The organism is Kocuria salina (genome assembly GCF_013368965.1).
Lineage (GTDB): Bacteria > Actinomycetota > Actinomycetes > Actinomycetales > Micrococcaceae > Kocuria > Kocuria rosea.
In genome coordinates this window covers 1-49,123 of sequence record NZ_SSSF01000013.1, presented here as the reverse complement: position 1 = coordinate 49,123, position 49,123 = coordinate 1, and the positions used below count along the sequence as shown (strand labels likewise).

Annotated in this window: 46 protein-coding genes and 1 tRNA gene; 27 read left to right on the top strand and 20 right to left on the bottom strand. The window is 74.0% G+C overall.

What is annotated here, in order from left to right; all coding sequences use genetic code 11:
• Nucleotides 1–17: 17 nt before the first annotated feature.
• From E7Z53_RS18000 to E7Z53_RS17985, 4 genes are all read left to right on the top strand, one after another.
• The gene (locus E7Z53_RS18000; protein ID WP_017833362.1) at nucleotides 18–650 is read left to right on the top strand and encodes a GNAT family N-acetyltransferase; all 633 of its coding nucleotides are present in this window, start codon (nucleotides 18–20) and stop codon (nucleotides 648–650) included.
• Between the two features lie 155 nt (nucleotides 651–805).
• Nucleotides 806–1,708, top strand: coding sequence for a hypothetical protein (locus E7Z53_RS17995; RefSeq protein ID WP_255219672.1), 903 nt, complete (start codon nucleotides 806–808; stop codon nucleotides 1,706–1,708).
• Between the two features lie 168 nt (nucleotides 1,709–1,876).
• The gene (locus tag E7Z53_RS17990) at nucleotides 1,877–3,523 is read left to right on the top strand and encodes a CYTH and CHAD domain-containing protein (protein WP_017833364.1); all 1,647 of its coding nucleotides are present in this window, start codon (nucleotides 1,877–1,879) and stop codon (nucleotides 3,521–3,523) included.
• Nucleotides 3,524–3,823: 300 nt separating this feature from the next.
• On the top strand, nucleotides 3,824–4,726 hold the full coding sequence (locus tag E7Z53_RS17985) for a tachylectin-related carbohydrate-binding protein (protein ID WP_176338487.1): 903 nt from the start codon (nucleotides 3,824–3,826) through the stop codon (nucleotides 4,724–4,726).
• Between the two features lie 71 nt (nucleotides 4,727–4,797).
• On the opposite strand, the gene E7Z53_RS17980 is transcribed toward E7Z53_RS17985, so the two are convergent.
• Nucleotides 4,798–4,870, bottom strand: a tRNA-Ala gene (locus E7Z53_RS17980).
• A gap of 120 nt (nucleotides 4,871–4,990) precedes the next feature.
• Between E7Z53_RS17980 and E7Z53_RS17975 the strand changes: the two genes are divergently transcribed.
• Nucleotides 4,991–5,884 carry a LysR family transcriptional regulator substrate-binding protein gene (locus tag E7Z53_RS17975; RefSeq protein WP_176338486.1) on the top strand — a complete coding sequence of 298 codons (894 nt, stop codon included), beginning with the start codon at nucleotides 4,991–4,993 and terminating at the stop codon, nucleotides 5,882–5,884.
• A 6-nt stretch (nucleotides 5,885–5,890) separates the two neighbouring features.
• Here E7Z53_RS17975 and E7Z53_RS17970 read toward each other — a convergent pair whose 3' ends face one another.
• Together E7Z53_RS17970 and E7Z53_RS17965 are read right to left on the bottom strand one after the other, a co-directional pair.
• The gene (locus E7Z53_RS17970) at nucleotides 5,891–6,223 is read right to left on the bottom strand and encodes an antibiotic biosynthesis monooxygenase family protein (protein ID WP_017833367.1); all 333 of its coding nucleotides are present in this window, start codon (nucleotides 6,221–6,223) and stop codon (nucleotides 5,891–5,893) included.
• Complete coding sequence (locus tag E7Z53_RS17965) at nucleotides 6,220–7,230, bottom strand: mechanosensitive ion channel family protein (protein WP_017833368.1); 1,011 nt, start codon at nucleotides 7,228–7,230, stop codon at nucleotides 6,220–6,222. The genes E7Z53_RS17970 and E7Z53_RS17965 overlap by 4 nt, the downstream gene beginning before the upstream one ends.
• A gap of 124 nt (nucleotides 7,231–7,354) precedes the next feature.
• Here E7Z53_RS17965 and E7Z53_RS17960 point away from each other — a divergent pair, with 124 nt between their 5' ends.
• Complete coding sequence (locus tag E7Z53_RS17960) at nucleotides 7,355–8,110, top strand: DedA family protein (protein ID WP_017833369.1); 756 nt, start codon at nucleotides 7,355–7,357, stop codon at nucleotides 8,108–8,110.
• Nucleotides 8,111–8,119: 9 nt separating this feature from the next.
• On the opposite strand, the gene E7Z53_RS17955 is transcribed toward E7Z53_RS17960, so the two are convergent.
• Nucleotides 8,120–9,160, bottom strand: a complete 1,041-nt coding sequence (locus E7Z53_RS17955; RefSeq protein ID WP_176338485.1) for a magnesium and cobalt transport protein CorA — start codon at nucleotides 9,158–9,160, stop codon at nucleotides 8,120–8,122.
• A gap of 88 nt (nucleotides 9,161–9,248) precedes the next feature.
• On the opposite strand from E7Z53_RS17955, the gene E7Z53_RS17950 reads away from it, so the two are divergent.
• From E7Z53_RS17950 to E7Z53_RS17935, 4 genes are read left to right on the top strand one after another with little or no spacing between them, the layout of a single operon-like run.
• Nucleotides 9,249–9,722, top strand: a complete 474-nt coding sequence (locus E7Z53_RS17950) for an NUDIX hydrolase (protein WP_241482876.1) — start codon at nucleotides 9,249–9,251, stop codon at nucleotides 9,720–9,722.
• Nucleotides 9,719–10,744, top strand: a complete 1,026-nt coding sequence (locus tag E7Z53_RS17945; protein ID WP_176338484.1) for a glycine betaine ABC transporter substrate-binding protein — start codon at nucleotides 9,719–9,721, stop codon at nucleotides 10,742–10,744. Before E7Z53_RS17950 ends, E7Z53_RS17945 begins: the two co-directional genes overlap by 4 nt.
• Before the next feature lie 56 nt (nucleotides 10,745–10,800).
• Entirely contained in the window at nucleotides 10,801–12,018 is a 1,218-nt protein-coding gene (locus E7Z53_RS17940) for a pyridoxal phosphate-dependent aminotransferase (protein ID WP_035927494.1), read from the top strand.
• Nucleotides 12,019–12,067: 49 nt separating this feature from the next.
• A complete protein-coding gene (locus tag E7Z53_RS17935; protein WP_176338483.1) occupies nucleotides 12,068–12,937 on the top strand; it encodes a PPK2 family polyphosphate kinase in 870 nt (289 codons plus the stop codon).
• 26 nt (nucleotides 12,938–12,963) lie between these two features.
• Here E7Z53_RS17935 and E7Z53_RS17930 read toward each other — a convergent pair whose 3' ends face one another.
• Both E7Z53_RS17930 and xseA read right to left on the bottom strand, forming a co-directional pair.
• The gene (locus E7Z53_RS17930; protein ID WP_035927490.1) at nucleotides 12,964–13,239 is read right to left on the bottom strand and encodes an exodeoxyribonuclease VII small subunit; all 276 of its coding nucleotides are present in this window, start codon (nucleotides 13,237–13,239) and stop codon (nucleotides 12,964–12,966) included.
• A gap of 59 nt (nucleotides 13,240–13,298) precedes the next feature.
• Nucleotides 13,299–14,600 (bottom strand): exodeoxyribonuclease VII large subunit, encoded by a 1,302-nt coding sequence (gene xseA / locus E7Z53_RS17925; protein ID WP_176338482.1) that lies wholly within the window; start codon nucleotides 14,598–14,600, stop codon nucleotides 13,299–13,301.
• Nucleotides 14,601–14,665: 65 nt separating this feature from the next.
• Between xseA and E7Z53_RS17920 the strand changes: the two genes are divergently transcribed.
• Together E7Z53_RS17920 and E7Z53_RS17915 are read left to right on the top strand one after the other, a co-directional pair.
• A complete protein-coding gene (locus E7Z53_RS17920) occupies nucleotides 14,666–15,634 on the top strand; it encodes a hypothetical protein (protein WP_109222038.1) in 969 nt (322 codons plus the stop codon).
• A gap of 10 nt (nucleotides 15,635–15,644) precedes the next feature.
• Nucleotides 15,645–16,727, top strand: coding sequence for a 4-hydroxy-3-methylbut-2-enyl diphosphate reductase (locus E7Z53_RS17915; protein WP_017833377.1), 1,083 nt, complete (start codon nucleotides 15,645–15,647; stop codon nucleotides 16,725–16,727).
• 21 nt (nucleotides 16,728–16,748) lie between these two features.
• Here the strand turns inward: E7Z53_RS17915 and E7Z53_RS17910 are convergent, their stop codons facing one another.
• The 3 genes from E7Z53_RS17910 to E7Z53_RS17900 all read right to left on the bottom strand — a co-directional run bounded on the left by E7Z53_RS17910 (nucleotide 16,749) and on the right by E7Z53_RS17900 (nucleotide 19,951).
• On the bottom strand, nucleotides 16,749–18,083 hold the full coding sequence (locus tag E7Z53_RS17910) for a DNA recombination protein RmuC (protein ID WP_217905931.1): 1,335 nt from the start codon (nucleotides 18,081–18,083) through the stop codon (nucleotides 16,749–16,751).
• 88 nt (nucleotides 18,084–18,171) lie between these two features.
• On the bottom strand, nucleotides 18,172–18,933 hold the full coding sequence (locus E7Z53_RS17905; protein ID WP_095651605.1) for an ABC transporter permease: 762 nt from the start codon (nucleotides 18,931–18,933) through the stop codon (nucleotides 18,172–18,174).
• A gap of 76 nt (nucleotides 18,934–19,009) precedes the next feature.
• Nucleotides 19,010–19,951, bottom strand: a complete 942-nt coding sequence (locus E7Z53_RS17900) for an ABC transporter ATP-binding protein (protein ID WP_176338480.1) — start codon at nucleotides 19,949–19,951, stop codon at nucleotides 19,010–19,012.
• Nucleotides 19,952–20,077: 126 nt separating this feature from the next.
• Between E7Z53_RS17900 and ychF the strand changes: the two genes are divergently transcribed.
• Complete coding sequence (gene ychF, locus E7Z53_RS17895) at nucleotides 20,078–21,163, top strand: redox-regulated ATPase YchF (protein WP_035927472.1); 1,086 nt, start codon at nucleotides 20,078–20,080, stop codon at nucleotides 21,161–21,163.
• Between the two features lie 29 nt (nucleotides 21,164–21,192).
• Here ychF and arfB read toward each other — a convergent pair whose 3' ends face one another.
• From arfB to E7Z53_RS17870, 5 genes are all read right to left on the bottom strand, one after another.
• Nucleotides 21,193–21,633 carry an alternative ribosome rescue aminoacyl-tRNA hydrolase ArfB gene (gene arfB, locus E7Z53_RS17890; RefSeq protein ID WP_017833382.1) on the bottom strand — a complete coding sequence of 147 codons (441 nt, stop codon included), beginning with the start codon at nucleotides 21,631–21,633 and terminating at the stop codon, nucleotides 21,193–21,195.
• Between the two features lie 138 nt (nucleotides 21,634–21,771).
• Nucleotides 21,772–22,203 (bottom strand): hypothetical protein, encoded by a 432-nt coding sequence (locus E7Z53_RS17885; RefSeq protein WP_144835980.1) that lies wholly within the window; start codon nucleotides 22,201–22,203, stop codon nucleotides 21,772–21,774.
• Nucleotides 22,204–22,397: 194 nt separating this feature from the next.
• Nucleotides 22,398–22,691, bottom strand: coding sequence for a hypothetical protein (locus E7Z53_RS17880; RefSeq protein ID WP_035927458.1), 294 nt, complete (start codon nucleotides 22,689–22,691; stop codon nucleotides 22,398–22,400).
• A gap of 131 nt (nucleotides 22,692–22,822) precedes the next feature.
• Complete coding sequence (locus E7Z53_RS17875; RefSeq protein ID WP_176338479.1) at nucleotides 22,823–23,266, bottom strand: LapA family protein; 444 nt, start codon at nucleotides 23,264–23,266, stop codon at nucleotides 22,823–22,825.
• A 92-nt stretch (nucleotides 23,267–23,358) separates the two neighbouring features.
• Complete coding sequence (locus E7Z53_RS17870; RefSeq protein WP_035927654.1) at nucleotides 23,359–24,027, bottom strand: alpha/beta hydrolase family protein; 669 nt, start codon at nucleotides 24,025–24,027, stop codon at nucleotides 23,359–23,361.
• 78 nt (nucleotides 24,028–24,105) lie between these two features.
• Here E7Z53_RS17870 and E7Z53_RS17865 point away from each other — a divergent pair, with 78 nt between their 5' ends.
• Entirely contained in the window at nucleotides 24,106–24,714 is a 609-nt protein-coding gene (locus E7Z53_RS17865; protein ID WP_176338477.1) for a mismatch-specific DNA-glycosylase, read from the top strand.
• A gap of 31 nt (nucleotides 24,715–24,745) precedes the next feature.
• Here the strand turns inward: E7Z53_RS17865 and zupT are convergent, their stop codons facing one another.
• Nucleotides 24,746–25,531, bottom strand: a complete 786-nt coding sequence (gene zupT, locus E7Z53_RS17860) for a zinc transporter ZupT (RefSeq protein ID WP_176338476.1) — start codon at nucleotides 25,529–25,531, stop codon at nucleotides 24,746–24,748.
• 119 nt (nucleotides 25,532–25,650) lie between these two features.
• On the opposite strand from zupT, the gene E7Z53_RS17855 reads away from it, so the two are divergent.
• The gene (locus E7Z53_RS17855; protein WP_176338475.1) at nucleotides 25,651–26,511 is read left to right on the top strand and encodes an aminoglycoside phosphotransferase family protein; all 861 of its coding nucleotides are present in this window, start codon (nucleotides 25,651–25,653) and stop codon (nucleotides 26,509–26,511) included.
• Nucleotides 26,512–26,613: 102 nt separating this feature from the next.
• Entirely contained in the window at nucleotides 26,614–30,090 is a 3,477-nt protein-coding gene (locus tag E7Z53_RS17850) for an alpha-amylase family glycosyl hydrolase (protein WP_176338474.1), read from the top strand.
• An 89-nt stretch (nucleotides 30,091–30,179) separates the two neighbouring features.
• Here the strand turns inward: E7Z53_RS17850 and E7Z53_RS17845 are convergent, their stop codons facing one another.
• The 3 genes from E7Z53_RS17845 to E7Z53_RS17835 all read right to left on the bottom strand — a co-directional run bounded on the left by E7Z53_RS17845 (nucleotide 30,180) and on the right by E7Z53_RS17835 (nucleotide 33,636).
• Nucleotides 30,180–31,157 (bottom strand): carbohydrate ABC transporter permease, encoded by a 978-nt coding sequence (locus E7Z53_RS17845; protein ID WP_081994430.1) that lies wholly within the window; start codon nucleotides 31,155–31,157, stop codon nucleotides 30,180–30,182.
• Nucleotides 31,154–32,140, bottom strand: coding sequence for a carbohydrate ABC transporter permease (locus E7Z53_RS17840; RefSeq protein WP_176338473.1), 987 nt, complete (start codon nucleotides 32,138–32,140; stop codon nucleotides 31,154–31,156). The genes E7Z53_RS17845 and E7Z53_RS17840 overlap by 4 nt, the downstream gene beginning before the upstream one ends.
• Before the next feature lie 128 nt (nucleotides 32,141–32,268).
• Nucleotides 32,269–33,636, bottom strand: coding sequence for an ABC transporter substrate-binding protein (locus E7Z53_RS17835; RefSeq protein ID WP_176338472.1), 1,368 nt, complete (start codon nucleotides 33,634–33,636; stop codon nucleotides 32,269–32,271).
• Nucleotides 33,637–33,978: 342 nt separating this feature from the next.
• On the opposite strand from E7Z53_RS17835, the gene E7Z53_RS20915 reads away from it, so the two are divergent.
• On the top strand, nucleotides 33,979–35,289 hold the full coding sequence (locus tag E7Z53_RS20915) for an HAD-IC family P-type ATPase (RefSeq protein WP_369598020.1): 1,311 nt from the start codon (nucleotides 33,979–33,981) through the stop codon (nucleotides 35,287–35,289).
• A gap of 66 nt (nucleotides 35,290–35,355) precedes the next feature.
• A complete protein-coding gene (locus E7Z53_RS20905; RefSeq protein ID WP_440941490.1) occupies nucleotides 35,356–36,870 on the top strand; it encodes a cation-translocating P-type ATPase in 1,515 nt (504 codons plus the stop codon).
• Here E7Z53_RS20905 and E7Z53_RS20670 read toward each other — a convergent pair.
• Nucleotides 36,804–38,387, bottom strand: a complete 1,584-nt coding sequence (locus tag E7Z53_RS20670) for a cation:proton antiporter domain-containing protein (RefSeq protein WP_176338471.1) — start codon at nucleotides 38,385–38,387, stop codon at nucleotides 36,804–36,806. The genes E7Z53_RS20905 and E7Z53_RS20670 overlap by 67 nt on opposite strands.
• Before the next feature lie 124 nt (nucleotides 38,388–38,511).
• On the opposite strand from E7Z53_RS20670, the gene E7Z53_RS17820 reads away from it, so the two are divergent.
• The 6 genes from E7Z53_RS17820 to E7Z53_RS17795 all read left to right on the top strand — a co-directional run bounded on the left by E7Z53_RS17820 (nucleotide 38,512) and on the right by E7Z53_RS17795 (nucleotide 45,779).
• The gene (locus tag E7Z53_RS17820) at nucleotides 38,512–39,903 is read left to right on the top strand and encodes an MFS transporter (RefSeq protein WP_052132969.1); all 1,392 of its coding nucleotides are present in this window, start codon (nucleotides 38,512–38,514) and stop codon (nucleotides 39,901–39,903) included.
• Nucleotides 39,900–41,006 carry a winged helix DNA-binding domain-containing protein gene (locus E7Z53_RS17815; RefSeq protein ID WP_035927425.1) on the top strand — a complete coding sequence of 369 codons (1,107 nt, stop codon included), beginning with the start codon at nucleotides 39,900–39,902 and terminating at the stop codon, nucleotides 41,004–41,006. The genes E7Z53_RS17820 and E7Z53_RS17815 overlap by 4 nt, the downstream gene beginning before the upstream one ends.
• 75 nt (nucleotides 41,007–41,081) lie before the next feature.
• A complete protein-coding gene (locus E7Z53_RS17810) occupies nucleotides 41,082–41,780 on the top strand; it encodes a maleylpyruvate isomerase family mycothiol-dependent enzyme (RefSeq protein WP_176338470.1) in 699 nt (232 codons plus the stop codon).
• On the top strand, nucleotides 41,777–42,199 hold the full coding sequence (locus E7Z53_RS20900) for a glutaredoxin domain-containing protein (protein ID WP_229588697.1): 423 nt from the start codon (nucleotides 41,777–41,779) through the stop codon (nucleotides 42,197–42,199). The genes E7Z53_RS17810 and E7Z53_RS20900 overlap by 4 nt, the downstream gene beginning before the upstream one ends.
• Before the next feature lie 273 nt (nucleotides 42,200–42,472).
• Nucleotides 42,473–44,386 carry a translational GTPase TypA gene (gene typA / locus E7Z53_RS17800; RefSeq protein WP_017833398.1) on the top strand — a complete coding sequence of 638 codons (1,914 nt, stop codon included), beginning with the start codon at nucleotides 42,473–42,475 and terminating at the stop codon, nucleotides 44,384–44,386.
• Nucleotides 44,387–44,423: 37 nt separating this feature from the next.
• Nucleotides 44,424–45,779: a PIG-L family deacetylase gene (locus tag E7Z53_RS17795; RefSeq protein WP_369598019.1), complete on the top strand. Its 1,356-nt coding sequence runs from the start codon at nucleotides 44,424–44,426 to the stop codon at nucleotides 45,777–45,779.
• Between the two features lie 35 nt (nucleotides 45,780–45,814).
• On the opposite strand, the gene E7Z53_RS20515 is transcribed toward E7Z53_RS17795, so the two are convergent.
• On the bottom strand, nucleotides 45,815–46,105 hold the full coding sequence (locus E7Z53_RS20515) for a putative acetyltransferase (protein WP_241482874.1): 291 nt from the start codon (nucleotides 46,103–46,105) through the stop codon (nucleotides 45,815–45,817).
• A 71-nt stretch (nucleotides 46,106–46,176) separates the two neighbouring features.
• On the opposite strand from E7Z53_RS20515, the gene fdxA reads away from it, so the two are divergent.
• From fdxA to E7Z53_RS17775, 3 genes are all read left to right on the top strand, one after another.
• The gene (fdxA, locus tag E7Z53_RS17785) at nucleotides 46,177–46,509 is read left to right on the top strand and encodes a ferredoxin (protein ID WP_017833401.1); all 333 of its coding nucleotides are present in this window, start codon (nucleotides 46,177–46,179) and stop codon (nucleotides 46,507–46,509) included.
• A complete protein-coding gene (gene dapC / locus E7Z53_RS17780) occupies nucleotides 46,506–47,651 on the top strand; it encodes a succinyldiaminopimelate transaminase (RefSeq protein ID WP_109244303.1) in 1,146 nt (381 codons plus the stop codon). Before fdxA ends, dapC begins: the two co-directional genes overlap by 4 nt.
• A 164-nt stretch (nucleotides 47,652–47,815) precedes the next feature.
• Complete coding sequence (locus E7Z53_RS17775) at nucleotides 47,816–49,114, top strand: citrate synthase (RefSeq protein WP_176338469.1); 1,299 nt, start codon at nucleotides 47,816–47,818, stop codon at nucleotides 49,112–49,114.
• Nucleotides 49,115–49,123 lie beyond the last annotated feature (9 nt).

Sequence of the window (49,123 nt, the reverse complement as noted above, 5' to 3'; positions counted from 1 at the left end):
TGAGAGACCGCGCTCCCGTGGCCGGACAGTTCCGGTGGCCCGTCACCGTCTCCTGGGGGGACCTCCGGCTGCGTCCGCTGGCCCGGGGGGACCGCCGGGAGTGGGACGTCGTGCGCGCCCGCAACCGGGACTGGCTCGACCCGTGGGAGGCCACGAACCCCGCACCCGGCGGGGCCCCGCCCACGTTCGGGCAGTTCGTGCGCACCCTCGACCAGCAGGCCCGGCAGGGCACGGCGCTGCCCTTCCTCATCACGGAGCGGGTCCCGGGGACGGAGCGGTTCGGTCTCGTCGGCCAGCTGACCGTCTCCGGGATCTCGTGGGGGTCGTTCCTGTCCGCGACCCTGGGGTACTGGGTGGACCGGGACCAGGCGGGACGCGGCGTGGCCCCCATGGCGGTGGCCATGGCCACCGACTACTGCTTCCAGGGCCTCGGGCTGCACCGGATCGAGATCAACATCCGGCCGGAGAACACCAAGTCCCTGCGGGTGGTGGAGAAGCTCGGGTTCCGGGACGAGGGGCTGCGCAAGGACTTCCTGCACATCGACGGGCGCTGGACGGACCACCGCAGCTTCGCGCTCACCGCGCCGGAGGCGCCCGAGGGACTCGTCCGCCGGTTCACGGGATCGGACCGCCCCGCCGTGTGGCAGTGACCCGGCCGGGCGTGTCCACAGGGATACCCACAGGCGCGCCCCCGCGGTAGTAGGCTGTTCCTCACGGCCCGAGCCCGGGCCCCGGACACGCCGGCGCAGCGCGCCGGCGTCCCCCGTCCGCTCGATCCGGCGACCACGAAGGCAGGACCGCGACCATGATCTGGGTGAGCAGCTCGGCCGTGCTGGCCGTGGTGTGCGCGCTGTCGCTGTTCTGGGTCGCGCCGCGACTGCAGCGCCGCCGGGAGCTCCCCGTCGAGGCGCCGGCCGAGACGGCCGGCCCCGACGGTCTCCCCGCGCCGATCGAGCAGCCCCCACCCGCGTCCCGCCGACGAAGGAACATCATGGCGACCACCGACACCGTCCCCCGGCCCGCCGACGGCGACCCCGGACGCACCGGCAGAGGGCACCTGCGCATCAGGCGGGACCGCGCCGTGATCCTCCTCGCCGGGTGCGCCGCCCTCCTGGCCGCACTCGTCACCGCCGTGGTCGCACCGTTCTCCGCCGCGGTGAGCTGGCCGTGGCCCGTCTTCCTGCTGCTGCTCGGCGTCGGCTCCGTCCTGTCCCTGCGCTACCTGGCCGTCCAGGACCGGGCCGCCCGCCGTGCGTCGCGCCCCGCGGTCCGGGCGCCGGAGGCGGATGCGGAGCCGCACGCCCCCCGCGAGGACGTCGCCCTGTTCGACAACGAGCACGTCGTGGCGGAGGAGGTCCGCGAGCAGTCGCGCCGGACGGCTGAGGACCTCGACCTGCCCACCCCCGAGGAGCAGCCCCGGATGCCCGCACCCGCCGCCTTCACGGTCGAGGAGCTGCGGGCCGAGGCGCTCCGCGTGGCCCGAGAGTCCGCACCGGCCGCCGCGGCCAGGACGTGGGAGCCGGTGCCCGTGCCGCGTCCGACCTACGCCGAGGCGCCCGTGGTCCAGCGCCCGGAGCCGGAGCCGCTGCCGGTGCCGGAGCAGCCCGCCGCCCGCTCCGCGAGCCTCAAGGACGCCGTGCGCACGGGCGAGGAGCAGGGCCGCGCCGCCCTCGACCTCGACGACGTCCTCAAGCGCCGCCGCGCCTGAGCGCACGCACCAGCCGGCCCGGTCGACCGGGCCGCACGAACCGCCGCGCGCCCCCACCGGGGCGCGCGGCGGTTCGCGTCCCCGGGGGCCGTGCACGGCCCCGGTATCATCGCCGCAACGGCCGGCCGCCGGTTCCGGCGGCCGGTGGCCCCGACCAGGAGGACACCCATGACCGCCGTCGCCCACCGCGAGGTCGAGCGCAAGTACGAGTTCCCGGAGGGCGCCGAGGCCCGGGTGGACTGGAGCACGCTGGAGGGGTGCACCGTCTCGGCCGAGCCCGTGGAGCACCGCATGGAGGCCGTCTACCACGACACCGAGGACATGGCCCTGGGGCGGCGCCTGGTCGCGCTGCGCCGCCGCCGGGGCGGGGCCGACGACGGGTGGCACGTGAAGTTCCAGGGCGCGGACGGACGCCACGAGCTGCAGGTGCCGCTGCTGCGCACCCCGGACCGGATGCCCGCGTCCGTGCGGAACCTCCTCGCCGGGCTGACCGGGGGACAGGAGCTGCGGCCGGTGGCGACCCTCCGCACCGTGCGGCAGGTGCACCGGATCAGCGACAGCACGGGGGCGGCGGTCGCGGAGCTCGCCGTGGACGTCGTGGACGCCGTCGACGAGCGCACGGGAACGGCGCGGTCCTGGTCGGAGTGGGAGGTCGAGCTCCTCGACGGCACGGTGCCCGAGGTGCGCCAGGAACAGATCTTCGCCGCGGTCGAGGCCGTGGTCTTCGCGGCCGGCGGGAAGCCGTCCACCTCCCGGGCGAAGATCGCCCGCGCGCTCGGCGAGGACGACGACGCCCCGGCGGGGCCCGGCCGGAAGCAGGACGAGAAGCAGCCGGAGGGCAGGAGCGGCAAGAAGGCCGGGAGCGGCACGAAGAACAAGAAGAACAAGAAGAACAAGAACAAGGCGGGAAGGAAGGGGAAGCCGGCGGGCGGGCCGGACGTGCTGCGCGCGGTGCTCGGGGAGCTCGCCGAACAGCTGGTGCTCTGGGACTTCAGGGTCCGCCTCGACGTCCCGGACGCGGTGCACCAGATGCGCGTGACTTCCCGTTCCCTGCGCAGCGTGCTGAGGGCGGCCAAGCCGTTCTTCGACGGCGCGGCGGCGGAGGAGCTGGACGCCCGGCTGCGGGAGCTCGCCCGGACGCTGTCCGCGGCCCGGGACGCCGAGGTCACGGCGGAGCTGCTGGCCGGGCGCGTGGAGGCGCTCGAGGGGCGGGTGGGGCCGGCCGCGGCGGAGAGCCTGCGGCAGCGGGCCGAGGAGGAGGCACGGACGGCGGCCGCGAAGGTGCGCCGGCACGTCACGGGCCAGGAGCACCTGCGGCTCCTGGCGGACGTCCAGGACTTCGCCGCCCGTCCGCCGCTGACCGAGGAGTGCACCCGGCTCTCGGGGCGTGAGGTCGCCGACGCAGTGGTGCACCGGGCCCTGCGGAAGGTGGTGCGCGTGGCCGAGGCGGAGCTGGCCGGTGGCCCGGGCGGCGAGGGGCAGCTGGAGCACCTGCACGATGTCCGCAAGGCCGTCAAGCGCGTGCGCTACGTCGACGCCGTCCTCGGCCGGACCGGGCACCGGCCGGGCAAGCAGCTGCGGCGCGCGGCCCGGGACGCGGAGGACTACCAGGACGAGCTGGGCCGGATCATGGACGCCGCGGTGGTGGAGCGGTGGCTCGCGGGCACGGCGGCCGCCCTCGGGCGCTCCGGTGCGGACCGCTACGCCGTGGGGGCGCTGCACGGCGCCGAGGTCCTCCGCCTGCGGGCCGGGACCGACGGCGGGGCGGACGTGGTGGGGGTGCTCCTGTCCCAGCTGCGGGAGGACCTCGCCTGAGCGGCGCTCCGGACGCCACCGCGCGGACGCCTCCCGAGAGGCTCCGGCGGGGCGCGCCACGACCCGCCTGAGCCCTGCCGGAGCCGCCCCGGCCCCGTCTGCACCCGGGGCGGCGGGCGGCCGGGGCCGGCCTGTCCGGTTCCGTCGCAGTAGTCATGCCCGGGTCACGGGGACGGGGGGACGATGGTCGCAGTCGACGGGCCGTTCGCGTTCTCGCGCGTTTCCCGGCCCGGACTCGACTGCCCGGTCGGCCGGTGAGGACGGCCGCCGGGACGGCTTCCAGCACCCGAGGAGTGCGTGATGACCGAGCACACCCAGCCGGACGGGCCGACCCCGTCCGGGATCTCCCTGGTGATGTCCCGCCGCGGACTGCTGACGGCCGGCACCGCCGTGGCCTCCGCTGTCGCCGTCGGGGCCGTTCCGACGGCGGCTGCCGCCGCACCCAGCACCAACGGCGTCATCTACGGGGTCGAGGACGACAAGGACCTGCTGTGGTACCGCCACGAGGGCCGCAGCAACGGCACGCCGCGCTGGGCCAACAACGGCACCGGACGCAAGGTCGGCAGCGGGTGGGACTTCGCCCACGTCTTCGCCGGCGGCGCCGGGGTCCTCTACGGGGTCGAGCACGACGGGGACCTGCTGTGGTACCGCCACGACGGCGCGGCCGACGGCACGGCGCGCTGGGCCAACCGGGGCCGCGGGCGCAAGGTCGGCAGCGGGTGGGACTTCACCCACGTCTTCTCCGGCGACGCCGGGGTCCTCTACGCGGTGCAGGGCAACGGTGACCTGTTCTGGTACCGCCACGAGGGGCGCAGCAACGGCACGCCGCGCTGGGCCAACAACGGACGCGGGCGCAAGATCGGCAACGGGTGGGACTTCGCCCACGTCTTCGCCGGCGGCGACGGGATCATCTACGCGGTGGAGCACGACGGGGACCTGCTGTGGTACCGCCACGAGGGACGCGGCGACGGCACGGCGCGCTGGGCCAACAACGGACGCGGGCGCAAGGTCGGCAGCGGGTGGGACTTCGCCCACGTCTTCGGCGGTGGAGGCGGGATCGTCTACGCGGTCGCGTTCGACGGAGACCTGTTCTGGTACCGCCACGAGGGGCGCAACAACGGCACGCCGCGCTGGGCCAACAACGGCACCGGGCGCAGGATCGGCAACGGGTGGAACTTCGAGCACGTCCTCTACGGGAACTAGCGAGCGGCTCCCGGCCCGCACGACGAAGGCCCCCGTCCGGCGTCCTGCCGAGCGGGGGCCTTCGCCTCCGGTGGAGCTAAGGGGAATCGAACCCCTGACCTTTTCATTGCGAACGAAACGCTCTACCAACTGAGCTATAGCCCCGGAGCAACCGTTCCATCGTATACATCCCGCGCCGGTTTCGCATCTCGGGCGCCCGGCGCGTCCGGGGCGGTTCCCGCCGGTGGTCGGGGAGCAGGGTCGGCAGTGGGTAGATTGACCGGCATGGACGACGCGCCCGGACCCCACGACCCCGCAGCCGACGAGGCCGGCGAGACGGCAGACCTGGCGGTCGCCTTCGTCCCCGGCGTGATGCCCGGCAAGTGGTTCTTCCGGTGGCGGGACCGCAACCCCGGCCGCGTCCTCGCCGAGCGCCCGCTCGAGACGGACGCGTGGGAGGAGGAGCTGGGAGCGGGGCGCGCCCACGCGTGCTTCGTGCGGCTGCCCGCGCACCCGCGCCCCGGGCTCGACGGCCTCGCCACGCTGCGCGAGGAGTACCGGGCGGTGGAGCTCTACGCGGAGCAGCAGGTCGTGGTGCTGCCGCGGGACCACGAGCTGACCCTGCTCGACGAGGTGCCGGTCGCGGAGCTCGTGGACGAGGTGCTGCTGCAGGAGCCGGCGACCCTCCCCGAGCGCCACCGGCTGCGCTCCCCGGAGGCTGTCGCCGCGGACGCGCCGCTGCCCCCGATGCGCCACGCCCGGGACGCCGTCGAGCTCGTCGCCGCGGGCCTGGGGCTGGTCGTCGTGCCCATGTCGCTCGCCCGGCTGCACCACCGCAAGGACCTCGTCCACCGTGTGGTGCCCGATGCCGCCACGGTCCCCGTGGCGCTGGTGTGGCCGCAGGACCTGCCGGAGGAGCAGGAGGAGCTCGTGCAGGACTTCGTGGGCGTCGTCCGCGGCAGGGGGCTCAACAGCTCCCGGGGTGCTGCCGCACCGGCGTCCCCGGCCGCGGAGGACCGGCCGGCCGCCAAGGCGGGTCCGGCACGGGCCCCGTCGTCGCGCCGTGGGGGACAGCCCCCGCAGGGGGCGCGGCGGGCGGGCGCGCCCCGGGGCGGGGCGCGGTCCGGTCGCGGCGGGCCCAAGGGCGGCCGCCGGTCCGGCGGCCGTGGCCGGCGCTGAGGGCGCCTACTGCTGTCCGGGGGACTGCTGCTCGACGGCCACCGTGTAGGACCACAGCTCCGAGGCGGTGCCCACGGGCCGGGGGCGCTCGCCCTCCCCGGCGGGGCCGCCGTGGGACCGGGCGAAGTCCTGCGAGGACCGCCAGGCGTCGTAGGAGTCCTCGTCGGCCCACCGGGTGAGCACGAGCCACTGCGTGCGCCCGTCCGTGGGTCGCAGCAGCTCGAAGCCCTCGAAGCCCGCGACCCCGGCCATGGAGCCGCTGTGGGCGGCGAAGCGCCGGCCCAGCTCGTCGCCGGAGTCGGCCGGGACGGTGATGGCGTTGATCTTGACGATGCTCATGCGTCCGATCCTGGCACATCGCGCCGGACCGACCGGACCTGTCCCGTCTCCGGCGGACCGGGCGCCGCGACCCCGGCCTCGGCCTGCCGGATCACGGTCTGGTTCAGCAGGGGCACGTGCAGGCCCTCGCGGTCGAGCATCTTCTTGATCCGCAGCCGCAGCGCCCGGGCCACGTCCCACTGCTTGAGGGGGACCGTGCGGACGGCCACGCGCACGGTGACGGACTCCCCGGTCACGGCCTCCACGCCCCACACCTCCGGGTCCTCGGTGATGTACTCGCCGACCTTCGGGTCGTCCCGCAGCAGCCCCGCCTCGTGCAGGATCAGCTCCGTGACCAGCTCGATGTTCGTGTCGTAGGGCACCGGCAGGTCCAGCACGCAGCGGGCCCAGCCCTGGGACTGGTTGCCCACGCGCAGGATCTCCCCGTTGCGCACGTGCCACAGGGTGCCGTTGACGTCCCGGACCTGGGTCACGCGCAGCCCCACGGACTCCACGGTCCCGCTCGCCTCGCCGAGGTCGACGACGTCCCCGATGCCGAGCTGGTCCTCGGCGACCATGAAGATCCCGGACAGGTAGTCCTTCACGAGGGACTGCGCCCCGAAGCTCAGGGCCACCCCGGCGATGCCGGCGGAGGCCAGGACCGGGCCGATGTCGTAGTCGAGCTCCGAGATGATCATCACCAGGGCCACGGCCCAGATCACCACCGTCCCCACGGACGAGAGCACCGAGCCGATGGTGTGGGCGCGCTGGGACTGCCGCGCGCCGGCCAGTCCCGCGTCCTCGACCCAGCGCGGCCTGCCCCGCTCCATCCGGCGCACGATCCGTGACCGGGTGCCCTTCGCGATCCCCCCGGTGACCCGGCGGATCAGCAGCCGCACCACGGCGGCCAGGATCGAGGCGCCGAGCAGCACCAGGAGGATCCGCAGCGGCTTGTCGAGCCAGAACTCCCACACCGGGTCCAGGGCCGGCACGGGGGTGGACATCAGGAGGGGGGCAGGGAGGAGCATGGAGGAAGCGTAACCAACGACGTCCGCGACCCGTCAGCCGTCCAGCCGATCCGGAGGTGCGTCGGGCACAATGGTGGTCGCACCCGCCGGGCCCCCGCCCCGCCCCGCCCACCGCCGAGGACCCATGACTGCACCCAGCCCCGCCCCGACCGCCGCCCCCGACCTCACCGCCGCCCCGGACGCGGCCGTCCTGGCCGCCCGGATCACCGGGGCCCAGGACTCCGGCGCCGAGACGCTGGGCGGGGTCGCCGGCTGGGCCGTCGACGTCATGGAGGCCATCGGCGCTCCTGGCGCCGGTCTGCTCGTCGCGCTCGAGAACCTCTTCCCGCCGCTGCCGTCCGAGGTGATCCTCCCGCTGGCCGGGTTCACCGCGAGCCAGGGCAGCTTCTCGCTCGGCGGGGCGATCTTCTGGACGACCCTGGGCTCGGTGGTCGGCGCCGTGGCCCTCTACTGGATCGGTGCCGCGCTCGGCCGCCGCCGGCTGCGGGCGATCGTGGACCGGATGCCCCTGGTCGACCTGCACGACCTCGACCGCACCGAGGCGTGGTTCGAGCGGCACGGGAAGGCCGCCGTCTTCTTCGGGCGCATGATCCCCGTATTCCGGTCGCTGATCTCGGTCCCCGCCGGCATCGAGCGGATGTCGTTCAGCGCGTTCGTCCTGCTCACCACGGCGGGGTCCCTGATCTGGAACACCATCTTCGTGCTCGCCGGGTTCTACCTGGGCGAGAACTGGCACGTCGCCGAGCAGTACGCCGGGATCTTCTCCCGGATCGTGGTCGTCACCGTGGCGGTCCTGATCGCGTGGTGGGTGCTCAAGCGGGTGCTGCGCAACCGCCGGGGCCTGTCCGACTCCGCCCGCCGCGAGCGCGGGCAGCAGTGACCGCGGCGGTCACAGCCACCGTTTGAACCGGAACACGACGTAGAGCACCACGCCCGTCACGATCATCAGCCCCAGCGCCATGGGGTAGCCCCACACCCAGGACAGCTCCGGCATGAACCTGAAGTTCATCCCGTACACGGAGCCGATGATCGAGGGCGCGAACAGGATCGCCGCCCAGGAGGAGATCCGCTTCATCTGCTCGTTCTGCTCGATCGCGGCCTCGTTCTGCCGGGCGGCGAGCTGCGTGGAGTCCAGCATGAGGGCGTTGGTGAGGGACGCCTGGAAGGACTCGACCTTGTTGTTGACGAAGATCAGGTGGTCCAGGACGTCCCGCAGGACGTGCTGGAGCTCCCGGGGCGCGCCGGCCCCGGCGAGCTCCTCGAGGAACTGCCGCAGCTCCAGCTCCAGCGGGGCGACCGCCCGGTGGAACGCGCTGACCTCCCGGGTGAGCTGGTAGATGCGCCGGGAGACGACGCCGTCCCCGGAGCCGGAGTACAGGGCGTCCGAGATCTCGTCGATGTCGTTCTCGAGCCCCTCGACCACCGGGTAGTAGTCGTCCACGGTCTGGTCGAGCACCGCGTAGAGCACGGCCTCCGCGCCGGTCACCAGCAGGGCGGGCTGCGACTCCACCCGGGTCCGGACCCGCCCGACCCGCCCGTGCTCGGACTGCCGGACGGTGATCACGAAGCCGGGTCCCGTGACGATGTGGATCTCCCCGAAGTCGACCGTCACCGTGGCGTCCTGGTAGACGGCGGGGCGCAGCACCGTGAACAGGGTGCTCCCGTAGCGGTCGAGCTTGGGCCGCTGCTCGGCCTGCCGGATGTCCTCCACGGCGAGCTCGTGCAGGCCGAACTGCTCGGCCAGGGAGTCGAGCTCGTCCGCGGAGGGCCGGTACAGGCCGATCCAGACGAGGACGCAGTGCTCCCCGGCCTCGGTGCAGCGGGGGTCCTCGGTCCGCAGCCGGGCGAGCAGCCGGTAGGTCTCCTCGAGCGTGGCGGGGGACGCGATGCGCTGCCCGCCCCGGTAGACGGCGTTGTCGACGATGCTCACGCGCCCATTATCCCCGGGGGCCGATCCACCGGCCCGCCCGCCGCGCGCGCTGTCGGCGCCCCGCCCCGGGCGTTCCTAGAATGGGGGCATGAGTTTCCCCATGGACACCCGGGTGGGTGCCTACGCCGTGATCGTCCAGGACGGGGCGGTGCTGCTCAGCCACTGGAACCCGCGCCACCCCACGCTGCGGGGGGCGTGGAGCCTGCCCGGCGGTGGCATGGAGATCGGGGAGCAGCCCGCGCAGACCGCGCTGCGGGAGGTGCACGAGGAGACCGGCTTCACCGTGGAGCTCGACGAGCTGCTCGGCGTGCACAGCCGCCACATGGACGCCGGCGAGCGGCTGGACGGCCGGGACCGGCCCTTCCACGCCCTGCGCGTGATCTACCGCGCCCACATCACCGGCGGGACGCTCACGTCGGAGCAGGACGGCTCCTCCGACGAGGCCCGCTGGTTCCCCCTGGCGGCGGTGCCGCAGCTGCCCCTGGTCGGCCTCGTGCCCGTGGGCCTCGAGCTGGCCGGGCTCGTGGCCGCGGGCCCCGCGGGACCGGGGGAGGGCCGGTGAGCCGCCGTGGCGCCGCCGCGGGCCTGCTCGCCGTCGCCGCGCTCACCGGGTGCGGCGGCGGGGCCCCGGAGCAGCCGCCGGCCACCGCGGCGTCCCCCGCCGCGGAGCCGGTCCGGATCGCGGCGGGACCCACCGGGCAGACGGCCGTGCTCGCCCACGTCTACGCCGGGCGGCTGCGGGAGGCCGGCTTCGATGCGAGCGTGGTCGACGCCGGGACCGAGCGCGCCGACTACCTCGGGGCCCTCGAGCGGGGGGAGGTGGAGGTCGCCGCGGACTACTCCGGCAACCTCTACCTGCACCTGCGCGGCCGGGCGCCGGTGGGCCCGGCCTCCGCGGCGCCCACGGGCGAGGCGACGCCCACCCCCACGCCGTCCCCGGACGCCGAGGACGGCGGGCTCGCCGAGGACCTCTCCGAGCTGCTGGGACTGGGGGAGGAGCGCGCGGACGACGACGACGTGCTGGCCGGGGTGCAGGACGTGCTGCCCGAGGGCCTGCGGACCCTCGAGCCGGCCCCGGCGGAGAACACGGTGGCGGTCGTCGTGACCCGGCCGACCGCCGTGGAGCACGAGCTCACCAACCTGGAGGACCTGGGCCCGGTGTGCGACGAGCTGGCGCTGGGCACCGACCTCGACTTCGCGGGCCGCTCCTACGGCCCGGAGGGACTGGAGGACGCCTACGAGTGCGTGCCCGGCAGGTTCGTGCCGTTCGGCGACCAGGACGACCTCGTGGACGCACTGCTCGAGGACCGGGTGCAGGCCGCGGCCCTGTTCACGGCCTCGCCCGCCATCGAGGACAACGCCCTCGTGGTCCTGGCCGACCCGCTCAACAACTTCGTCCCGCAGCGGGTGGTCCCCGTGGCGGCCGAGGACCTGCCGGACGCCGCCGCGGACGTCGTCGACGGGGTCTCCGCGCAGATCGGCACCGAGGACCTCGTGCTGATGACCCGGATGACCTCCGCCCGCGACCCGTACACGCCCGAGGAGGCCGCGCGGTACTGGCTCGAGGGCGGCGACGACACCTGATCGGCGCACCGACGGGTGCCCCGGACGGCGTGCACCCCGGGGGTAAGGTGTACCGCATGTCAGTGGTGAAGCAGTCCGACAAGCTCAAGAACGTCCTCTACGACATCCGCGGCCCCGTGCTGGAGCAGGCGGAGCACATGGAGGCGGAGGGCCACCGGATCCTCAAGCTCAACATCGGCAACCCCGCGCCGTTCGGCTTCGAGGCACCCGACGCGATCCTCGTGGACATGATCAAGAACCTGCCCAACGCGCAGGGCTACTCGGACTCCCGCGGCATCTACTCGGCACGCACAGCCGTGGTGCAGTACTACCAGACGCGCGGGATCATGAACCTCGACACCGACGACGTCTACCTGGGCAACGGCGTCTCCGAGCTCATCACCATGACGCTGCAGGCGCTGTGCAACCCGGGCGACGAGATCCTCATCCCGTCCCCCGACTACCCGCTGTGGACGGCGTCGGTGGCCCTGTCCGGCGGCACCCCCGTGCACTACCGGTGCGACGAAGACAACGACTGGAACCCGGACCTCGAGGACCTCGCGGCGAAGATCACCCCCAACACCAAGGGCATCGTGATCATCAACCCGAACAACCCCACCGGCGCGGTCTACTCCCGCGAGGTGCTGCAGACCATCGTGGACCTCGCCGCCGAGCACGAGCTGATCCTGTTCTCGGACGAGATCTACGAGAAGATCACCTACGACGACGCCGAGATGATCAACACCGCGACCCTCACCGGCGAGGACGTGCTGTGCCTGACCTTCTCCGGGCTTTCCAAGGCCTACCGGGTGGCCGGGTACCGCGCCGGGTGGCTGGCGATCACCGGGCCCAACTGGAAGGCCGAGAGCTTCATCGAGGGCATCAAGCTGCTCGCCAACATGCGCATGTGCGCCAACGTCCCGGCCCAGCACGCGATCCAGACCGCGCTCGGCGGCTACCAGTCGATCAACGACCTCATCCTCCCGGGCGGGCGGCTCAAGGCCCAGCGCGACCTCGCCCACCGGCGGCTCAACGAGATCGACGGCGTGTCCTGCCGGCAGGCCGACGGCGCCCTGTACCTGTTCCCCAAGCTCGACGTGGAGAAGTTCAACATCGTCGACGACGAGAAGTTCGCCCTCGACCTGCTCAAGGAGCAGAAGATCCTCGTCAGCCACGGCCGGGCGTTCAACTGGCCGGAGCCCGACCACTTCCGCCTCGTCACCCTGCCGTCCGTGGAGATGCTGGCCACGGCGCTGGACCGGATCGAGGAGTTCCTCGGCAACTACCGCCAGTGACCGGCGGGCCGCGCCCCGCGGCCCGCCCCGCACTCCCAGGAGGTCCCGCATGAGCGCAGCCGACCAGAGCCCCGGCACCGGGTTCGAGCAGGACGTACGGCCTCTGCTGCGCGCCCGGCCGGGCCTGTCCCTGGACGCGGTGGACACCCGCTCCACCCCCGGGTTCCGGGGGAAGAAGCAGCAGGGCACCGCGCTGCGGGCCGCCCGGGACGCCGAGCTGTCCCGGCTGCAGCGCCAGATCTACGCCAACGCCACGGTGGGCGCCCGGCACCGGGTGCTGCTCGTGCTGCAGGGCATGGACACCTCCGGGAAGGGCGGCGTCATCCAGCACGTCCTGGGCGGGCTCAGCCCGCACGGCGTGCACACCCACGGCTTCGGCCGGCCCACCGAGGAGGAGGCCGCCCAGCACTTCCTCCAGCGGGTGCGGCGCCAGCTGCCCCGGCCCGGGGTGATCGGCGCGTTCGACCGGTCCCACTACGAGGACGTGCTGGTGCCCGTGGTGCACGACGTGCTCGACGACCGGCAGCTCGAGCGGCGCTACACCGAGATCCGGCACTTCGAGCAGGAGCTCGCCGACGACGGGGTGGTGGTCATCAAGGTCTTCCTGCACCTGGGCCTGGACGAGCAGCGCGAGAACCTCCTCGCCCGCATGAGCGACTGGACGAAGCAGTGGAAGTTCGATCCCTCGGACCTCGAGGCGCGCAGCCGGTGGGAGACCTACATGGCCGCCTACGAACGGGCCATCGACGCGACCGACGCCGACCACGCGCCCTGGTACGTGGTGCCCACCGACCGGAAGTGGTACGCCCGGGCCGTGGTCCAGGACCTGCTGATCTCCGCGCTCGCGGGCCTGCGGCTCGACTGGCCGGACCCCGGCTACGACGTCGAGGACGCGCGCCGGCGCCTCTCCGAGCTCTGACCCGCGCCACGGCGGGCCGGGCCGGCTCAGCCGCGCCCGGCGCCCTCCTCGCCGTCGCCCCCGTCGGCGTCCGCGCGCCGGCTCCGGGCCGCGTCGAGCCGCTCGCGGGCGCCGTCGAGCCACTGCTCGCAGCGGGTGGCGAGGGCCTCGCCGCGCTCCCAGAGCGCGAGGGACTCCTCGAGGGACGTGCCCCCGGCCTCGAGCCGGGAGACGACCTGCACGAGCTCCTCGCGGGCCTGCTCGTAGCCCAGGCCGGCGATGTCGGACAGGTCGGGTGCTGCGGGGTGGTCGGTGCTCGCCATGGGTGGCGCCTCTCGTTCGGAACGGTCGGGGACGGCGGTGGTGCCGGTGCCCCGGTGGGTCAGGGGGAGCCGGGGTGCTCGCCCGGGCGCCGGGCGGAGACGGTCTCGGTGCGCACGCCGAGCTCGCCCGCGGCCAGGCGCACCCCCAGCAGGTCCCCGGCGCGCACGGCGGCGGCGTCGGTGACCACGGCGCCGGAGGCGTCCAGGACCACGGAGTAGCCGCGCTGCAGGGTCTCCTGGGGGGACAGCGCCCGCACCCGGGCGCGCAGGGAGCGCACGGCGTCCCGCTCCCGCAGGGTCCGGGAGTCCACGGCGGACAGCGCCCGGGTGCGCCACCGGTCCACGTCCTCCTCCCGGAGCAGGATCATGTCCTCCGGCTGGGCCAGGACGGGCCGGGTGCGCACGGCGGTCAGACCGGCGGCCTCCCGGTCCAGGAAGCCTCGCACGGCGCGGTCCAGGCCCGCCCGGGCCCGGGCCACCCCGGCGCGCTCCTCGACGACGTCGGGGACGATCCGCTTGCCGGCGTCCGTGGGGGTCGAGGCCCGCAGGTCGGCCACCCAGTCGAGCAGCGGCTGGTCGTTCTCGTGCCCGATGGCGCTGACCACCGGGGTGCGGGCGGCCGCCACGGCCCGGATCAGGGACTCGTCGCTGAAGGCCAGGAGGTCCTCCAAGGAGCCGCCGCCGCGGGCGATCACGATGACGTCCACCTCGGCCATGGCGTCGAGCTCGCGCAGCGCCTGGGTCACGGCGCGCACCGCGCCGGAGCCCTGGACCGCGACCTCCCGCACCTCGAAGTCCACGGCCGGCCAGCGCAGGGACGCGTTGCGGATGACGTCCTTCTCGGCGTCCGAGTTGCGCCCCGTGACGAGGCCGACCCGGCGGGGGAGCAGGGGCAGGGGCTTCTTCCGGGCGGCGTTGAAGAGCCCCTCCTCGGCGAGGGCGCGCCGCAGCCGCTCGAGCCGCTCCAGCAGGTCGCCCAGGCCCACCGGGCGGATGCCGCGGCCCAGCATGGACAGCCGGCCGGTCTTGGCCCAGAAGTCCGGTTTGAGCTGGGCGACCACCCGCATCCCCTTCTCCAGGGGACGGTCCAGGTGGGCGGTCTCGTTGGCGAAGAGGGTCACGGGCACGGAGATCTCGGCGTCGACGTCCCGCAGGGTCACGTAGGTGACGCGGGCGCGCCGGTTGAGCTCGATGATCTGCCCCTCGACCCACGTGGGCGCGCAGCGGGCGATGTAGGCATGCAGGTTCTCGGAGAGCATCCGCAGCGGCCACGGGTTCTCCGGGGTGGTCCGGTCCGCCCGCTGCGGCAGCTCCCGCTCGCCGCCCGCCGGGGCGTCCTGCTGCGGCTCCAGATACGTCATGCCTCATGCTTACCACCCGACGGGGACACCCGTGCACGCGCTCCGCCCGTGCGTACAGTGGTTCCGTGAGCCTCTCAGCACCCCCCGCCCCCGGACACCGCTTCGCGCCCCGTTCCGCGCCCCGCCCCCGACGACGCGCCACGACCGTCCTGCGCACCGGCCTCGGCACCGTCCTGGGCCTCGCCGCCGCGTCCCTCGTGGCGCTGCTCGTGCCCCTGCACTGGGCCCAGGACACCCTGGTCTCCCGCGACGGCTTCACCCGGGTGGTGGGCACCCTCGCCGAGGACCGGCCGTTCCAGGAGGAGCTGGCCCGCACCGCGGTGGGGCAGGTGGCCGACCGGATCGTGGGGGAGCGGGCCACCGGCGTCGGGTTCCTCGACCGGATGCTCGAGGACGCCGCCCGCCGTGCGGCCGACGTCGCCGCGGACCTCACCGCCGACCCCGCCTACCAGCGCGCGTGGACGGAGGCGCTCACCCGCACCCACGAGGCCAACGTCCCCGTGGACGGCGCGGTGGAGGAGCCGCCGAAGGACCTCGTGCTGGACATCGCCCCCGTCCTCCGGGAGGTCGACGCCGCCGTGCAGCGGGCCGTCGGCGTGGACGTCGGCCTGGCGGAGCGCGAGAGCCGGATCACCGTCCCGGGGTCGAACACCGGGCGCCTGATCGAGGCGGGCACCCGGGTCACCGACCTGGCCGTGCCGCTCACGTGGACCGCCGCGGTGCTCGCCGTGCTCGCGCTGCTCGTGACCCGGCACCGCTTCGCCGTGCTCGCCGTGCTGGGGCTGGGGACCCTGGCCGGACTGGGCGTCGTGTGGCTGCTCGTGGAGCAGGGCGTGCAGCGGGCCTCCGGCATGCTCGGCGGCGACCCCGTGGTCCGGCTCGCCGCCGACCGGGCCGTCCTCCTGCTCACCGACTCCCTCGGCGAGCAGATGGTCACGGCCGCCTGGGCTGCCGGGATCACGGGCGTCGTGGGCCTCGTGGGGGCCATCCTCGTGTCGGGCGGATCACGGCGCGGGCCCCGCCCCACCGCGTAGCATGGAGGCCATGCCGACCACCGTTGCGCTCTCCATGCCCACCGTCCCCCGTTCCCGGCGCTCGCCGGAGGACGTGGCCGCCGCCGCTCCCGTGGCCGGACCGAAGAAGGTCCTGCTCGCGTCCCCCCGCGGCTACTGCGCCGGCGTCGACCGCGCCGTCATCGCCGTGGAGAAGGCGCTCGAGCACTACGGCGCCCCCGTGTACGTGCGCAAGGAGATCGTGCACAACAAGTTCGTGGTGAGCACCCTCGAGGAGCAGGGCGCCGTGTTCGTCGAGGAGACCGACGAGGTCCCCGAGGGGTCCCTGCTGATCTTCTCCGCCCACGGCGTCTCCCCGGCCGTGGTGGAGTCCGCGAAATCCCGCGAGCTGCGCACCATCGACGCCACGTGCCCGCTGGTCACCAAGGTCCACCGCGAGGCCGTGCGCTTCGCGAAGAGCGACTACGACATCCTCCTGATCGGCCACGACGGCCACGAGGAGGTCGAGGGCACCGCCGGCGAGGCCCCCGAGCACATCCAGGTGGTGAACAGCCCCGACGAGGTCGGCCAGGTCGTCGTCCGCGACCCGGAGAAGGTCGTCTGGCTCTCCCAGACCACTCTCAGCGTGGACGAGACCCTGGAGACCGTGCAGAAGCTGCGGGAGCGCTTCCCCTCCCTGCAGGACCCGCCCAGCGACGACATCTGCTACGCCACCTCCAACCGGCAGACCGCGATCAAGAAGATCGCCCCGGACGCTGACCTCGTGATCGTCGTGGGCTCGGCGAACTCCTCGAACTCCGTGCGGCTCAAGGAGGTCGCCCTCGAGTACGGCGCCCGCCGCGCCGAGCGCGTGGACTTCGCGAACCAGGTGGACGAGTCCTGGTTCGAGGGCGTCGCCACCGTGGGCGTCACCAGCGGGGCCTCCGTGCCGGAGGTCCTCGTCAAGGACGTGCTGCGCCTGCTCGCGGACTACGGCTACGGCGAGGTCGAGGAGGTCGTCACCGCCGAGGAGGACGTGCTGTTCTCCCTCCCCAAGGAGCTGCGCGCCCGGCTCACCGCGGCCGGGGACACCTCCCACCGGCTCGGCGGCCGCGGGGCCCGCCCCACCCGCTGAGCCGCGGGCGGACCCGTCCGCTCAGCCCGCCGCGCGCTCGTCGAGCTGCCCCGGCACGCTCCCGCCCGGCTCGGTGCGGCCCGGGCGCTCCGCCGGCTCCGGAAGCTGCACCGCCTCCGGCGCCGGCGGCAGCTGCGCCGCCTCGGTGAACTCCGGCGCCGTGAGCGGGCGCGGCGCCACCACGAGCGGATGCGTGGTGAGCCGATCGTCCTCCGCGAGCGTGGGGTCGAGGTCGTTGATCCGCCGGGCCGTGGGGAACACCCGGGTCTCCACGGAGCCCGTCAGCCGGTTGTAGGTCTCCACCGACTTCTGCAGCGACCGGCCCATGTCGTCGAGGTGCTTGCCGACCGTGCCCAGCCGCTCGTAGAGCTGACGGGAGAGGTCGAAGAGCTCCTTGGCGTTCTCCGTGAGCCCGTTCTGCCGCCACGTGAACGCCACGGCCTTGAGCGAGGCGAGCAGCGAGACCGGCGACACGAGCGCCACGTTGCGGCTCGCGGCGTGGTCCAGGAGGGTCGGGTCCGCGTCCAGGGCCGCGGAGAGCGCCGACTCGGCGGGCAGGAAGCACAGCACCAGTTCGGGGGAGGCGTCCCGCGCCTCCCAGTACTTCTTCGACGCCAGCGCGTCCACGTGCCCGCGCACGGCCTTCGCATGACCGGCCAGCTGCGCCCGGCGCCCGGCGTCGTCCTCGGCGTCCTGGGCCCGCAGGTAGGCGGTCATGGGCGCCTTGGCGTCCAGGACGATGTCGCGGCCCCCCGGCAGGTGCACCACCATGTCCGGGCGGATCGCGCTGCGCTCGCCGTCCGCGGTGGTGCCGTTGGAGGCGACCTGCTCCCGGAAGTCGACGTGCGCCGTCATCCCCGCGGACTCGACCACCCGGCGCAGCTGCACCTCGCCCCACAGGCCGCGCGCGGAGCCCGAGCGCAGCGCGGAGGACAGGGAGGTGGTCGCGGTGCGCAGGTGGTCGCCGACCTCGCGGGTGTGGGCGAGGGCCTGGGTGATGCCCCCGTACTGCTCGGCCCGGTCCCGCTCGAGCGCCGTCACGTGCTCCTCGACCGAGCGCAGCTGGTGGGCCACCGGCGCCAGGGCCCGCAGGACGTTGTTGTCCTGCACGGAGCGGGCGTCGGCGTCCCGCAGCCGGTCCTCGAGCTGGGCCCGCGCCTCGACGGCCGCCGCCCGCTCGGAGGCCAGGTCCACGAGCCGGTCCTGGACGGCGGCGAGCTCGGCCTGCAGCCCGGCCCGCTCCTCCTCCGCCGCCCGAACCTCCCGGGCGGCACGGACCCGCGCCACGGCGGTGCCCAGGAGGGCGCCCACCAGCAGGGCGAGCAGGACAAGGACGACGACGAGGCTGACGGTCATGCCCAGCAGTGTGGCACGCCACCCGGACACCCCACGGCAGCGGCGCTCACCGCCCCGCTCCCCGCCCGTTCCCCGGAGTGTCGCCCGGTCAGCGCCGGACCGTGGTCCGGCGCACGGCCAGCAGCACCACGGCCGCGAAGACCACCGTCCAGAGCCCGGTGTTCAGCAGCAGCGCCCACAGGGGGTCGGACTCCACCGGCGGGCCGCTGGTCGCCACGACGTCGCCCTCCACGAGCGGATAGCGGGCGAGCCCGGCCAGGCCGTAGAGCGGGGTGAAGCGCGCGATGTCGAGCATCACCCCGGTGAGCGGGACGAAGAGGTTGCCGAAGAAGCTGAGCACCACGAGCATCCCGGAGGCCGCCCCCACGGCGGACTCGGAGCGGAACAGCAGCCCGGCGGCCAGGCCGTAGAGGGCGAACACCGAGGAGCCGGCCACGACGATCGCCGCGGTGGCGGGCCAGCGCCAGCCGCCCAGCTCGGCGCCGGTCAGGGCGCCCACGGCGTAGACCACGAGGACGGGCAGCACGGCCATGGCGAGGGCCACGGCCACCTTGGACAGCACGTACCCGTGCCGCGGCGCCGGCGTGAGCCCGATCTGCCGGCCCCAGCCGCGGGCCTGCTCCACGGCGGCGGAGCCGGCGATCGAGGTGGTCGCGGTGACCGCCCCGTAGACCGCCATCGAGATCATGTTGTACCCGCCGGCGTTGCCGTGGCCCACCGGGAGGTCGGAGAAGTCCCCCAGCGCCGTGAACATCACGTAGAGCACGGCGGGCAGGACCACGATGAAGAAGGTGTTCTCGACCATGCGCACGTTGCGGCGCAGGTCGTGGGCGGCGTAGGCGATGCTCATGGTGCTGGTCCTCCGGGACGGGGGAGTAGGGACGGTGCGTCGGGGCGGGGAGTCGGGACGGGGCGAGCGGGGCCGGTCAGTCGGCGGTGAGGCCCAGGAAGGCCTCCTCGAGTCCGGCGTGGGTGATCTCGAGCTCGCTCGCGCCCGTGGTCGTCAGCAGGTGGCGGGCGATGGCGTCCGTGTCGGGGCCCGTGAGCCGCCGGCGTCCGCCGGCGGGCTCCAGCGGGGTCGCCCCCGGGACGACGACGGGTCCGGGCCCCGCCCAGCGGAAGCTGACCACGCGGTGGCCCGCCAGGGCCTGGACCTCGGCGGTGGGGGCATCGGCGACCACCCGCCCGCCCTTGAGCACCACGGTGCGGGCGGCGAACTCCTCGGCCTCGTCGAGGTAGTGGGTGGCGAACACGACCGTCCGGCCGCGCTCCGCCTCGGCGTGCATCGCGGCCCAGAACTCCCGCCGGGCGCCGACGTCCATGCCCGCGGTCGGCTCGTCGAGGACCAGCAGGTCCGGCTCGGGCAGCAGGGCCAGCGCGAAGCGCAGCCGCTGCTGCTCGCCGCCAGAGCACTTGGAGACCTTCCGCCGCGCGAACCCGGCGGCCCCCGCCCGGCCCAGGGCCTCGTCCACGGGCAGCGGGTCCCGGTGCAGGGTCGCGACCATCGCGACCGTCTCGCGCACGGACAGGTCGTCGAGCAGCCCCCCGGTCTGCAGGACCGCGCCGATCCGCCCTGCCCGCACGCTCTCGCGCGGGGTGGCGCCGAGGGTGCGCACGGTGCCGTCGTCGGGGTCGGTGAAGCCCAGGACCATGTCGAGGAGGGTGGTCTTGCCGGCGCCGTTGGGCCCGAGCAGCGCGACGACCTCGCCGCGCTCGATGCGCATGCTCACGCCGTCCACGGCGCGGACGCGCTGCTCGCCGCGCCCGAAGCCCTTGTGGACGCCGGAGACGTCGACGGCCGGGGAACCGTCCGTCGGGTCGGCGGGGCTCGGGTGCGGCGATGTGCGGGAGGCCGGGAAGGACGTCATGCTCCGACTCTGCTCCACCGCGCGCCGTCCCGGAAGCTCCACGGGCCACGACACGCCCACGACCTCGGCCACGGGCCCCGGGGGCGGCACGGCGTGCCGGCCCCGTGCCCGGTAGGATGGTCTCCCGTGGCTCTTACTATCGGAATCGTCGGACTGCCCAACGTCGGCAAGTCCACCCTGTTCAACGCGCTGACCCGCAACACCGTCCTGGCGGCGAACTACCCGTTCGCGACCATCGAGCCGAACATCGGCGTGGTCAACCTGCCGGACCCGCGGCTGGACCGGCTCGCGGAGATCCACGGCTCGGACCGGATCCTGCCCGCGACCGTGTCCTTCGTGGACATCGCCGGCATCGTCAAGGGCGCGTCCGAGGGGGAGGGGCTGGGCAACCAGTTCCTCGCCAACATCCGCGAGGCCCACGCCATCGCCCAGGTGGTGCGCGCGTTCGACGACCCGGACGTCATCCACGTCGACGGCGAGATCGATCCCGCCTCGGACATGGAGACGATCAACACCGAGCTGATCCTCGCCGACCTGCAGACCCTCGAGAACGCTATCCCGCGCCTCGAGAAGCAGGTCAAGATCAAGAAGGCCGACCCCGCCAAGCTCGCCGCCATGCAGCAGGCGCAGACGATCCTGGAGCGCGGGGACACCATCTTCGGGGCGGCCGAGAAGGAGAAGCTCGAGGTCGACCAGCTGCGCGACCTCAGCCTGCTCACCGCCAAGCCTTTCATCTACGTCTTCAACGCCGACGACGGGGTGCTCGGCGACGACGCGAAGCAGCAGGAGCTGCGCGAGCTCGTGGCGCCCGCTGACGCGGTGTTCCTCGACGCGAAGCTCGAGTCCGAGCTCGTGGAGCTCGACGAGGAGGAGGCCAAGGAGATGCTGGAGATGTCCGGGCAGGACGAGGCCGGTCTCGACAAGCTCGCCCGCACGGGTTTCCACACCCTCGGACTGCAGACCTATCTCACCGCCGGCCCCAAGGAGTCGCGCGCCTGGACCATCCCCGTGGGCGCCACCGCCCCGCAGGCCGCCGGGGTCATCCACACCGACTTCGAGCGCGGCTTCATCAAGGCCGAGATCGTCTCCTTCGAGGACCTCGACGCCGCCGGGTCCATGGCCGACGCGAAGGCCGCCGGCAAGGTCCGGATCGAGGGCAAGGACTACGTCATGCGCGACGGCGACGTCGTGGAGTTCCGCTTCAACGTCTGAGCCGGGCGGGTCCTCCGCGCCGGCGCGGGTCATTCCGGCCCGGGGCGCCGGCGGTTCTGCTTGGTCTCGGAGCGGCGGCGTTTTCCTTCGAGACGGCGACGGCGCGAGCCGTGGGTGGGCCGGGTCGCTCGCCGGACCACCGGCGGCACCACGGCGCCGCGCAGGAGTGCGGCGAGACGCTGTCTCGCCGCGGTGCGGTTCTGTCGCTGGGAGCGGTGCTCGGCGGCGCTGACGGTGAGCACGGTGCCCGAGAGCCTGCCGGCGAGCTGATCGAGGGCACGTGCGCGCTGCGCGTCGCTCAGCGCCGTCGTCGTGGCCAGGTCGAGAGAGAGCTGCACCCGGGAGTCCGTGGTGTTGACGCCCTGGCCGCCCGGGCCGGAGGCGTGGGAGAACTGCTCGACCAGTTCACCCGCCGGCACCTTGAGGCCGCGAGGCGCGCCGGGGCCCGGGGGCACGTGCAGATCGTCCACACGACGATTGTCCCGCACCGGCGACGCGACACATTCCGTTCGGTCTCGGTGGGGGATCTTCGGCCGCTCGGGCGGGGTCTGTGGCCGGGTGCTCTCCTCAGGCGCGAGGGCTGCTCGACGCGGCCCGGCACGTCCTGACTACTGCCCCAGGGGCTCACCGGTGATGCTGTCGACGGTGCCGTTCTCGATGCCCTCGCACTGCGACACCCCGGCCGGTGTGGTGGGTTCGTAGTGGATGCAGAAGGCGTCGTAGTAGGGCATCCCGTCCTGCCAGGCCGCGTAGGCCTCGTCGTAGGTGAAGTCCTGGTCCGGCAGCGCCCCGGGCATGGGCGGCGGGGTGGCCCCGGGGGTCGTCGACGGGGTCGGCGATGGGGCTGGCTGCGTCGCCTCCGCGCTGCCGGTGGCCCCGGTCGTCGGGGAGGACGAGGCGCTGGGAGACGCGCCGGGCTCGTCGGGCCCGCCGCTGTCGGGGGTGGTGCACCCGGTGACCAGGGCCAGGGACAGGGCGACCAGTCCCAAGCGCCCGAAGGCCGACTTCTGGCGGACGTTCTGCGGGGGGTTCGGTGACATGGCCGTCTCTCCGGTGGGGGCGGGGGATCCGTTCATCACTTTAGGGAATGCGGAGTGGTCCGCCCGGGTGCGACTCGCACGCAGTGCGGCAGATCATTCCTCCAGGCGCGGAGAAGACCTCCGACCGCGACGTCGAGGCGTTCTCGACGTCGCGGTCGGAGGTCTACGTCGTGCCGGCGGACCGAACCGGGCCCTTACCGCGGGGTCTCGGCGGCGTCCTCCGGCGGTGCCGCCGCCTCGAGGTAGTCCTCGACGTCCACGAGCACCGCGGGGCCGGCCTGCGCCGCCTGCAGCGCAACGGCGAGACTCGCCACGTCGTCGTCGTCCAAGGGCTGGTCGGGCAGGTCCACGGCGTAGCGCGCCTCGCCGTCGACCAGCACGGGCGTGATCTGGGCGGTGCCGCTGGTGAGGTCGACGACGGTCGCGGGGGCGACCACCTCGACGTCCTCGGGGGCCGGGCGGTCGTCGGGGAGTGCGGGGGAGCTCATGGGAACCGTCCTGTCGTTCGGGGTGCTGTCAGGCTACTGCCTGTTGCCGCCCGCACAATGGGCCGACCCGTTACTGACGTCATGAGACACCAGCCGGCGACCGACGGCGACCGCCGAGGCGGCGGCGGGGGTCAGCGCAGGGCGCGCTTGATGTCGGCGCGCTCCTTCTCGAGCTTGCGCACCCGGTGGCCCAGCTTGAAGAGCCGGACGGAGCCGACGAGACCCATGATGAGGGCGCCGGCGACCGCCGCGAGCAGCATGGCGACGCCGAGGGGGAGGCTGAACTGCCAGCCCAGGTAGTTGAAGTCCGCCGGGACGTTGTTCTGCAGGATGAAGACCAGCAGCAGGATCAGGATCAGCAGGCCGAGGATCAGGGCCGTCCACGCGGCGCCCGAGACGCCCTGCTTCTGGTGACCGTCCAGGGCGGGGTCCGTGGCCGTCTGCGGCCGGACGGCCGGCTCCCGGCCGGGCGCCGGCCGGTCCGCGGCGAACGCGTCCGCGGCGGGGGGCCGCGGCTCGTCCCCGGGGGCGGGATCGGGCCGGAGCGGGTCGGAGGATGCTGGGGTGGGGGCCATGACGGTTCTCTCCCTGGTCGCGGACGGGTCGCGGTGACCCTGTGCTTCTCACGGTAGTCCCGGTCGGTGCGCCGTTGAAGTCCCGCCGGTGCTCAGCGGGTCGTGCGTGTCCGCCGGAGGAAGCGGCGCACCTCGGCGGTGACCAGCGCGCGCGTGTCCTCCTGGCTCACGGGCCCGGACCGGCGGACCGCCAGGGCGTGGTCGGCGCCCTCCACCGGGACGACGTCGACGGCCGGCGCGCCGTCCGCGGCGGCCGCGACCTCGTCCGCGGAGCCGAAGGCATCCCGCGTGCCCTGCAGCACGAGCACGGGGACCGTGGGCCGCAGCAGCTCCTCGGCGCGCGAGCGCTCCGGGCGTCCCGGCGGGTGCAGGGGGAAGGCCAGGCAGACGACGGCGGACGCGCCCACGTCGGCGGCCGTCCGGCACGCCACCCTGGCCCCGGCGCTGCGGCCCCCGATGACCAGGGGCAGTCCGTCCGCCATGCCGGTCACGGCCGGCGCGGCGGCCAGCCACCCGGTGTCGAGGGCGGCCGGACGGGGAGCGACCCTCCGGCCGGCGAGCACCCACGGCTGCTCGTGGCGCACGACCGTGACGCCGTGGAGGGGGAGCTCGTCGGCGAGGGCGGTGAGGTCCGGGGCGCCGGCGCCCCCGCCCGCGCCGTGCCCGAGCCACAGCAGCGCGGTGGGGTGCTCGGCGGGGGAGACGAGCAGGCGTCCCGGCCCGCTCTCGGTGGGCACGGTGAGCTCGGTCGGTCGGGGCATGGCCACCACGGTAGCCCGGCGGGCGCCCGCGGCCGGCCCGTGGTGCCCGGCGGCGGGGGCGCGGCCTAGCATGTGGTCATGGCCTCCCCGAACGCGACCGGCGGCGCCCGGCCGAGCCGGGCGGACCTCGAGGCCGCCCGGGGCGCGACCCTGCCCGACCTGCTCGGCCCGGAGGTGCGGCTGCTGATCTGCGGCATCAACCCGAGCCTGTGGGCCGCGGCCACGCAGGCGCACTTCGCCCGGCCCGGCAACCGTTTCTGGCCGGCCCTGCACGACGCCGGGCTCACCGGCCGGCTCGTGGACTGCGCGGCCGGGATGAGCGCGGAGGACCGGGAGCACGTCCTGGGCCGGGGGCTCGGCATCACGAACCTGGTGCGCCGGGCCACGGCCCGGGCCGACGAGCTGGACCCCTCCGAGTTCGTCGCCGGCCGCGAGCGGCTGGCCGAGCTCGTCGGGCTGCTGCGCCCCGCCGTCGTCGCGGTCGCCGGGGTCACCGCCTACCGGCACGCTTTCGCGGACCCGGGAGCCCGGCTCGGGCGCCAGGACCGGGAACTGGCCGGGGCGCAGCTGTGGGCGCTGCCGAGCCCGAGCGGGCTCAACGCCCACGCGTCCCGGGCGAGCCTGGCCGCCGCGTTCGCCGAGGCCGGGCGGGCGGCGGGCCTCCCCGTCGCCCCGACACCGCCGTGACCCGGTCACGGGCGCCGCGTCCGCGTCCGCGTCAGACGAACAGCAGCAGGCTCACGGCCATGACCGCCATCCCGGCGACCAGCCCGTAGACGGACAGGTGGTGCTCGCCGTACTCCTGGGCCGTGGGCAGCAGCTTGTCCAGGGAGATGAAGACCATGATCCCGGCCACGCCCGCGAACACGACGCCGAAGAGCACGTCGTCGAGGAACGGCAGCAGGACGAGGTACCCGAGCACCCCGCCGACCGGCTCCGCCAGGCCGGAGAGGAACGCCCAGCGGAAGGCCTTCCGGCGGCTGCCCGAGGCGTGGTAGATCGGCACCGCCACCGAGATCCCCTCGGGGACGTTGTGCAGCGCGATGGCCACGACCACCGGGATCGCCACGGACGGTTCCTGCATGGCCGCCACGAAGGTCGCGAAGCCCTCGGGGAAGTTGTGGATCGCGATCGCCGCCGCGGTCATCGTCCCCATCCGCATGAGCCGGCGCTGCCGTCCGGCGTCGTCGTGCGGGTACTCGTGCGGGTTCACGCGGGAGGGCACCAGCCGGTCGATCACCGCGATCAGGACGATCCCCGCGAAGAACCCGCCCGCGGTGGCCCACGCCCCGGCGCGCCCCCCGAGCTCCGCGACCAGGGCCACCTGGGCCTTGACGAAGATCTCGATCATGGACACGTAGATCATCACGCCGGCCGAGAAGCCGAGGCTCACCGCGAGGAACTTGGCGTCGGTGCGCCTGGTGACCAGGGCCAGGAAGGCCCCCGCCCCGGTGGCCAGTCCCGCGAACAGGGTCAGGCCGAAGGCGAACAGCAGCTCGTTCACGGGCGGGTGGACTCCGTTCCGGCCGGGGGATGGGCGCTCGCAGTCTAACGAACACGGGCGGGGCGGACGGCCGCCCGGTGGGCGAAGATGGTCCGGTGACCTGCGCGGAGGACGGACCCATGACCGACGACGGCGCGGCCCGGCTCCGGGCCGGGCTCGCGGAGCGCTACCTGGCCGCGTGGCAGCTGGCCCCCGACGGGCGGTCCCGCGACGACGACGGCGCCCTGGCGCTGCCGGTGCGCACCCGGGCGGGGGAACCGGCGCTGCTGCGGATCGGCCCGCCGGGTGCCCGGGCCGAGCACGAGCACCTGGCGCTGCGGCTGTGGGGCGGGCGCGGCGCCGTGCGGCTGCTCCGAGCGGAGCCCGCGGACCGGGCGCTGCTGCTCGAGCGCACCGGCGAGCAAGACCTGCGGGACCTGCCGGACCTGGAGGCCTGCCGGGTGCTGGGCGAGCTGACCCGCACCCTGGCCCGCCCGCCCCGGCCCCCGTTCCCGCCGCTGTCCGCCGCGGCCCGGGGCTGGCGGGAGGACCTGGCCGGGGCCGCCGAGCTGGACGCCCGGTTCCCGCGGCGCTTCCGGCGGCAGGCGGTCGCGAACCTGGACCGGCTGCTGCGCGACGAGCTGGACACCGCCCTCGTGCATCAGGACCTGCACCCGGGGGCCGTGCGCGCCGCGCGGCGCGCCCCGTGGCTGGCCACCGGGGCGGACCCGGTGCTCGGCACCGTGGAGTTCGCCCTGGTGGCGGCCCTGTGGCCCCGCACCGAGGCCGCCGGCCACGGCGGGGCCCTGGCCGCGGCGCTCGAGGACCGGATCGAGGCGCTGTCCCTCGCGGCCGGCGCCGACGCCGAGCGCCTGCGCGCGTGGGCGCTCGTGCGGTTCGCCCTCGCCGCCCGGGAGGAGGCGGACCGGCCCACCGGCGCCCCGCACCGCGCGATCAGCAGGCTGGTGCAGCTGTGCAAGGCCGTGCAGAAAGGCGGCTGATCCCCCGGCCGCGCTCCCGGCTGTGATCCAGGTCACGGGATAGACTCCAGCACGTTTCCCGAGCACCCCCTGCTCGATCCCATCAACCCCACTGGAGACACCGTGAAACGTCGTCCATCCACCGTCCTGGCCGGTCTGCTGTCCGCCACCGCGGTTGGCGCCGCCCCGGTCGCCGTCGGCCTCGCCGCCGCCGCACCGGCCGCCGCCGCGCCCCCCGCCGTGACCCTCGTCGGCAGCCTGCAGGACGAGCTCGGCTGCTCCGCCGACTGGCAGCCGTCCTGCGCCGAGACCGTCCTCGCCCCCGTCGGCGGGGGCACCTACGAGGGGACCTTCGAGGTCCCCGCCGGCACCTGGGAATACAAGGTCGCCCTCGACGGCGGGTGGGACGAGTCCCACCCCGCCGAGAACCTGCCGCTCGTGCTCGAGGGCCCCGCCACCGTGGTGTTCAGCTTCGACGACACCACCGACGCGGTCTCCGTGCGCCCGGCCGCGGTGGGCGGCGAGGAGGTCACCGAGCAGGACCGGGCGCTGGCCGGCGACAGCCTGCGCGCCCCGGTCACCTCCGAGCAGTTCTACTTCGTGATGGCCGACCGCTTCGCCAACGGCGACCCTTCCAACGACACCGGCGGGCTCGAGGGGGACCGGCTCGAGCACGGCTTCGACCCCACGGACAAGGCGTTCTACCACGGCGGCGACCTGCAGGGCATCCAGGAGAAGCTGGACTACATCGAGGGCCTGGGCACCACCGCCATCTGGCTGACCCCCTCCTTCAAGAACCGCCCGGTGCAGGGGGAGGAGGGCGCGGAGAGCGCCGGCTACCACGGCTACTGGATCACCGACTTCACCCAGATCGACCCGCACCTGGGCAGCAACGAGGACATGCAGCAGCTCGTCGACGCCGCCCACGCCCGCGGGATGAAGGTCTACTTCGACATCATCACCAACCACACCGCGGACGTCATCGACTACGCCGAGGGCACCACCGACTACGTCACCAAGGCCGAGGAGCCCTACCGCGACGCCGCCGGGGAGCCCTTCGACGACGCCCGCTACGCGGGCTCCCCGGAGTTCCCCGCGACCGACCCCGCGACGTCGTTCCCCTACAACCCGACCTTCCGCTCGCCGGAGGACGCCGGCGTCAAGGTCCCCGAGTGGCTCAACGACCCGAACCTGTACCACAACCGCGGGGACTCCACCTGGTCCGGGGAGTCCGTCACCTACGGCGACTTCGTCGGCCTGGACGACCTGTTCACCGAGCGCCGCGAGGTGGTCGACGGGATGGTGGACATCTACTCCGCCTGGGCGGAGATGGGCATCGACGGCTTCCGCATCGACACCGTCAAGCACGTCAACCTCGAGTTCTGGCAGGAGTTCAGCCCCCGGGTGCTCGAGGCGGCCCGGGCGCGCAACGAGGACTTCTTCATGTTCGGCGAGGTCTACGACGCCGACCCGGCGTACCTGTCCTCCTTCACCACGGACGGCCGGCTGCAGGCCGTGATCGACTTCGGCTTCCAGGCCCGGTCCCTCGAGTTCGCCAAGGGCGGCGCGACCACGTCCCTGCGGGACTTCTACGCCGCCGACGACCACTACACCGACACCGACTCGAACGCCTACCAGCTGCCCACGTTCACGGGCAACCACGACATGGGCCGCGCCTCCTGGCTGCTGTTCGACGCCGGTTTCCGGGACGAGGAGCTGCGGCGGCGCGTGGAGCTGTCCAACGAGCTGATGTTCCTGACCCGCGGCCAGCCGGTGGTCTACTACGGCGACGAGCAGGGCTTCGTCGGCTCCGGCGGGGACCAGCTGGCCCGCCAGGACATGTTCGCCACCCAGGTCCCGCAGTACCTGCAGGAGCCCATGATCGCGGCCGAGCCCGGTGCGGCCGACCGCTACGGCACCGACCACCCGCTCTACGAGCAGATCGCCGAGCTCTCCGCGCTGCGGGCGGCCCACCCGGCGCTCGCCGACGGCGCGCAGCTGCACCGGTACTCCTCCGACCAGGACGGGGTCTACGCGTTCAGCCGGATCGACGCGGACGAGCGGCGCGAGTACGTGGTGGTCACCAACAACTCCGAGCAGACCCGGACCGTCACCGTTCCGACGTCATCGGACAACACCCAGTTCACCGCCCTCTACGGGACGGACGGCAAGGATAAGCGCAAGTCCGGCAAGGACGCCCGGCTCGACGTCGAGGTCGCCCCGCTGTCGACCGTCGTGTACCGGGCCGGGCGGGCCCTCGACCCCGAGCAGGAGGCCCCGCAGGTGCGCCTGCAGGCCCCCGACCTCGGGGCCGACGGCCGGACCGAGCTGCGGGCGGACGTCCCCGGCCGCGGCTTCGCCCAGGTCAGCTTCGCCGTGCGTCCGGCCGGGACGCAGGAGTGGACGGCGCTGGGCACGGACGACAACGCCCCGTACCGGGTCTTTCCCGACACCGCCGACGTGGCCGACGGGACCCTGCTCGAGTACCGGGCCGTGCTGAAGGACTCCTCCGGCAACCTCTCCGCCTCCTCGGCCTGGGCCGTGGCCGGTGCGGGGGGCGCCCCCGCGGACGGCGGGGGCACGGGCCCGGTAGTGGGCGAGGTGCAGCAGCCGGACGCGGTCTCCGTGCCCGGCACGCACAACACCGAGATGGGCTGCGACGCCGACTGGGCGCCCGCCTGCGAGCAGGCGCAGCTGCGCCTCGACCCCCAGGACGGGATCTGGAAGGGCACCTTCGACCTCCCGGCCGGGGGACACTCCTACAAGGTCGCCGTCGACCGCGCCTGGGACGAGAACTACGGCGCCGGCGGCGCGCTCGCCGGGGCCAACATCGGCTACGACGCCCCGGGCGGACCGGTGACGTTCTACTACGACCCGGCCACGCACTGGGCGACCACCGACGCCGACGGGCCCCTGCTCACGGCCTCCGGCACGTTCCAGGACGAGCTCGGCTGCGCCGCCGACCGCACCCCGGACTGCCTGCGCCCCTGGCTGCAGGACCCGGACGGGGACGGCACCCACGCGTGGTCCACGACCCTGATCCCGGCGGGGGAGTACACCTTCCGCGTGGTGGAGGACCTCGGCGCCGGCGCGGCGTACGGGCAGGACGGGGCGGTGGACGGCGCCGAGGTGAGCCTGACGGTCCCCGAGGACGGGATGGTGGCCACCATCGAGTACGACGCCGCCACCCACGAGATCCGCACCCGGACGGGCGCGGCCGAGCAGCCCGCCGCCGGCCCCGACCTGGGCACGGCCCGGGCCGCGTGGGTCGGGGCGGACCTGCTGGCGGTCCCGGCGGGCACGGTCCCGGCCGGCACGGACCCGGCCCTGCTGGACTGGTCCCTCACCTGGGGCCCGGACGGCGCCCTGGCCCTCGACGCCGAGACCGTCACCGGCGGGCGCAGCGTGCCGGTGACCGTCGCGGAGCTGCCGGCCGGCGTCGTCGCCGAGCACCCCGAGCTGGCGGGTGGGACCGCCCTGCGGGTGGACCGGCGCACCGCCCGGCAGGCCGGGGAGATCCTGGCCGGCCAGGCCGTGGTCTCCGCCACCGACGGCACGGGCCGGATCGTGGCCGCCACCGGCGTCACCGACGCCCGGTAGCACCGCACCGGCCCGGGCACCGGGCAGACGGAGAGGCCCCCGGAACCGCGGTTCCGGGGGCCTCTCCGTGCGCCGGGGCCGGCGGGCGCTCAGCCCTTCACGCCACCGGCCAGCAGCCCGCGGACGAAGTAGCGCTGCAGGGCCAGGAACACGATCATCGGCACGACCATGGACACGAAGGCCCCGGCGGAGAGCAGGTGCCACTCCGAGCCGCGCGTGCCGGCCAGCTCCCCGAGCCGCACCGTCAGGGGCGCCACGTTGAGGTTGGAGCCGAAGGTCAGGCCCACGAGCAGGTCGTTCCACACCCACAGGAACTGGAAGATCGCGAAGGACGCGATCGCCGGGACCAGCAGGGGCAGCAGCACCCGGAAGAAGATGGTCACGTGCCCGGCGCCGTCCATCCGCGCGGCCTCGATGAGGGTCCGGGGGATGTCCATCATGAAGTTGTGCAGCAGGAAGATCGCCAGCGGCAGGGCGAAGATCGTGTGCGAGAGCCACACCGCCCAGAAGGACCCGGACAGGCCCCACTGGTTGTACTGGGTCAGCAGCGGGATCAGGGTGATCTGGATCGGCACGATCTGCAGGGCGAACACGGCCACGAACAGCCAGGAGCGGCCGCGGAAGTCGATCCACGCGAACGCGTAGGCGGCCAGCAGCGCCAGCGTGATCGGGATGACCACCGCGGGCACCGTGATCACCACGGAGTTGACGAAGAACGCCGCGAAGCTCGAGGTCGCGGACCCGGTGATGACCTCCTCGTAGTTGGCCAGGGTCACGGACGGGTCCGCGAAGAACGTCCACCAGCCAGAGCGGCGGATGTCCAGCTCCGGGCGGAAGGAGGTGATCAGCAGGCCCAGCGTGGGGGTCGTCCACAGCACCGCGATGAGGACCGCGGCGAGGGAGGCCCACGGCGAGCTGAGCTTCGTCCTCGCCCGTGCGGCCCGCTCCCCGAGGCCGCGGCGCCGCCCCGGGGCCACGGTGGTCCCGGCGGGACCGCTGCGCTCCGGGCGGCCGTCCTCGACGAGGTCCTCGGGCGAGGCGGGCGGGATGTTGGCGGCGGTGGTCATCGCTGCTCCTCGGAAAGCTTCATCTGCCGGATGTTGTAGAGCACGATCGGGATGACCAGCACGAACAGCGCCACGGCCAGCGCCGCGCCGATGCCCGGCTGCCCGAGCGGGAAGCTCTGCGTGTAGAACTCGTTGGCCACGATCGAGGTGCCGAAGTTGCCGCCGGTCATGGTGCGGACGATGTCGAAGACCTTCAGGGTGCCCATCGCGATCGTGGTGATCACCACGACGATCGCCGGGCGGATCGAGGGCACGGTGACGGAGGCAAACATGCGCCAGGCCCCGGCGCCGTCGAGCCGCGCGGCCTCCATGATGTCGTCCGGGATGGCCTTGATGGCCGCCGAGAGCACGGTCATCGCGAAGCCGGTCTGGATCCAGATCATCACGGCGATCAGGAAGAAGGTGTTCCAGGGCGGGTCCAGCAGGAACTGCTGGGGCGGCACGCCCAGCCACACCAGCAGCTGGTTGAGCAGGCCCGTCTGCCGGACGCCGGGCTGGTCCGGCTTGAACTCGTAGACGAACTTCCAGATGATCGACGCGCCCACCAGCGAGATCGCCATGGGCAGGAAGATCAGCGTCTTGGCGAGCTTCTCGAAGCGGGTCCGGTCCACGAGCACCGCGTACACCAGCCCCACGGCCGTGGCCACGGTGGGCACGAGCAGCACCCACAGGGCGGTGTTGAGCAGGACGACCTGGAACCCGTCCTCGGTCAGGATGGTGCGGTAGTTGTCCAGCCCCACCCAGGTCTGCCGGTCCCGGGCCTGGAAGGAGCCGAGCACGGTGCGGGCGGCCGGGTACAGCAGCCCGAAGACCAGCAGGGCCACGGCGGGGCCGAGGAAGCCCACCAGGGGCACCCAGCGGGGCAGGGAGGGCCGGTCGACGAGCCACAGCACGGCGGCCGTGACCCCCACGAACAGCAGGATCGCCACGCACATGACGATCAGTTTCTCCGCCGTCGTGTCGGCGTTCAGCAAAAGGTCCACGAAGAGCTCCTCAGGGCTCGGTTCCGGCGGCCGTCGTCGGCGCCGCGGGTCCGTCCGGCGGCACGGGGCGGGCGGGCCGGGTCGCGGGGACCCGGCCCGCCCGCCGGTGCGTCACGGACGGCCTGCGGTCACTCGGACGGCCAGCTCTTCTCGATGTCGGCCAGGACGGTCTCGCTGTCCTCGCCGAGGGAGATCCAGTCGGTCATGCCGTTCCAGAAGGACCCGGCGCCGACCGCCGCAGGCATGAGGTCCGAGCCGTCGAAGCGGAACACCGCGTTCTCGTCGGTCAGCTGCTCGTAGGCCAGCTTGTCGATCGGGGACTTCAGGTTCTCCGGGTCCAGGCCGGAGTTGGCGGAGATCCAGCCGAACTCGGTGGCCTGGGCCTTGGCGTTGGACCACTCCGGGCTGGTCAGGTAGGCCTGGAAGGCCTGGACCTCGGGCCGGTCGGCGAAGGCGACGGTGAACTCGCCGCCGCCCAGGATCGGCTTCTCGTCCTCGGACTTGCCGGGCAGGTAGAACGCGAAGACGTCGCCGTCCTCGGCCACGTTGGTGCCCTCGGGCCAGTTGGCCTGGTAGAAGGACGCCTGGCGGTGCATCCAGCAGGACCCGTCGAGGATCGGCAGGCCGGCGTCGCCGAAGGCCGTGGTGGCGATGGAGCGCACGTCGCCCAGGCCGCCGTTGACCATCTTGTCGTCCTTGAGGATCGCCCCGGCCGCGTCCAGGGCTTCGACGACCTGCGGGTCGTCGAAGGGGATCTCGTGGTTGACCCACTGGTCGTAGGCCTCGGGCCCGGCGGTGCGCAGCATGGTGTCCTCGAGCCAGTCGGTGGCCGGCCAGCCGGTGGCGTCGCCGGACTCGATGCCCGCGCACCACGGCTTGGCCCCGGTCCCGGCGATCGTGTCCGAGAGCTCCATGAGCTCGTCCCAGGTCTGGGGCACCTCGTAGCCGGCCTCCTCGAACATGGAGGGCGAGTACCAGACGAAGGACTTGGCGTTCGCCCCGAGGGGGGTGCCGTAGAAGGTGCCGTCGACCGTGCCGTACTCCTTCCAGGAGGGATCGTAGTACTCGTCGACGTTGGCCGCGGCGTCCTCGCCGACCGGCTGGATGACGTCCGGGTGGTCCTCGGCGATGGTCCGGATCAGGCCCGGCTGCGGGACGAACGCGACGTCGGGCGCGCTGCCGGACTGCAGGCGCACGAGCAGCTGCGCCTCGAACTCGCGGGAGCCCTCGTAGACGATGTCCGCGCCGGTGCACTCCTCGAACGGCGCGTAGGAGTCGATGTGGGACTGGTCCTCGGGCGCCACGATCGAGGTGTAGACGCTCACGCTCTTGCCGCTGAGGTCGCCGTACTGCTCGAACGCGGAGCAGTCGACGTCGCCGCCGGCTGCGGTCGCGCCCTCGGAGCCGCTGTCGCCGCCGCAGGCGGTGAGCGTCACGGCCGCGGCCGTGGCGGCGAGCGCCAGGGTGATGCGTCGGGTGCAGGGGGATGTGGACATGGGCTGTCTCCGATTTCCCGGTCGGCCGGCGTGCGGGCCGGCCATGCGATGGTTTCGATTTCCGCACTCGGAGCCTGGGAAACCACGGGGGTTACCGCCGAGGAACATTTGTGCGAACGCGATGAAGGTACCACAACAGTGACCTGGCACACATTGGGTTCGGGACTCGAAGACAAGGTGTTGCAAATGGAAATATGCGATCCCCGTGAGGCCGCCCCGGCCGCGCTCGCCGCCGGGGCTCCGTGCGCGCGGACCGGACGCGGCCCGGCGGTGCGATGCGCCGGGTCCGGGGCCGGCCCGTCACACGGTGCGGAGCCCCGGGGCCGGACGGACAATGAGGGCGTGAGCGCCGAGACCGTGCCGCCGGATCCCTCCCTGCGCGAGCCCGGGGAGCTGCTCGCCGAGCTCGGCGTGCAGGCCGACCGCGGGCTGAGCTCGCCCGAGGCCCGCCGGCGCCTGGAGCGGCACGGGCCCAACGAACTGCGCTCGGCCCCGCCCGTCCCGGGCTGGCGCAGGCTCCTGGCGCAGTTCCGCGACCCGCTCATCCGCCTGCTCCTGGTCGCGATCGTGGTCTCCACGGCGGCCTGGGCGGCCGAGGGCGCCGTGGGACTGCCGGTGGACGCGATCGTCATCCTGCTCGTCGTGGTCGCCAACGCGGTGCTGGGCCGGGTCCAGGAGGTGCGCGCCGAGGACGCCGTGGCGGCCCTGGCGGTGCTCACGGCCGCGAACTCGACCGTGCTGCGTGACGCCCGGCTCACCACCGTGCCCTCGGCCCAGCTGGTGCCCGGGGACGTCCTGGTCCTGTCCGAGGGGGATGCCGTGGGCGCGGACGCCCGGCTGCTCCGGGCCACGGCCCTGCGCGTGCAGGAGGCGTCGCTCACGGGGGAGTCCGAGGCCGAGCTGAAGGACCCGGCCGTCCTGCCGGGCCCGGTGCCGCTGGGCGACCGGCGGAACATGGTCTACCGGGGCACGGCGGTGGCCCAGGGGGTCGGCCGCGCCGTGGTCGTGGCCACGGGCATGGACACCCAGATGGGGGCGGTCGCCCGGATGCTGGACCGCACGCAGGCCGACCCGTCCCCGCTGCAGCGGGAGGTCGCGGCCGTGTCCCGGTCGCTGGGGCGGATCGTCGTGGCCGTCGCCGTCGTGGTGATGCTCGCGGTCGTCCTGGTCCACGGGGTGGAGGGGGTGCAGGAGCTGGTGACGGTCCTGCTGCTCGGGGTCTCCCTGGCCGTCGCGGCCGTCCCGGAGGGGCTGCCCGCCATCCTGTCCCTGGTCCTGGCGATCGGGGTGCGGGCGATGGCGCGCCGCAACGCCGTGGTCAAGGACCTGCACTCGGTCGAGACGCTCGGGGCGGCCTCGGTGATCTGCGCGGACAAGACCGGCACGCTGACCCGCAACGAGATGACCCTCCGGCGGATCGTCACCCCCTCCGGGACGGTGGAGCTCTCCGGCTCCGGCTACGCCCCGGAGGGCCGAGCCGCCGTCGTGGACGCCCGTGCTCCCGCCGGGCAGGTCCTGCAGGAGGCGCGCGGCGTGCTGGTGGCCGGGGCCCGGGCCAACAACGCGCAGCTGCGCCGCGAGGACGGGGTGTGGTCGGTGCAGGGGGACCCCACCGAGGCCGCCTTCCTCACCGCGGCGCACAAGCTGGCCTGAGCCGCGGACCGGGCCGGCGACTTCGCCCGCGCCCACGAGGTGCCCTTCACGTCCGAGCGGCGGCTGATGTCCGCCCTGGAGGTGGAGACCGCCACCGGCGAGCGGTACCTGTTCACCAAGGGCGCCCCCGACGTCCTGCTGGAGCGCTGCTCGGCGGTGCGCGTGGGGGAGGCCGCCGAACCCTTCGACCCGGCGCGGCGGCGGGCGGCCGCCGCGGCGGTGGAGGAGCTCTCCGGGCAGGCCTACCGCACCCTGGCCGTCGCCGGGCGGCGGGTGCCCGAGCACGAGACGGACGCGCCGGGCGAGGCCGCGGAGCGGGACCTGGTCTGGCTCGGCGTGGTGGGCGTCCTGGACCCGCCGCGCGAGGAGGCCGCGGCGGCCGTCGCCCAGGCCCGGTCCGCCGGTGTGCGCACGATCATGATCACGGGCGACCACCCCGTGACGGCCGCGCGGATCGCCGCGGACCTCGGCATCGTGCCGCCGGGCGCCCCCGCCCTCACCGGCCTGCAGCTGGACGGGCTCACCGACGAGCAGTTCCGGGACGCGGTGCGTGACGTGTCGGTGTTCGCCCGGGTGGCCCCCGGGCACAAGCTGCGCATCGTGGACGCCCTGCAGGCCCTGGGCCACGTGGTGGCGATGACCGGGGACGGGGTCAACGACGCCCCCGCCCTGAAGGCCGCGGACATCGGGGTGGCCATGGGCCGCACCGGCACGGAGGTCACCAAGGAGGCCGGGCGGATGATCCTGGGCGACGACGACTTCGCCACCATCGTGGCGGCCGTCCGCCAGGGGCGGGTCATCTTCGACAACATCCAGAAGTTCCTGCGCTACCTGCTGTCCTCCAACATGGGGGAGGTCGCCACCGTGCTCCTCGGCGTCCTGCTCGCCGGGGCGCTGGGCCTCACTGCGGCCGGGGACGGCGGGATCGCCCTGCCCCTGCTGGCCACCCAGATCCTGTGGATCAACCTCGTCACCGACTCCGGGCCCGCGCTCGCCATGGGGGTGGACCCCGAGATCGACGACGTCATGGCCCGCCCGCCGCGCCGGCCCGGGGACCGCATCCTCGACGCCGGCCTGTGGGTGCGGGTCGTGCTGGTCGGGCTCGTGATGGCCGGCTCGTCGCTGCTGAGCGTCGACGTGTTCCTGCCCGGCGGGCTCGTGCCGGGCACCGGCTCCCTCGAGGAGGCCCGCACGGCCGGGTTCACGACGCTGGTGCTCGCCCAGCTGTTCAACGCCCTGAACTCCCGCTCCGAGCGCTCCAGCGCCTTCCACCGGATGTTCGTCAACCCCTGGCTGTGGGGCGCGCTGGGCCTCGCCGCGGTGCTGCAGGTGCTCGTGGTGCACGTCCCCGTGCTGCAGACCGCGTTCGGCACCGCGGCCCTGGACGCCCGGCAGTGGGCGGTGGCCGTCGGCGCGGCCTCCCTCGTGCTGTGGGCCGAGGAGCTGCGCAAGCTGCTGGCGCGGATCCTGGCGGGGCGGACCGCGGCGGGCCGGGTCCCGGGGCGCCCGAGCCGTCAGTCGGCCCGGTGGCCGAGGGCCTCGACGGTCTCCGCCGCCAGGGCGATCCCGGCGCCGCTGTAGAGGTTGAAGACCGTGCGCACCCCGTGCCCGCGCAGCTCCTGCACCTCGTCGTCGTACTGCGCCACGGCCGCCACGGCTCCCGTGAACCCGGACTCCGTGAGCTGGCGCAGGGCCACGAGGTTGGAGCCGTGGAAGGGCATCGCCAGCACCGCGATCCGCACGTGGCCGGTCGCGATCACCCGCTCCCAGAACTCCTGGTCGGTCGCATCGGCCTCCTGGACGTCGATCCCCTGCGCCCGCAGCCGCTCCACGCGGTCCGTGGCGTTCTCGATGCCCACCACGGAGAAGCCGTGCTCCTCGGAGAGCTCCCGGTAGGCCGCCTGCCCCACCCGGCCCATGCCGAGCACGAGCACCGTGGCGTGGCTGATGTCGATGGGACGGTCCTCCGGGTGCAGCCGGTCGTCCGGGTGCTCCGGGAGCCGCCGGGCGAGGGCGCTGGTCAGGGAGGAGCCGCGCCGGTTGACCAGGGCCGAGATCACGAAGCTCAGGGCGACCGCCACGGAGAGCATCACCAGCCAGTCGTCGTCGAACATCCCGGCCGAGACGCCGATGGCCCCCACGATGAGGGCGAACTCCGAGTGGTTGCCCAGCGCGAGGCCCGTTCGCAGCGACGTGCGGCGGCGCAGCCCGAACAGCCACAGCAGCAGCACGAACAGCATCGCCTGGACCGGCAGGAGGCCCAGCAGCAGCACGCTCATGGCGAGCATCTCGAGGGTCGGCATCCCGTGGAAGCCGATCGAGACGAAGAACGCCACCAGCAGGAGGTCCTTGAGCGTGAACAGGGTGCGGGACAGCTCGCCCGCGTTGGCGTGCGAGGCCAGGAGCATGCCGACGAGCAGCGCCCCGAGATCCCCCTTCAGGCCCACGGCCGAGAAGGCGATGTAGCCGGGGACCAGAGCCATGGCGACGCCGAACAGTGCCTGCAGCTCCCCGTGGCCGATGCCGTCCCAGATCCGGCGGAACACCCACGCCGCCGGCAGCAGCAGCACCAGGGCCAGGGCCCACGGGCTCGGCGGGTGCTCGCTCGTGACGGTGATGAACGCTACGGCGGCGACGTCCTGGATGATGAGGATGCCGATCGCCACGCGCCCGTAGAGCGACGTCGTCTCGCTGCGCTCCTCGAGGACCTTGAACACCAGGACCGTGCTCGAGAAGGACAGGGCGAACCCGGCCAGCAGCAGCGCGCGGAGGTTCTCGCCCGGCAGCTGCAGCCCCACCAGCATCAGCAGGCCCAGGAGCCCCGCCCCGAGCGCCGTGCTCAGGACCAGGTGGATCCCGGCCGTCCCCCAGACCTCCCGGCGCAGCAACGACCGGGCGTCGAGCTTGAGACCGATGCCGAACAGCATGAGGGTCACGCCGACGTCGGCCAGCTGGTCGAGGGCGGGGAGCCGCTCCACGCCCAGGCCGTTGAGCACGAAGCCGGCCGCGAGGAACCCGATCAGGGGCGGCAGCCGCGCGAGGACGGCCAGGGCACCGGCCCCGAAGGCGACGACGAGATAGATGGCAACCGTGGACACAGTCAGCTCCCTCGCCGGCCGGTGGTGTGACCCCTCCAGTCTAGGGCGGGGGCCCCCGGGGACCGGCGCGGCCCCGAGCGCCTACAGTGGTCGCAGCACAGCGCAGCGAGGGAAGGACCGGAGCATGCACGAGAGCCAGCGGCCCGGCGCCGCCGCGTCCGCCCCGACGCGCTCCCAGCGGCTGGACCGGCTGCCGTTCACCACCGAGCACCGGAAGCTCCTCGTCGGCTCCGGCGTCGGCTGGGCCCTGGACGCCATGGACGTGGGCCTGATCTCGTTCGTGATGGCCGCGCTCGCCCAGGAGTGGGGCCTGGGCTCCGGGGAGCTGTCCCTGCTCGCCTCGATCGGCTTCGTGGGGATGGCCGTGGGCGCCAGCCTCGGCGGGCTCCTGGCCGACCGGCTCGGCCGGCGCCAGGTCTTCGCCCTGACCCTGCTGGTCTACGGCACGGCCACCGGCGCGTCCGCGCTCGTCGGGTCCCTCGCCGCGCTCGTGATCCTGCGGTTCGTGGTGGGCCTCGGCCTCGGCGCCGAGCTGCCCGTCGCCTCCACCCTCGTCTCCGAGTACGCGCCCCGGCGGATCCGCGGCCGCGTGGTGGTGGTCCTCGAGTCCTTCTGGGCCGTCGGCTGGATCCTCGCCGCCCTCGTGGGCTACTTCGTGGTGCCGTCCTCCCCGGACGGCTGGCGATGGGCGCTCGTCGTCGGGCTCGTGCCGGCCCTCTACGCCGTGGTCGTGCGCCGGGCCCTGCCGGAGTCCGTGCGCTTCCTCGAGCACCGGGGCCGGACGGACGAGGCCGAGGCCGCGGTGCGCCGGTTCGAGCGGGCGCGGCCGCTGGGTCGCTCCCGGGCCGAGACCCCCGAGCAGGCCCGGGCGGCCGAGGCGGCCGGCCCGCGCCCGGGGGAGGACGCGAGCGGGATCTGGGCCCCGTCCCTGCGGCGGCGCACGGCGGCGCTGTGGACCGTCTGGTTCTGCATCAACTTCGCCTACTACGGGGCGTTCACCTGGCTGCCCACGCTGCTGCTCCAGCAGGGCCTCACGCTGACGACCTCCTTCGGCTACGTCCTGGTCATCACGCTCGCCCAGCTGCCCGGCTACGCCGCGGCCGCCTGGCTCATCGAGGTCTGGGGCCGCCGGATCACGCTGGCCGTGTTCCTCGGGGGCTCCGCGGTGAGCGCCCTGCTCTTCGGCATCGTCTCCATGGGTAGCATCGTGCTCCCGTGGCAGGTGATCGGCTCCGGCATGGCGCTGTCCTTCTTCAACCTGGGCGCGTGGGGGGCCCTGTACGCGATCGGCCCGGAGATGTACCCCACCGCGCTGCGCGGGACGGGGACCGGGGCGGCGGCGGCGTTCGGCCGCGTCGCCTCGATCCTGGCCCCGCTGGCCGTGCCGGCGCTGCTCGCGCTCGGCGGGGAGCGCTACGACGTGGTCACCGTCTTCGTGGTCTTCGGCGCCGCCTTCCTCGTGGCCGCCCTCTCCGCGTTCGCCCTGCCGGAGCAGCGGGGACGGGCCCTGCAGTGAGCTCCCCGGCCGTCCTGACGGACCGCGAGATCGGCCTCGCCCGGCTCGCGGCCCACGGGCTCGTGCGCCCGCAGGACGTGGCGCCCGAGGACGTGGTGCGCGCCCTGGGCGCCGTCCAGGCCCAGGACCTGCCCGGCGCCCTGGTGTCGGTGGCCCTGCGGCGGGCCGGCGGCTCCGGCGGTCTGCGGCAGGCCTTCGAGGACGGCCGGATCGTGCGCACGTGGCCCATGCGCGGGACCCTGCACCTGGTGCCCGCCGAGGACCTGCGCGCGTGGCTGGCGGTCCTGGGTCCCCGCACCGTCGCCGCGACGGCCGCCCGGCGCCGGGCCCTGGGCATCGACGAGCGGCTGGACGCGGCCCGGGAGACCGCCCTCGCCGCGCTGCGCCGCGGCCCGCAGCCCCGCGAGCGCCTGCACGCCGCGTGGGAGGAGGCCGGGCTGCTCGGCGAGCCGGGCCGGGCCTACCACCTGATGCTCGCCCTGCACCTGGACGCGACCCTGTGCCTGGGCCCGCTGACCGCGGACGCCCGGGACCAGCTCGTGGTGGCCGTCGCGGACTGGGTCCCCGCCGCGGGGGAGGAGGCGGCCGTGCCCGGGGCGGCCGCCGGCGGCACCCCGCCCGTCGTCGCCCGCTGGGTGCGCCGGTACCTGCGCGGCCACGGCCCGGCCTCCGTCGCGGACGCCGCCCGGTGGGCGGCCCTGCCGCGCTCCGCGGTGCGCGCCGCGCTGGCGGGGGCCGACGGTGTCGTGGCGGTGCACGACCGCGCCGGCCGCGAGCTGTGGTGCGCCACCGAGGTGCTCGAGGGCCCCGCACCCGGCGGGCGCCGCGCCGCCGGGGTCTTCCTGCTGCCGCCCTTCGACGAGTACGTCCTGGGCTACGGGGACCGCTCCCACGTGCTGGCCCCGGCCCACGCGGCGCGGATCGTCCCCGGCGGCAACGGGGTCTTCAAGCCCACCCTCGTGGCGGGCGGGCGGATCGTGGGGACCTGGGGGCGCGTGCGCCGCGCCGGTGGAGCCGAGCTCGTGCTCGACCCGTTCGAGGAGCTCTCGGCGGCCCGCCGCACGGCCGCCGAGCGGGCCTTCGCGCGGCTGCCGGCGCTCTGAGCCGAGACGAAGCCGGTATGGGTCCGGGGGCCCGGGAGGTGGTCCGGCTCACCCGGCGCTCGATAGGGTGAGGCCATGATCAACCCCGCCCGCCTGCACTCGGACCTCTCCCGCCTCGGCCGCGAGACCGAGATGTTCCTGGCCACCACCGCGTCCCTGTCCGACGACGAGCTGGCCGCCCCCTCGCAGTGCGAGGGATGGCGCCGCGCCGACGTCGTCGCCCACCTCGCCTCCAACGGGCGCGCCCTCGTCAAGCTCGTCGACTGGGCCGTGACCGGGCAGGAGCAGGCCCCCTACGCCTCGATGGAGGCCCGGAACCAGGACATCGCCGAGCTGGCCGCCCTGCCCCGCCAGGAGCTGGTCGAGAAGGCGCGCGAGTCGGCCGCCTACTTCGCCGAGCAGGCCCAGCGGCTGACCGGTGAGCTCGCGGTCGAGGAGGTGCACCTGCACGGCAAGGTGATCCCCGCTACCTCGATCGTGGCGCTGCGCATCGCCGAGGTCGTCGTCCACCACCACGACCTCGACACCGCCTGGACCATCGAGGAGGCCGACCCCGACTCGCTGCTCAACGCCCTCGAGGCCGCCGTGCGCACCATGCGCGCCAAGGGCGCCCCCGGCATGACGCTGGTGACGGAGGAGCGCGACGAGTGGGTGATCGGCGACGGCGCCCTGCGCGTCGAGTCCGACCGGGAGGGCCTGCTCGAGTGGCTGGCCCGCGGCGACGGCGAGAACGTCGAGGCCGACGGCCCGCTGCCGGTGCTGCCCTCCTGGTGACCGGACGCCCCGTGCGCAGCTGGTGGCTCGCGGCGCTCGTCGTGCTCGCGACCGGCGCCGCCGCCGCCGTCCGGCTCGGGCGCGGCGAGCTCGGCGAGGCGACGATCGCCGTGCTCGCCGGCGCCGTGGCCGTCGCGCTGTGCTCCCCGCTGGTCTTCCCGCGCCGGGGCGCCGCCCCGGACGCGGTGACCGTCTACTACCGCCCCGGCTGCGGTTACTGCCTGCGCCTGCGTGCGTCCCTGGGCTCCCGCGCCAGGCGCGCCCGCTGGGTGGACATCTGGGCGGACCCGGACGCCGCCGCCTACGTGCGCTCGGTCAACGGGGGCGACGCGACGGTGCCGACCGTCGTCGTCGACGGCGTCCCGCACACGAACCCTTCCCCCGCCACGGTCCGGGCGGCGCTGGAGCACCGGGCCTGACCGGACCCCCGGCGCGCTCCACGTCCCCGGACGGATCGGCGCCCGCCCCGGGACGGGGACGAGGCGCCGCGCCGGACGGGCGGACGGGGGAGTCGGCGGGGTCACAGCCGCCCGGGGTGCCGCCCGGGCGGCGCCGCGGGGTAGAATGGTCTACGGCCCGCTGAGCGGGCGCTCCCGCCCGGGTCCCTCCGGGTGCGCGGCGGCGCCCCGGCCGCACCCATCGGGAGGGCTGCACCTCCCCCCGCATCTCCACCCGAAGAGAGACCCACGCGTATGCCTGTCACCTCCACCACCGCCCAGCGCGCCGACCTCCGCAACGTGGCCATCGTGGCCCACGTCGACCACGGCAAGACCACCATCGTGGACGCGATGCTCCAGCAGACGCACGCGTTCTCCGCCCACGGTGAGGTCGAGGAGCGCGTGATGGACTCCGGTGACCTGGAGCGCGAGAAGGGGATCACGATCCTCGCCAAGAACACCACGGTGTTCTACGACGGTCCCTCCGCCGAGGGGGAGACCATCACCATCAACGTCATCGACACCCCCGGCCACGCCGACTTCGGCGGCGAGGTCGAGCGCGGCCTGTCCATGGTCGACGGCGTCGTGCTGCTCGTGGACGCCTCCGAGGGCCCGCTGCCGCAGACCCGCTTCGTGCTGCGCAAGGCCCTCGAGGCCAAGCTGCCCGTGATCCTCGTGGTCAACAAGGTCGACCGCCCGGACGCCCGGATCGAGGAGGTCGTGCACGAGTCCATGGACCTGCTGCTGGGCCTGGCCTCGGACATCTCCGAGGACGAGCCGGACCTGGACCTGGACGCCGTCCTGGACGTGCCCGTGGTCTACGCCGCGGGCCGTGACGGCCGGGCCTCCCTGACGCAGCCCGAGAACGGCGGCCTGCCGGACAACGAGGACCTCGAGCCGCTGTTCGCGACCATCATCAAGCACGTCCCCGCGCCCTCCTACGACCCCGAGGGCGTGCTCCAGGCGCACGTGACCAACCTGGACGCCTCCCCGTTCCTGGGCCGTCTCGCCCTGCTGCGCATCTTCAACGGCACCCTCAAGAAGGGCCAGACCGTGGCCTGGGCGCGCGCCAACGGCGAGCTCAAGAACGTGCGGATCTCCGAGCTGCTGGCCACCAAGGGCCTGGACCGCGTCCCGGCCGACTCCGCCGGCCCCGGCGAGATCGTGGCCGTGGCCGGGATCGAGGACATCACCATCGGCGAGACCCTCACCGACCCGGAGAACCCGCAGCCGCTGCCCCTGATCACGGTGGACGACCCCGCGATCTCCATGACCATCGGCATCAACACCTCCCCGCTGGCCGGCCGCACCAAGGGCACCAAGGTCACGGCCCGCCAGGTCAAGGACCGCCTCGACAAGGAGCTCGTCGGCAACGTCTCGCTCAAGGTGCTCCCCACCCAGCGCCCCGACGCCTGGGAGGTCCAGGGCCGCGGCGAGCTGGCCCTGGCGATCCTGGTGGAGCAGATGCGCCGCGAGGGCTTCGAGCTGACCGCGGGCAAGCCCCAGGTCGTGACCAAGACCGTCGACGGCAAGGTGCACGAGCCCTACGAGCACATGACGATCGACGTCCCCGACGAGTTCCTCGGCGCCGTGACCCAGCTGATGGCCGGGCGCAAGGGCCGCATGGAGGCCATGGCCAACCACGGCACCGGCTGGGTGCGGATGGAGTTCAAGGTCCCCGCCCGCGGGCTGATCGGCTTCCGCACCCGGTTCCTCACCGAGACCCGCGGCGCCGGCATCGCGTCCTCCTACGCCGACGGCTACGAGCCGTGGGCCGGGGACATCGAGTACCGCACCAACGGCTCGATGATCGCCGACCGCGCCGGCGTGGTCACCCCGTTCGCCATGATCAACCTGCAGGAGCGCGGGTCCTTCTTCGTGGAGCCCACCTCCGAGGTCTACCAGGGCATGATCGTGGGCGAGAACTCCCGTGCCGACGACATGGACGTGAACATCACGAAGGAGAAGAAGCTCACCAACATGCGTGCGGCCTCCTCCGACACCTTCGAGAACCTCACGCCCCCGCGCAAGCTGACCCTCGAGGAGTCCCTCGAGTTCGCCCGCGAGGACGAGTGCGTGGAGGTCACCCCGGACGCCATCCGCATCCGCAAGGTGATCCTCGACGCCAACGAGCGGATGAAGGCGCACCGGGCCCGGGCCCGCGCCTGACCCCGGACCGCAGCAGCACCGCGCAGCAGGCCCGGCCGTGACCCAGCCCGTCCCGTACTACCCCGAGCAGGGCGTCCTCGTGCGCGAGGACGCCCTGCCGGGGCTGCTGCCCCCGGGCCTGCGCCCGGAGGACGCCCGGCTCCTGTTCGTGCACGCCCACCCCGACGACGAGTCCATCGCCACCGGCGCCACCATGGGCCGCTACGCGGAGCTCGGCGCGCGGGTCGTGCTGCTCACCATGACCCGCGGCGAGCGCGGCGAGGTCATCCCCGAGCCGCTGCACGCCCTCGAGGTCGGCCGGCCGGGGTGCACCGACGACGGCACGGCCCTGGGCCGCCACCGGGTCGGCGAGCTCGACGACGCCGCGGCCCGCCTGGGCGTGGCCGAGCGCTTCTTCGCGGGGGAGCCCCCCGCCCTCGACCCCGCCGTGGGCTTCGCCGGCGGCACGGGCCACTACCACGACTCCGGCATGTCCTGGGGCCCGGACGGGCGGGCCGCCCCCGCCGAGGACTCCTCGCCGCACAGCCTCACCGCGGCCGCGGCCGAGGAGGCCGCCGCCCACGTCGCCGCCGCGGTCCGGGCCGTGCGCCCGCACGTGCTCGTCACCTACGACGACGACGGCGGCTACGGCCACCCCGACCACGTCCGCACCTCCGCCGTCGCGGTGCGCGGCGCCGAGCTGGCCGCCCGTCCGGGCGCGGACGCCGACGGGGAGCCCGTCGACCCCTGGCGCACCCCCCTCGTGTGGGCCGTCGAGGGCGAGGCGCGGTCCGAGGACCCGCGGCCGCAGGCCGCGGTGCACGGCTCCGCCGCGCGCAAGCGGGACGCCATGGCCGCCCACGCCACCCAGCTGGTGCTCTCCGGGGACGGCTCGCGCTTCGCCCTCTCGAACGGGGTGTGGCAGCCCTTCAGCGCCCTCGAGACCTACCGGCTGCTCGCCGGGGACCCGGACGCGGTCGCCGCGGAGGAGGAGACGCCCGGTCGCGCCCGGGCCTCCGTGCTCTCGGCCCTCGTGACGTCCGTCGCGGCCGGGGCCGTGGCGGCGTCCGTGGCCACGGTGCTGCACAGCGCCGTCTGGTACGCGCCCGCCGGGTGGTGGCTCCCGTGGGGGCTGCTCTTCGCGACCGCCCTGCTGCTCAGCGTGTCCCTGTGGGTCGGCACCGCGACCCGCCGCGTGTGGGCCGCCGCCGTGCCGGGGCTGACCGGCTACCTCGTCTCCTGGCTCTTCGCCTACGGCGGGGACGGTTCCGTGATCGTCGTGACGGACCCCGGCACGCCCGTGGGGATCCTGGGGCTGGCCTGGTTCGGGCTGGTCTTCGCGACGACCCTGCTGTCCGTGCTCGTCACGGCCCGGTGGCTGCGCGCCCGGCGGCGCAGGACCGGCGCGGGCTGAGCCCCCCCGGCGCCCGCCTGGGCGGAGCCCGGTGCTCAGGCCCCCCGGGGCCGGCGCCGCGGCGGCGCGGGCGGGACCACCCGGACGGCCCGGATCCCGCCGGCGCCGATCAGCACGTCCCCCCGGCGGGTCCGCACCGTGACGGACTCCTCGTCGGCGGCCAGCAGCTCGCCCAGCGCGTCGGTGAGCGGCAGCCCGGAGGCGTCGTCGGCCGGCAGGGCGTAGCGCACGCTCACGCGCGTACCAGCCGGCAGGCCGGTGAGCAGGCCCAGCGCCGAAGATGACGTCCCGGACGGCGATGTTGAGCCGGATGTCGGATGCTCCATGGCTGTCATCCTAGCCAGGGCACCGTGGCTAGACTGGTCGAAGCAATCCCAGGAGAAAGGTTCAAACCGCCGTGACCTACGTCATCGCCCAGCCCTGTGTCGACGTGAAGGACAAGGCCTGCGTCGAGGAGTGCCCCGTCGACTGCATCTACGAGGGGGAGCGCTCGCTCTACATCCACCCCGACGAGTGCGTGGACTGCGGTGCGTGCGAACCGGTGTGCCCCGTCGAGGCCATCTACTACGAGGACGACACCCCCGAGGAGTGGGCCGACTACTACAAGGCGAACGTCGAGTTCTTCGACGACCTCGGCTCGCCCGGTGGCGCCGCGAAGCTCGGCAACACGCACACGGACCACCCCATGATCGCGGCGCTGCCCCCGCAGAACCAGGACGTCGCCCTGTGACGCAGGGGGACCGTTCCTTCGGCCTCGCCCTGCCCGACTACCCGTGGGACACGATGGCCCCGTACCGGGCTGTCGCCGCGGAGCACCCCGGTGGGGTCGTGGACCTGTCCATCGGCACGCCCGTGGACCCCACGCCCCTGGTCGTCCAGGACGCGCTGGCCGCCGCCGCCGACGCCCACGGCTACCCGACCACCCACGGCACCCCCGCCCTGCGCGAGGCCGTCGTCGCCTGGTACGCGCGGCGCCGCGGCGTGACCGGCCTGGACCCCGCCGCGGTCATGCCCACGGTCGGCTCCAAGGAGCTGGTCGCCTGGCTGCCGCTGCTGCTCGGCCTGCGCCCCGGCGACGTCGTCGTGCGGCCCACGGTCGCCTACCCGACCTACGACATCGGGGCCCAGCTGGCGGGCGCCGAGGCCGTGGCCGCGGACGACCTCGACGAGCTCGACGACGACGTGCGCTCCCGCGTGCGCATGGTGTGGCTGAACTCGCCCGCCAACCCCACCGGCATCGTCCGGGACGCGGCGTCGCTGCGGCGGGTGGTCGACCAGGCCCGCGCCCTCGGGGCCGTGGTCGCCTCCGACGAGTGCTACGCCGAGCTCGGCTGGGGCGCCTGGGACGTCCAGCAGGGCGGCGCCCCGGTCCCGTCGGTGCTCGACCCCCGGGTCAGCGGCGGGGACCACTCCCTGCTGCTGTCCGCGTACTCCCTGTCGAAGCAGTCCAACGCCGCCGGCTACCGGGCCGCGTTCCTCGCCGGCGACCCCCGGCTCATGGCGAGCCTCGTCAACTCCCGCAAGCACGCCGGGATGATCGTGCCCGCCCCGATCCAGGAGGCCATGCGGGCCGCCCTGGGCGACGACGCCCACGTCACCGCCCAGAAGGCGCTCTACCGGTCCCGCCGCGAGCGGCTCGTCCCCGCGGCCGAGGCCTTCGGGCTGCGGGTCCAGCACTCCGAGGCCGGGCTCTACCTGTGGTGCACGGCGGGGGAGGACACCTGGACCACGGTGCAGCGCTTCGCGGAGCGGGGCGTCGTGGTGGGCCCGGGGGTGTTCTACGGCACGGCCGGCGAGGGGTACGTGCGTCTCGCCCTGACCGCCACCGACGAGCGCATCGACGCCGCCGTGGAGCGGCTCGGCCGCGCCTGACACGGTCCCCGGCGCCGCCGGGATTGGTCGCGGCGCGGACGGAGCAGGTAGGTTGGACCCTGACGATCGCTGTGTCCCGGGACACGGCCGTGCTGCGCCGACGGTGGCGCCCGGCGCGGCGACCACGGGCACCGGACACCGACATCCACTCGCGGAGGACGAACATGACTGAGTCTGCACAGAAGACCGGGACGGCCCGGCTCGACTACGGGAACGGAAGCCCCCTCGAGCTGCCCCTCCAGGACGCCACCGAGGGCAACCGCGGCTACGCGATCACGAACATGCTCAAGGAGACCGGCAACGTCGCCTTCGACCCCGGGTTCATGAACACGGCGAACGCGCGCTCCGCCATCACCTACATCGACGGCAACAACGGCATCCTCCGGTACCGGGGCTACCCGATCGAGGAGCTCGCCCAGCACTCCAGCTTCATCGAGACCGCCTACCTGCTCATCTACGGCGAGCTGCCCTCGCCGTCCGAGCTCGAGGACTTCGACACCCGGATCCGCCGGCACACCATGGTCCACGAGGACCTCAAGAGCTTCTTCAACGGGTTCCCGCGCAACGCCCACCCGATGCCCGTGCTGTCCTCGGCCGTCTCGGCGCTGTCCACGTTCTACGGGGACTCCCTCGACCCGTTCGACCAGGAGCAGGTGGAGATCTCCACCATCCGGCTGCTCGCGAAGGTGCCCACCCTGGCCGCCTACGCCTACAAGAAGTCCAAGGGCGAGCCGATGCTCTACCCGCAGAACGACCTCAACTACACGGAGAACTTCCTGCGCATGTGCTTCGGCGTGCCCGCCGAGGACTACGAGATCGACCCGGCCATGGCGAAGGCCCTGGACGTGCTGCTGATGCTGCACGCGGACCACGAGCAGAACTGCTCCACCTCCACCGTCCGGCTCGTGGGCTCCTCCCACGCCAACATGTTCGCCTCGGTCTCCGCGGGCATCAACGCCCTCTACGGCCCGCTGCACGGCGGCGCCAACGAGGCCGTGCTCGCGATGCTCAACCGGATCGAGACGCAGGGCGTGACGCCCGAGGACTTCATGGAGCAGGTCAAGAACAAGGAGTCCGGCGCCCGGCTCATGGGCTTCGGCCACCGGGTCTACAAGAACTACGACCCCCGGGCCCGCATCGTCAAGGACTACGCCCACGAGATCCTCGAGAAGCTGGGCGGCAACGACCAGCAGCTCGAGATCGCCATGCGGCTCGAGGAGAAGGCCCTCGCCGACGACTACTTCGTGGAGCGCAAGCTCTACCCGAACGTCGACTTCTACACGGGCCTCATCTACAAGGCGATGGGCTTCCCCGAGAAGATGTTCACCGTCCTCTTCGCGATCGGCCGGCTGCCCGGCTGGATCGCCCAGTGGCGGGAGATGATCGAGGACCCGGAGACCAAGATCGGCCGCCCGCGCCAGCTCTACGTGGGCGAGGGCGAGCGGCACTACCCGCAGCGCTGAGCAGTCCCG

Excerpts from the sequence above, each read along its gene's own strand:
- E7Z53_RS17995 (WP_255219672.1), top strand. The coding sequence starts at position 806 with ATGATCTGGGTGAGCAGCTCGGCCGTGCTGGCCGTGGTGTGCGCGCTG.
- E7Z53_RS17990 (WP_017833364.1), top strand. The coding sequence starts at position 1,877 with ATGACCGCCGTCGCCCACCGCGAGGTCGAGCGCAAGTACGAGTTCCCG.
- E7Z53_RS17985 (WP_176338487.1), top strand. The coding sequence starts at position 3,824 with ATGACCGAGCACACCCAGCCGGACGGGCCGACCCCGTCCGGGATCTCC.
- E7Z53_RS17975 (WP_176338486.1), top strand. The coding sequence starts at position 4,991 with ATGGACGACGCGCCCGGACCCCACGACCCCGCAGCCGACGAGGCCGGC.
- E7Z53_RS17970 (WP_017833367.1), bottom strand. The coding sequence starts at position 6,223 with ATGAGCATCGTCAAGATCAACGCCATCACCGTCCCGGCCGACTCCGGC.
- E7Z53_RS17965 (WP_017833368.1), bottom strand. The coding sequence starts at position 7,230 with ATGCTCCTCCCTGCCCCCCTCCTGATGTCCACCCCCGTGCCGGCCCTG.
- E7Z53_RS17960 (WP_017833369.1), top strand. The coding sequence starts at position 7,355 with ATGACTGCACCCAGCCCCGCCCCGACCGCCGCCCCCGACCTCACCGCC.
- E7Z53_RS17950 (WP_241482876.1), top strand. The coding sequence starts at position 9,249 with ATGAGTTTCCCCATGGACACCCGGGTGGGTGCCTACGCCGTGATCGTC.
- E7Z53_RS17940 (WP_035927494.1), top strand. The coding sequence starts at position 10,801 with ATGTCAGTGGTGAAGCAGTCCGACAAGCTCAAGAACGTCCTCTACGAC.
- E7Z53_RS17935 (WP_176338483.1), top strand. The coding sequence starts at position 12,068 with ATGAGCGCAGCCGACCAGAGCCCCGGCACCGGGTTCGAGCAGGACGTA.
- E7Z53_RS17930 (WP_035927490.1), bottom strand. The coding sequence starts at position 13,239 with ATGGCGAGCACCGACCACCCCGCAGCACCCGACCTGTCCGACATCGCC.
- xseA (WP_176338482.1), bottom strand. The coding sequence starts at position 14,600 with ATGACGTATCTGGAGCCGCAGCAGGACGCCCCGGCGGGCGGCGAGCGG.
- E7Z53_RS17915 (WP_017833377.1), top strand. The coding sequence starts at position 15,645 with ATGCCGACCACCGTTGCGCTCTCCATGCCCACCGTCCCCCGTTCCCGG.
- E7Z53_RS17910 (WP_217905931.1), bottom strand. The coding sequence starts at position 18,083 with ATGACCGTCAGCCTCGTCGTCGTCCTTGTCCTGCTCGCCCTGCTGGTG.
- E7Z53_RS17905 (WP_095651605.1), bottom strand. The coding sequence starts at position 18,933 with ATGAGCATCGCCTACGCCGCCCACGACCTGCGCCGCAACGTGCGCATG.
- E7Z53_RS17900 (WP_176338480.1), bottom strand. The coding sequence starts at position 19,951 with ATGACGTCCTTCCCGGCCTCCCGCACATCGCCGCACCCGAGCCCCGCC.
- E7Z53_RS17885 (WP_144835980.1), bottom strand. The coding sequence starts at position 22,203 with ATGTCACCGAACCCCCCGCAGAACGTCCGCCAGAAGTCGGCCTTCGGG.
- E7Z53_RS17880 (WP_035927458.1), bottom strand. The coding sequence starts at position 22,691 with ATGAGCTCCCCCGCACTCCCCGACGACCGCCCGGCCCCCGAGGACGTC.
- E7Z53_RS17875 (WP_176338479.1), bottom strand. The coding sequence starts at position 23,266 with ATGGCCCCCACCCCAGCATCCTCCGACCCGCTCCGGCCCGATCCCGCC.
- E7Z53_RS17870 (WP_035927654.1), bottom strand. The coding sequence starts at position 24,027 with ATGCCCCGACCGACCGAGCTCACCGTGCCCACCGAGAGCGGGCCGGGA.
- E7Z53_RS17865 (WP_176338477.1), top strand. The coding sequence starts at position 24,106 with ATGGCCTCCCCGAACGCGACCGGCGGCGCCCGGCCGAGCCGGGCGGAC.
- E7Z53_RS17855 (WP_176338475.1), top strand. The coding sequence starts at position 25,651 with ATGACCGACGACGGCGCGGCCCGGCTCCGGGCCGGGCTCGCGGAGCGC.
- E7Z53_RS17845 (WP_081994430.1), bottom strand. The coding sequence starts at position 31,157 with ATGACCACCGCCGCCAACATCCCGCCCGCCTCGCCCGAGGACCTCGTC.
- E7Z53_RS17835 (WP_176338472.1), bottom strand. The coding sequence starts at position 33,636 with ATGTCCACATCCCCCTGCACCCGACGCATCACCCTGGCGCTCGCCGCC.
- E7Z53_RS20905 (WP_440941490.1), top strand. The coding sequence starts at position 35,356 with ATGTCCGCCCTGGAGGTGGAGACCGCCACCGGCGAGCGGTACCTGTTC.
- E7Z53_RS17820 (WP_052132969.1), top strand. The coding sequence starts at position 38,512 with ATGCACGAGAGCCAGCGGCCCGGCGCCGCCGCGTCCGCCCCGACGCGC.
- E7Z53_RS17810 (WP_176338470.1), top strand. The coding sequence starts at position 41,082 with ATGATCAACCCCGCCCGCCTGCACTCGGACCTCTCCCGCCTCGGCCGC.
- typA (WP_017833398.1), top strand. The coding sequence starts at position 42,473 with ATGCCTGTCACCTCCACCACCGCCCAGCGCGCCGACCTCCGCAACGTG.
- E7Z53_RS20515 (WP_241482874.1), bottom strand. The coding sequence starts at position 46,105 with ATGGAGCATCCGACATCCGGCTCAACATCGCCGTCCGGGACGTCATCT.
- E7Z53_RS17775 (WP_176338469.1), top strand. The coding sequence starts at position 47,816 with ATGACTGAGTCTGCACAGAAGACCGGGACGGCCCGGCTCGACTACGGG.